The 55404-nt window shown below is 64.5% G+C and carries 63 protein-coding genes (2 of these 63 cut by a window edge); 44 read left to right on the top strand and 19 right to left on the bottom strand.

Annotation, left to right across the window (positions count from 1 at the left end):
• Positions 1–337: the start of an NTP transferase domain-containing protein gene (locus E3T43_RS06635; RefSeq protein WP_134471763.1), read on the bottom strand. Its footprint begins 374 nt before the window's first position; only the first 337 of its 711 coding nucleotides appear in the window; the start codon lies at positions 335–337; its stop codon lies beyond the left edge, outside the window.
• A 315-nt stretch (positions 338–652) separates the two neighbouring features.
• Between E3T43_RS06635 and E3T43_RS06630 the strand changes: the two genes are divergently transcribed.
• The 3 genes from E3T43_RS06630 (at position 653) to E3T43_RS06620 (ending at position 2857) form a co-directional block, all read left to right on the top strand.
• Positions 653–874 carry a hypothetical protein gene (locus E3T43_RS06630; protein WP_206751395.1) on the top strand — a complete coding sequence of 74 codons (222 nt, stop codon included), beginning with the start codon at positions 653–655 and terminating at the stop codon, positions 872–874.
• A 160-nt stretch (positions 875–1034) separates the two neighbouring features.
• On the top strand, positions 1035–2009 hold the full coding sequence (locus E3T43_RS06625; RefSeq protein ID WP_198414319.1) for a M20/M25/M40 family metallo-hydrolase: 975 nt from the start codon (positions 1035–1037) through the stop codon (positions 2007–2009).
• A complete protein-coding gene (locus E3T43_RS06620) occupies positions 2006–2857 on the top strand; it encodes a MurR/RpiR family transcriptional regulator (RefSeq protein ID WP_241978847.1) in 852 nt (283 codons plus the stop codon). Before E3T43_RS06625 ends, E3T43_RS06620 begins: the two co-directional genes overlap by 4 nt.
• A 192-nt stretch (positions 2858–3049) precedes the next feature.
• Here E3T43_RS06620 and E3T43_RS06615 read toward each other — a convergent pair whose 3' ends face one another.
• From E3T43_RS06615 to E3T43_RS06600, 4 genes are read right to left on the bottom strand one after another with little or no spacing between them, the layout of a single operon-like run.
• Positions 3050–4462 carry an amidohydrolase family protein gene (locus tag E3T43_RS06615; RefSeq protein ID WP_134471762.1) on the bottom strand — a complete coding sequence of 471 codons (1413 nt, stop codon included), beginning with the start codon at positions 4460–4462 and terminating at the stop codon, positions 3050–3052.
• Positions 4463–4473: 11 nt separating this feature from the next.
• Positions 4474–4902: a hypothetical protein gene (locus E3T43_RS06610; RefSeq protein WP_134471761.1), complete on the bottom strand. Its 429-nt coding sequence runs from the start codon at positions 4900–4902 to the stop codon at positions 4474–4476.
• Between the two features lie 44 nt (positions 4903–4946).
• Positions 4947–7910 carry a molybdopterin cofactor-binding domain-containing protein gene (locus E3T43_RS06605; protein WP_134471760.1) on the bottom strand — a complete coding sequence of 988 codons (2964 nt, stop codon included), beginning with the start codon at positions 7908–7910 and terminating at the stop codon, positions 4947–4949.
• Positions 7907–8722 (bottom strand): xanthine dehydrogenase family protein subunit M, encoded by an 816-nt coding sequence (locus E3T43_RS06600; protein WP_134471759.1) that lies wholly within the window; start codon positions 8720–8722, stop codon positions 7907–7909. The genes E3T43_RS06605 and E3T43_RS06600 overlap by 4 nt, the downstream gene beginning before the upstream one ends.
• Positions 8723–8931: 209 nt before the next feature.
• Between E3T43_RS06600 and E3T43_RS06595 the strand changes: the two genes are divergently transcribed.
• Complete coding sequence (locus tag E3T43_RS06595; RefSeq protein WP_134471758.1) at positions 8932–10425, top strand: NAD(P)/FAD-dependent oxidoreductase; 1494 nt, start codon at positions 8932–8934, stop codon at positions 10423–10425.
• On the opposite strand, the gene E3T43_RS06590 is transcribed toward E3T43_RS06595, so the two are convergent.
• Positions 10407–10940 carry a DUF2017 family protein gene (locus E3T43_RS06590; protein WP_134471757.1) on the bottom strand — a complete coding sequence of 178 codons (534 nt, stop codon included), beginning with the start codon at positions 10938–10940 and terminating at the stop codon, positions 10407–10409. The two genes, E3T43_RS06595 and E3T43_RS06590, sit on opposite strands and share 19 nt — an antisense overlap.
• The gene (clpS, locus tag E3T43_RS06585) at positions 10937–11221 is read right to left on the bottom strand and encodes an ATP-dependent Clp protease adapter ClpS (protein ID WP_134471756.1); all 285 of its coding nucleotides are present in this window, start codon (positions 11219–11221) and stop codon (positions 10937–10939) included. The genes E3T43_RS06590 and clpS overlap by 4 nt, the downstream gene beginning before the upstream one ends.
• A 109-nt stretch (positions 11222–11330) precedes the next feature.
• On the opposite strand from clpS, the gene E3T43_RS06580 reads away from it, so the two are divergent.
• Together E3T43_RS06580 and sufU are read left to right on the top strand one after the other, a co-directional pair.
• Positions 11331–12695 (top strand): aminotransferase class V-fold PLP-dependent enzyme, encoded by a 1365-nt coding sequence (locus E3T43_RS06580; RefSeq protein WP_134471755.1) that lies wholly within the window; start codon positions 11331–11333, stop codon positions 12693–12695.
• Entirely contained in the window at positions 12692–13231 is a 540-nt protein-coding gene (gene sufU, locus E3T43_RS06575; RefSeq protein WP_134471754.1) for a Fe-S cluster assembly sulfur transfer protein SufU, read from the top strand. Before E3T43_RS06580 ends, sufU begins: the two co-directional genes overlap by 4 nt.
• Positions 13232–13305: 74 nt before the next feature.
• On the opposite strand, the gene E3T43_RS06570 is transcribed toward sufU, so the two are convergent.
• The 4 genes from E3T43_RS06570 to flgN are packed head-to-tail and all read right to left on the bottom strand — an operon-like array spanning position 13306 to position 16518.
• On the bottom strand, positions 13306–13689 hold the full coding sequence (locus E3T43_RS06570) for a flagellar assembly protein FliW (RefSeq protein WP_134443165.1): 384 nt from the start codon (positions 13687–13689) through the stop codon (positions 13306–13308).
• Positions 13686–14606, bottom strand: coding sequence for a flagellar hook-associated protein 3 (locus E3T43_RS06565; protein ID WP_134443164.1), 921 nt, complete (start codon positions 14604–14606; stop codon positions 13686–13688). The genes E3T43_RS06570 and E3T43_RS06565 overlap by 4 nt, the downstream gene beginning before the upstream one ends.
• Positions 14607–14609: 3 nt before the next feature.
• The gene (gene flgK / locus E3T43_RS06560; RefSeq protein ID WP_134471753.1) at positions 14610–16022 is read right to left on the bottom strand and encodes a flagellar hook-associated protein FlgK; all 1413 of its coding nucleotides are present in this window, start codon (positions 16020–16022) and stop codon (positions 14610–14612) included.
• A gap of 10 nt (positions 16023–16032) precedes the next feature.
• Complete coding sequence (gene flgN, locus E3T43_RS06555; protein WP_134471752.1) at positions 16033–16518, bottom strand: flagellar export chaperone FlgN; 486 nt, start codon at positions 16516–16518, stop codon at positions 16033–16035.
• Between the two features lie 344 nt (positions 16519–16862).
• On the opposite strand from flgN, the gene E3T43_RS06550 reads away from it, so the two are divergent.
• The 30 genes from E3T43_RS06550 to csrA all read left to right on the top strand — a co-directional run bounded on the left by E3T43_RS06550 (position 16863) and on the right by csrA (position 42488).
• Positions 16863–17729, top strand: a complete 867-nt coding sequence (locus tag E3T43_RS06550) for a sigma-70 family RNA polymerase sigma factor (RefSeq protein ID WP_134471751.1) — start codon at positions 16863–16865, stop codon at positions 17727–17729.
• Positions 17730–17858: 129 nt separating this feature from the next.
• A complete protein-coding gene (locus tag E3T43_RS19560; RefSeq protein WP_134471750.1) occupies positions 17859–19175 on the top strand; it encodes a flagellin in 1317 nt (438 codons plus the stop codon).
• Positions 19176–19333: 158 nt separating this feature from the next.
• Positions 19334–20701, top strand: coding sequence for a flagellar filament capping protein FliD (gene fliD / locus E3T43_RS06540; RefSeq protein WP_134471749.1), 1368 nt, complete (start codon positions 19334–19336; stop codon positions 20699–20701).
• A gap of 8 nt (positions 20702–20709) precedes the next feature.
• The gene (gene fliS, locus E3T43_RS06535; protein WP_370449891.1) at positions 20710–21279 is read left to right on the top strand and encodes a flagellar export chaperone FliS; all 570 of its coding nucleotides are present in this window, start codon (positions 20710–20712) and stop codon (positions 21277–21279) included.
• A 37-nt stretch (positions 21280–21316) separates the two neighbouring features.
• A complete protein-coding gene (locus E3T43_RS06530; RefSeq protein ID WP_134471748.1) occupies positions 21317–21703 on the top strand; it encodes a hypothetical protein in 387 nt (128 codons plus the stop codon).
• Positions 21704–21891: 188 nt separating this feature from the next.
• Positions 21892–22233 (top strand): flagellar basal body protein, encoded by a 342-nt coding sequence (locus E3T43_RS06525; protein ID WP_134443157.1) that lies wholly within the window; start codon positions 21892–21894, stop codon positions 22231–22233.
• Positions 22233–22625, top strand: coding sequence for a flagellar basal body rod protein FlgC (locus tag E3T43_RS06520; protein ID WP_134471747.1), 393 nt, complete (start codon positions 22233–22235; stop codon positions 22623–22625). Before E3T43_RS06525 ends, E3T43_RS06520 begins: the two co-directional genes overlap by 1 nt.
• Positions 22625–22939 carry a flagellar hook-basal body complex protein FliE gene (gene fliE / locus E3T43_RS06515; protein WP_134471746.1) on the top strand — a complete coding sequence of 105 codons (315 nt, stop codon included), beginning with the start codon at positions 22625–22627 and terminating at the stop codon, positions 22937–22939. The genes E3T43_RS06520 and fliE overlap by 1 nt, the downstream gene beginning before the upstream one ends.
• Positions 22939–24537 (top strand): flagellar basal-body MS-ring/collar protein FliF, encoded by a 1599-nt coding sequence (gene fliF / locus E3T43_RS06510; protein WP_134471745.1) that lies wholly within the window; start codon positions 22939–22941, stop codon positions 24535–24537. Before fliE ends, fliF begins: the two co-directional genes overlap by 1 nt.
• A 41-nt stretch (positions 24538–24578) precedes the next feature.
• On the top strand, positions 24579–25610 hold the full coding sequence (gene fliG / locus E3T43_RS06505) for a flagellar motor switch protein FliG (protein ID WP_134471809.1): 1032 nt from the start codon (positions 24579–24581) through the stop codon (positions 25608–25610).
• Positions 25600–26223: a FliH/SctL family protein gene (locus E3T43_RS06500; RefSeq protein ID WP_166791249.1), complete on the top strand. Its 624-nt coding sequence runs from the start codon at positions 25600–25602 to the stop codon at positions 26221–26223. The genes fliG and E3T43_RS06500 overlap by 11 nt, the downstream gene beginning before the upstream one ends.
• Positions 26224–26288: 65 nt before the next feature.
• The gene (locus E3T43_RS06495) at positions 26289–27587 is read left to right on the top strand and encodes a FliI/YscN family ATPase (RefSeq protein WP_134471743.1); all 1299 of its coding nucleotides are present in this window, start codon (positions 26289–26291) and stop codon (positions 27585–27587) included.
• Positions 27587–28036, top strand: a complete 450-nt coding sequence (locus E3T43_RS06490; protein WP_134471742.1) for a flagellar FliJ family protein — start codon at positions 27587–27589, stop codon at positions 28034–28036. Before E3T43_RS06495 ends, E3T43_RS06490 begins: the two co-directional genes overlap by 1 nt.
• Positions 28033–28677 (top strand): C40 family peptidase, encoded by a 645-nt coding sequence (locus E3T43_RS06485; RefSeq protein ID WP_134471741.1) that lies wholly within the window; start codon positions 28033–28035, stop codon positions 28675–28677. The genes E3T43_RS06490 and E3T43_RS06485 overlap by 4 nt, the downstream gene beginning before the upstream one ends.
• The gene (locus tag E3T43_RS06480; RefSeq protein WP_134471740.1) at positions 28674–30215 is read left to right on the top strand and encodes a flagellar hook-length control protein FliK; all 1542 of its coding nucleotides are present in this window, start codon (positions 28674–28676) and stop codon (positions 30213–30215) included. Before E3T43_RS06485 ends, E3T43_RS06480 begins: the two co-directional genes overlap by 4 nt.
• Positions 30216–30224: 9 nt before the next feature.
• Positions 30225–30665, top strand: a complete 441-nt coding sequence (locus tag E3T43_RS06475; RefSeq protein ID WP_134471739.1) for a flagellar hook assembly protein FlgD — start codon at positions 30225–30227, stop codon at positions 30663–30665.
• Between the two features lie 81 nt (positions 30666–30746).
• The gene (locus tag E3T43_RS06470; RefSeq protein ID WP_134471738.1) at positions 30747–31925 is read left to right on the top strand and encodes a flagellar hook protein FlgE; all 1179 of its coding nucleotides are present in this window, start codon (positions 30747–30749) and stop codon (positions 31923–31925) included.
• Positions 31926–32089: 164 nt separating this feature from the next.
• A complete protein-coding gene (locus tag E3T43_RS06465; RefSeq protein WP_134443146.1) occupies positions 32090–32323 on the top strand; it encodes a flagellar FlbD family protein in 234 nt (77 codons plus the stop codon).
• Positions 32323–33144 (top strand): motility protein A, encoded by an 822-nt coding sequence (locus tag E3T43_RS06460; RefSeq protein ID WP_134443202.1) that lies wholly within the window; start codon positions 32323–32325, stop codon positions 33142–33144. The genes E3T43_RS06465 and E3T43_RS06460 overlap by 1 nt, the downstream gene beginning before the upstream one ends.
• On the top strand, positions 33141–33935 hold the full coding sequence (locus tag E3T43_RS06455; RefSeq protein WP_255454177.1) for a flagellar motor protein MotB: 795 nt from the start codon (positions 33141–33143) through the stop codon (positions 33933–33935). The genes E3T43_RS06460 and E3T43_RS06455 overlap by 4 nt, the downstream gene beginning before the upstream one ends.
• Before the next feature lie 49 nt (positions 33936–33984).
• A complete protein-coding gene (locus tag E3T43_RS06450; protein WP_241978846.1) occupies positions 33985–34896 on the top strand; it encodes a flagellar motor switch protein FliM in 912 nt (303 codons plus the stop codon).
• Positions 34893–35642: a flagellar motor switch protein FliN gene (gene fliN / locus E3T43_RS06445; RefSeq protein WP_166791248.1), complete on the top strand. Its 750-nt coding sequence runs from the start codon at positions 34893–34895 to the stop codon at positions 35640–35642. The genes E3T43_RS06450 and fliN overlap by 4 nt, the downstream gene beginning before the upstream one ends.
• Before the next feature lie 3 nt (positions 35643–35645).
• Complete coding sequence (locus E3T43_RS06440) at positions 35646–36107, top strand: flagellar biosynthetic protein FliO (RefSeq protein ID WP_134471737.1); 462 nt, start codon at positions 35646–35648, stop codon at positions 36105–36107.
• A 2-nt stretch (positions 36108–36109) separates the two neighbouring features.
• Positions 36110–36934: a flagellar type III secretion system pore protein FliP gene (gene fliP / locus E3T43_RS06435; RefSeq protein WP_370449897.1), complete on the top strand. Its 825-nt coding sequence runs from the start codon at positions 36110–36112 to the stop codon at positions 36932–36934.
• Positions 36934–37209 (top strand): flagellar biosynthesis protein FliQ, encoded by a 276-nt coding sequence (gene fliQ, locus E3T43_RS06430; protein ID WP_134443144.1) that lies wholly within the window; start codon positions 36934–36936, stop codon positions 37207–37209. The genes fliP and fliQ overlap by 1 nt, the downstream gene beginning before the upstream one ends.
• A gap of 18 nt (positions 37210–37227) precedes the next feature.
• The gene (locus E3T43_RS06425) at positions 37228–37986 is read left to right on the top strand and encodes a flagellar biosynthetic protein FliR (RefSeq protein WP_134443143.1); all 759 of its coding nucleotides are present in this window, start codon (positions 37228–37230) and stop codon (positions 37984–37986) included.
• Positions 37987–39114, top strand: a complete 1128-nt coding sequence (locus E3T43_RS06420) for a flagellar biosynthesis protein FlhB (protein ID WP_134471736.1) — start codon at positions 37987–37989, stop codon at positions 39112–39114.
• A gap of 28 nt (positions 39115–39142) precedes the next feature.
• Entirely contained in the window at positions 39143–41167 is a 2025-nt protein-coding gene (locus E3T43_RS06415) for a flagellar biosynthesis protein FlhA (RefSeq protein WP_241978855.1), read from the top strand.
• Positions 41142–42158, top strand: a complete 1017-nt coding sequence (locus tag E3T43_RS06410; protein WP_134471735.1) for a hypothetical protein — start codon at positions 41142–41144, stop codon at positions 42156–42158. The genes E3T43_RS06415 and E3T43_RS06410 overlap by 26 nt, the downstream gene beginning before the upstream one ends.
• A 9-nt stretch (positions 42159–42167) precedes the next feature.
• Positions 42168–42488, top strand: coding sequence for a carbon storage regulator CsrA (gene csrA, locus E3T43_RS06405; protein ID WP_134471734.1), 321 nt, complete (start codon positions 42168–42170; stop codon positions 42486–42488).
• A gap of 60 nt (positions 42489–42548) precedes the next feature.
• On the opposite strand, the gene E3T43_RS06400 is transcribed toward csrA, so the two are convergent.
• Genes E3T43_RS06400 through E3T43_RS06370 form a run of 7 tightly spaced genes read right to left on the bottom strand, consistent with a single transcriptional unit; the run spans position 42549 to position 48169 of the window.
• Entirely contained in the window at positions 42549–42926 is a 378-nt protein-coding gene (locus tag E3T43_RS06400; RefSeq protein WP_092450597.1) for an RNA-binding S4 domain-containing protein, read from the bottom strand.
• Between the two features lie 29 nt (positions 42927–42955).
• Positions 42956–43855 (bottom strand): prenyltransferase, encoded by a 900-nt coding sequence (locus E3T43_RS06395; protein ID WP_134471733.1) that lies wholly within the window; start codon positions 43853–43855, stop codon positions 42956–42958.
• A complete protein-coding gene (locus tag E3T43_RS06390) occupies positions 43848–44168 on the bottom strand; it encodes a lycopene cyclase domain-containing protein (protein WP_134471732.1) in 321 nt (106 codons plus the stop codon). The genes E3T43_RS06395 and E3T43_RS06390 overlap by 8 nt, the downstream gene beginning before the upstream one ends.
• Positions 44165–44488, bottom strand: coding sequence for a lycopene cyclase domain-containing protein (locus E3T43_RS06385; protein WP_134443136.1), 324 nt, complete (start codon positions 44486–44488; stop codon positions 44165–44167). Before E3T43_RS06385 ends, E3T43_RS06390 begins: the two co-directional genes overlap by 4 nt.
• The gene (gene crtI / locus E3T43_RS06380; protein ID WP_134471731.1) at positions 44485–46131 is read right to left on the bottom strand and encodes a phytoene desaturase family protein; all 1647 of its coding nucleotides are present in this window, start codon (positions 46129–46131) and stop codon (positions 44485–44487) included. Before crtI ends, E3T43_RS06385 begins: the two co-directional genes overlap by 4 nt.
• The gene (locus E3T43_RS06375; protein WP_134471730.1) at positions 46128–47036 is read right to left on the bottom strand and encodes a squalene/phytoene synthase family protein; all 909 of its coding nucleotides are present in this window, start codon (positions 47034–47036) and stop codon (positions 46128–46130) included. The genes crtI and E3T43_RS06375 overlap by 4 nt, the downstream gene beginning before the upstream one ends.
• On the bottom strand, positions 47036–48169 hold the full coding sequence (locus E3T43_RS06370) for a polyprenyl synthetase family protein (RefSeq protein ID WP_166791247.1): 1134 nt from the start codon (positions 48167–48169) through the stop codon (positions 47036–47038). The genes E3T43_RS06375 and E3T43_RS06370 overlap by 1 nt, the downstream gene beginning before the upstream one ends.
• A 125-nt stretch (positions 48170–48294) precedes the next feature.
• Here E3T43_RS06370 and E3T43_RS06365 point away from each other — a divergent pair, with 125 nt between their 5' ends.
• From E3T43_RS06365 to E3T43_RS06335, 7 genes are all read left to right on the top strand, one after another.
• The gene (locus tag E3T43_RS06365) at positions 48295–48849 is read left to right on the top strand and encodes a MarR family winged helix-turn-helix transcriptional regulator (RefSeq protein WP_134471729.1); all 555 of its coding nucleotides are present in this window, start codon (positions 48295–48297) and stop codon (positions 48847–48849) included.
• Positions 48850–48903: 54 nt separating this feature from the next.
• Positions 48904–49455, top strand: a complete 552-nt coding sequence (locus tag E3T43_RS06360) for an adenine phosphoribosyltransferase (protein WP_134471728.1) — start codon at positions 48904–48906, stop codon at positions 49453–49455.
• A gap of 97 nt (positions 49456–49552) precedes the next feature.
• A complete protein-coding gene (locus tag E3T43_RS06355) occupies positions 49553–50044 on the top strand; it encodes an NUDIX domain-containing protein (RefSeq protein ID WP_370449888.1) in 492 nt (163 codons plus the stop codon).
• A 64-nt stretch (positions 50045–50108) separates the two neighbouring features.
• Complete coding sequence (locus tag E3T43_RS06350) at positions 50109–50726, top strand: CDP-alcohol phosphatidyltransferase family protein (protein WP_241978844.1); 618 nt, start codon at positions 50109–50111, stop codon at positions 50724–50726.
• A 220-nt stretch (positions 50727–50946) separates the two neighbouring features.
• Complete coding sequence (locus E3T43_RS06345) at positions 50947–51381, top strand: FHA domain-containing protein (protein WP_134471804.1); 435 nt, start codon at positions 50947–50949, stop codon at positions 51379–51381.
• Complete coding sequence (locus E3T43_RS06340; RefSeq protein ID WP_134471726.1) at positions 51381–52103, top strand: MerR family transcriptional regulator; 723 nt, start codon at positions 51381–51383, stop codon at positions 52101–52103. The genes E3T43_RS06345 and E3T43_RS06340 overlap by 1 nt, the downstream gene beginning before the upstream one ends.
• 324 nt (positions 52104–52427) lie before the next feature.
• A complete protein-coding gene (locus E3T43_RS06335) occupies positions 52428–52979 on the top strand; it encodes a MerR family transcriptional regulator (RefSeq protein ID WP_134443128.1) in 552 nt (183 codons plus the stop codon).
• A gap of 402 nt (positions 52980–53381) precedes the next feature.
• On the opposite strand, the gene E3T43_RS06330 is transcribed toward E3T43_RS06335, so the two are convergent.
• Complete coding sequence (locus E3T43_RS06330) at positions 53382–54194, bottom strand: ParA family protein (RefSeq protein WP_134471803.1); 813 nt, start codon at positions 54192–54194, stop codon at positions 53382–53384.
• 77 nt (positions 54195–54271) lie between these two features.
• Between E3T43_RS06330 and E3T43_RS06325 the strand changes: the two genes are divergently transcribed.
• Positions 54272–55404 carry the 5' end (the start) of a pyruvate carboxylase gene (locus E3T43_RS06325; RefSeq protein ID WP_134471725.1) on the top strand. 2272 nt of this gene lie beyond the right edge of the window, so only the first 1133 of its 3405 coding nucleotides appear in the window; its start codon is at positions 54272–54274; its stop codon lies off the right edge, out of view.

The raw sequence follows: 55404 nt of genomic DNA, 5'->3' as shown, positions 1-55404 counted from the left end.
GCAGGCCGGCGCGCAGGGAGGCAGAGAGTCCTTCGGCCCAATCGTCGGCCTGCACGACTAAAACGGATGCTGTTGGCCGGTTCGTGCTGCGGGCTCGCGCACCGTCCCTTGAGGCCACGGGATCCGTTTTGAGCAGCGCCGCGGCCTCGGCACCGCGGGCGCCGAGCACGACGATGACCGGGGAACACCCGGCGGCCGCGAGCACGTCGACGGCGTTCTGCAGCCAGGATCGGCCAGAGGCATCGTGCACGAGCGCCTTGGGCATGCCATAGCGGGAGCCAGCACCAGCGGCGAGCACGAGTCCGGCCACGTGGTTGGGTGCTGGCGGCTTGTGCATGTCTGCCATCGTAGGGTTCACGAGCCGTGGCCTGGCGCCATGTTCAACTACAGGGCTCCGCCGAGCCGTGAGTTTCGGGCGCCGAGACGTGAGGGTTGGGCCTGTTTTGTGCCGTTTTGGCCCCAAGACTCACGGCTCGGCGAGCGGATGTGTCCCTAGCTCTGCCCCGCCCACTCCAGCCCTGCGCGCAATGTGGGCGTGCTCACCAGGGACTCCGGCGACGAGGTCCTTGACGTTGGGTGGCACAGGCTGGTCGCAGCGGTAGCGATGTGCTCGAAACCTGGCTACTCCGCCGTAAAATCGCATACGCTGTGAATGTTACCGACCGAAGGATTCGCCGTGTCCCTCCACTTCGAACATTCCCCTCAGCGCCACGTTCCCGGCCCGGGTGAGCCTTCCATCCCACAGCTCGAGGTCGACCAGACCATCGCGCCGCGTCCGGAGGAAGAGATCGCCGACGCCCTGCGAGCGGAACCAGACGTGGTAGATCACAGCGAGCATCGAGTGACAACACCCCCGGGTTCGGGAACGAACTAACGCGAAAAGGATCGTCACATTCCGCTGGACTCTGGATGCCAAGTGGGCGACATCGAGTCCGGAAGCTCGTACTCGTTCGATTTTCAGGCCCAGGATGGCAGCTGCGACAGGCACGTAACGCGCCGGAAACCTCCGCTGCCTAAACTGGCCACCTGAAACTTTGGTTTCACCATGCCGAGGGAGTGAAACACATTTCCAGCCTTCCGATCAACCCGCCAGCGCGGCTTCTCCTGGGTCCGGGCCCGATCAACGCCACTCCCCGGGTGCTGCGCGCCGTGGCTGTGGCCGAACGCACCGCGCGGTCCGGCCGCGCCCTGCCGGCCGCGCCCTGCCGTTCGCGCTCGAAGTCGTCGCGTTCGGCGATGAGGAGGGCACTCGGTTCGGCACCCCGCTGCTGGGCAGCCGTGCCCTCGCCGGAACCTGGCAGGCCGAGTCGTGGGAGTTGCGCGACCGGAACGGTGTGCGCCTCGAGGCGGCCTACCGGCCGTTCGGGCTGGATCCGGCGTTGATCGGTGCAGCCGCGCGAACTCCGGCCAACCTCATCGGCTACCTCGAGGCGCACATCGAACAGGGTCCGGTGCTCGACGACAGCGGCCTCGCCCTCGGCCTCGCCCTCGGCGTCGCCTCCTCGATCGCCGGGGCCCGGCGGTTCAACCTCGTGATCGAGGGGGCCGCCGCGCATTCCGACGCTCGCGATGGCGGCCTGCCGCCGACTCCGTTTTCGATGGCCGGGCATGACGCCATGGCGCTGGCGGCGCTGACCGACATCGGCATGCTGCTCGTGCGGTGTCGCGGCGGCATCAGCCACCACCCCGACGAGTCGGTCACCGAGGCCGATGTGGCGCTGGCGCTCGATGCCTTCGAGGCCGCAGTGCTCGCCCTGGCCGAGCAGTATGACGCCGAGGAGATGGATTCCGAGTTCGATGCGCGGGCCTGCGCTCTGCTCGATTTTCGCGGTGATTCCGACCGGAGTGGCCGAGCCACCGGACGGTATACCGGTGGGTACGACCCAGACCAGAACCGGTCCGACCGGCACGATTCCGACCGGCTCGATTCGGACCGGCACGCGTCAGACCTGCGCGAAGCCGACCGGTGCGCGTCCGACCGGCACGACACCGACCCGGCAGCGCAGTGACCGCCACCATGAACATCGGACAGCGCATCGACGGGCAGTACGGCGACCTGTCGCCGCAGGAGCAGCGGGTGGCGGACTTCATCCTCGATCATCTGAGCGACCTGGCCGTCTACAACGCCACCGAACTGGCCCGGCTCAGCGGGGTCTCCAAGGCGACCGTGTCGCGGCTGTTCCGCCGGCTCGGCTTTCAAGATTCGGCCGAGGTGCGCGAACACGCGCGTACCCTGCGCCGCAACGGGGCCCCGGTGGGCGGGCCGGGGGCATCCGCTGGAACGCCGTCGCGCCTCGCGGCGCACCTTGCGGGGGAGCAGGAGAACCTGCGCCAGCTGCTGCAGAATCTCGAAGACGGCCGGCTGGATGCCGCGGCGCGGCTGATCGCGCACGCCGGCAACGTCGTCGTGATCGGGCTGCGCAACAGCTACCCGCTCGCCCTGCACCTGCGTCAGCAGCTCGCCCAGGCCTGCGACAATGTGCGGCTCGCGCCGTTGCCCGGGCAGTCGATCGGTGAGGACCTGGCCGGGCTCGGCGCGCACGATGTCGTCGTATTGTTCGGATTCCGGCGCCGCACGGCCGGGTTCGGGCAGCTGGTCGCGGCGATCGAACGGCGCGGGATTCCCCTCGTGCTGATCGCCGACTCCTCCGCCCGGCGGCACGCCGACGGCGCCGCCGTCTGGCTCGAATGCCCGATTGACAGCGCCAGCGCATTCGACAGTTATGCCACCGCGATGAGCCTGATCAACCTGCTCGCGACCGGCGCCATGGGCGCGCACGTGCGCGTGACCCGCACCCGCATCGCGGCCATCACCAGCATCTACGACGATCTCGACGAACTCGAGGCGCCGTGGTGAGGTAATTGGGCCCCCTGCTGACTCTCGCCGCCCCAGCGCTCTGCGACCGCCGACCTGTCGGAGCACTATCACGTTCACCCTGCTGCTCGCCCCGTTCGCGTACTCCACCTATCGCGGTAGCTGACCCGAGCCGAGCCGTGAGACTTGGCCTCAAAATCACGGCTCGACGAGCGGATGCGCCACTCGACTTGACTACTCCACGCTCACCCGGCGGCCACGAACGTAAACCCCGGTGATCGCGGGCTCGCGCAGGGCGAGCAGCAGCGCGAACAGGGTCTGCTCGGCGGCCAGCACCGCGTCGTCGGCGCGCACGGCGTTCGCCAGCACGAGTGCGAGCGGTTCCCAGCGGTCCGGGTCGATCAGCAGAAAATCCGCATCCTTGCCGAGGTCGAAGTTGCCGAACCGGGCCTCCATATCGAGCGCGCGGGCCCCGGCGAGTGTGCCGGTGAACAGCAGCGCGGCCGGGTCGAGTGCCACTCCGGCGTCGCCGGGCTCGGACAGGTGCGATTTGTAGCAGTCGTTGAGCACCCGCGCGACGAGCCACTCGTCGCCGCCGCCGACATCCGTTCCAATCGCAACGTTCACCCCGAACCCGGTCGTGCGCCGCCACGGCATGGTGCCGGAGCCGAGGAACGCCTGCGAGGTCGGGCAGTGCGCGATCGACGTGCCGGTGTCGGCGAGGCGGGCGAGCTCCGAATTCTGGCAGTGCACGGCGTGGGCGAGGATGCTGCGGCGGCCAAGCAATGACGAGCCGCCGCGGACGGAGCCCGGCAGGAAGCATCCGTCGTAGGTGTCGAGGTAGGTTTTCGTGCCGAACACCGAGCGCACCGCGTCGATCTCTCCCGTGCCCGGCCGGTCGTTCTCGTTGAGGTGGCTGTGAAAGTACACGCCTCGCCCGCGCACCGAGTCGTAGAGCTCGCCGAGGCCTGCGAGGGTTGTCGGCGTCACCGACAGACTGAACCGGGGCACGATCGCGACCTGCAGCAGCGCGGTCTGGGCGTCACCGGTGTCGACGGCGTGCCAACGGTCGATCTCGGCCGCCGTGAGCTCAATCGCGGCCTGCTCGCTCGTGACCAGCGCCTTGGCGGAGTCGGTGCCGACGGTTTGGATGCCCCGCCCGCTCACCAGGCGAAGGCCGGCCTTCTGCGATTCTTCGAACAGGGCGTCCTGCGCCGGCGCAAACGCCGAGCCGAACACGAGGGCGCTGGTCGTACCGACGGATGCCCGCCGCCGCGTGAAATCGCGCGCCACCTGCCGGGCAAAACCCGGGTCTTCCAGCCGCGACTCGGCCGGGAAGACGCACCCGTCGAGCCATTCGAGCAGCTGGCCGCCACCGTAGGCATCCGTTGTGTAGGTCTGCGGAAAATGAATGTGGGTGTCGACGAAACCCGGCAGGATGAACCCGGTTCGGGTCACCGGCAGTGCAGTGAATGCGGCGGGCAGCTCGTTGAAGGGGCCGACCCAGGCGATCGTGCCGTCGTCGGCCGTGACGAGGGCCCCGTCGGGCACCGAAACGAGCTGCGAATGGGCCTGCGCCACTGTGGGAGCGCCGGCTATGTGAAAAATGTGGCCGCGAAAGACCGCGCTACCCGTTGATTCGTACATATCTACGGATATTATCGTGTTCTGGCGTCGAAATCGGCAATTTTGACCGTTTGCGGCGAGATTTCTCGTTGTCCTGCCGGTATGTTCTCGACCAGCCCGTTATGCGAGTTCCCGGCCGGCGCGGTGTCTGCAACGTGCCACGTGGAGCCTGGTTTTACCCTACTGAAATCGGATTCGTCCCATTCGAGGGTTTGGAAACCTGCCTGATACGCCGCGTGATCCCGCCGAAATATGCGGCCCGGCAGGTCGCGGGAGTGCTGCCCCGCGTTCGTCGAGATTGCGTGGGTTAGTCGTATGGTGATCGCGGCGAGCTCGATCAGCGAGATGGTCGGCTCGCGCGGGTCGGACGCCTGTCCGGTGGCCGAGACCGCCATCGACCGGCGCGAGCCGGTTTCGGGGCCGCGACCCGATCCGTTGGTCGAGCTGGCCGAGACCGCCATCGATCGGCGCGAGCTACCCTGCGCGAGCCGGGCCGCGCATCCGCTCAGCCGTGCAGCAGACGCCAGATCCGGTCACGGGACATGGGCAACTCGGTCGGACGGATGCCGATCGCGTCGCGTATCGCATTGGCCAGCGCCGGCGCGACCGGGTTGTAGGTTGACTCGCTCATCGACTTGGCACCGAAGGGCCCGAGCACGTCGTGGCTTTCGGCAAAGTACACCTCGGTGACCGGCAGATCCACGAGCTGGGGCACGTGATAGTTGCGCAGCACCCGCGTCGTCACCGCTCCGGCGCCGTCGAGCACGATCTCTTCGAACAGGGCGGTGCCGAGCGCCTGCGCGACTCCGCCCTCGATCTGTCCGCGACACTGCTCGGGGTTCATCACGAAGCCGGCATCGGCGGCCTGGATCGACTGCAGAATGCGCACCTCGCCGGTGTCGGTGTTCACGGCCACTCGAAACGCGTGCACGTTGAAGGCGAGCGAGCGCAGCGCTCCGTCTTCGCGGCGCATCGCTGTGAGGTCGACGTCGTTGGCCGCGGCCCAGGCTGCGAGGTCGTCCAGGGTGACGACCGCACCCGTCGCACGCAGCCCCTCCCGTTCAAGCTGCCAATCCACCTCACCGAGACCGCTGCACGATGCCGCTGCCCCGACCAGGGATTCGGCCAGCGCGGTCGCCGCGGCGAGCACGGCTTTGCCGGCGACGACGACCCCGGCCGAGCCGAACGCGCCGGAATCGTAACCGGCAGCATCCGTGTCGGAGTGCACCAAATCGATGCGGTCGACAGACGTGTGCAGCGCCGTCGCCGCGATCTGCGCGTGCACGGTCGTAGTGCCGTTGCCGAACTCGGTCGTGCCGACCCGCACCAGATAGCGTCCGCCAGCGAGTAGCTGAACGGATGCCTGCGAGCGGTGGCCGCGTGGCGGCGTGGTCGCGATCATCGACGACGCCATGCCGGAGCCGACTTTCCACTTTGCACCGACCGGAACGACGGCCCGGTTGCCGCGCCCCAGCGCCGACTCGGCGAGGTCGAGGCACTGGTCGAGGCCATAGCTTCCGAAGACGAGGTCGGGCCCTTCCTCGTGCGTGACCACGAGCGGGTCGCCGGGCTGCACCGAATTGAGTCGGCGCAGTTCGAACGGGTCCATCTCGAGTTCCCGGGCCAGGTCGTCGAGCGCGCTTTCGATCGCGAAGATAATCTGGCCGAGGCCGTAGCCGCGGAAGGCGCCCGACGGCGGGTTGTTCGTGTAGACGCTCTGGGCATCCACTCTTTTGTTGGGCACGTTGTAGAGCGCGACGGACTCACTCGTGCCGTGGAACATCACGCCCGGGCCGTGGTTGCCGTAGGCGCCGGTGTCGGCGAGCACGCCCAGTTTCAGGGCGGTGAGGCGGCCATCGGCCGTGGCGCCGAGGGTCACGTCGATCGCAAACGGATGCCGCACCGGGGCGATCGTGAGCTCGTCGGTGCGGGTGAATTCGTACTGTACCGGCTGGCCGGTACTAAGCACCGCGAGGGTGACGAGGTCTTCGGTGAGCAGTTCCTGCTTGCCGCCGAAACCGCCGCCGACCCGGGCCGTGAACACCCGCACTCCGGCCGGTTCGAGGTCGAACAGCCGGCAGATCTCCTTCTGCACCAAAAACGGAACCTGCGAGCTCGTGCGCAGCACCAGCCGGTCGCCGTCGATCCAGCCGATCGTGCCGTGGGTTTCGAGGTGGGTGTGCGAAATGCGTTGGGTCTGCCAGCTGCCCGAGATAACGGTGGTCGCCTCGGCGAGTCCGGCCGCAACGTCACCGAATTCGCCGTGCAGTTCGGCGACGAGGTTGCGCCCCGGGTCGGCCAGTCGCGACACGACCGGGTCCTTGTCGCCGTGCACCAGCGGGGCACCCGGCAGAGCAGCCAGCCGAGGGTCGAATACGGCATCGAGCACCTCGTACTCAACGTCGATCAGTCGGCAGGCGGCCTCGGCGATCGCGACCGAGTCGGCGACGACCGCTGCCACGCGCTGCCCGCTAAAACGCAGGGTCTGGTCGAAGACCAGGGTGTCGTCGGGGTCGTCGAACCGGCTCTCGTGCCGCGCGGTCGAAAACAGGGTCGTGGGGGAGTCGGCATGGGTGAGCACGCGGTGCACCCCGGGCAGCATGGCCGCTTTCGACGCATCAAGGGAGCGGATGCGCGCGTGCGCGTGCGGACTCCCGAGCACCGCGAGGTGCAGCAGTCCGGCAACGGAAACGTCGAGGGTGTACGGCTCGAGCCCGCTCACGATGCGCTCCCCGGCGATCGCGCCGGCGGAGGTGCCAACCGGGCCGGCCATGCTGCTCGTGGTGGAGTGGCCCGTCGTGGACTCGCTCGCCCTGACCCGTCCGGTCGAGGCCGATCCGGTCGAACCCGCACCAGCCGAAGCCGGCTCGGGAGTGGCCCGGCCGGTCGTGCGCACCGGTCCGAGGCTGGACGTTTCGGCGTGCTCGCGCTCCGGGGCGACGTGGCAGGAGCCCGCCGGCGGGGTGTGCTGGCCGCGAATGGCGTCATTGATCGAACGGTAACCGGTGCAGCGGCAGAGGTTTCCCTTGAGCAGGCGGGGAAGTTCGTCGGGGTCGGTGCTGAAGCCGGCGTCGACGCCGTTTGCACGGGTGGTGTCGGCATCCGCTTCGATGGCGGCGGCGGTGACGACCATGCCGGGTGTGCAGAAGCCGCACTGAAAGCCGGCGGCGTCGACGAAGCGCTGCTGCACCGGCGCGAGGTTGCCGGGCTGGCCGAGGCCGGCCGCGGTCGTGATCTGCTTGCCGGCTGCCCGGTAGGCCGGGTAGATGCAGGAGTGCACGGGCGTGCCGTCGACCTGAACCGTGCAGGCGCCGCAGTCGCCGGTGTCGCAGCCCTTCTTCACTTCGAAGTGTTCGTGGTCGCGCAGTAGGGTACGCAGGCACTGGCCGGGTTGGGGCGTCGCCTCGACCGGGCTGCCGTTGACCTCGAAAATGACCGTGCCGACCGTTGCGACCCGTTCCAGCGTCATGCGAGACCTCCAACAAGTTCAGCGCGAATTTCTTCGCCGAGCAGTAGTCCCATCGCGCGTCGCCAGTCGGCGGCGCCGTGGGCATCCGTGAACCAGCAGTCGATCGCGGCAATATCGCCGGCCAGCACCTCGGCGGCGGGTAGCTCCGGGTACCGCAATTGCACCGGATGCAGCGTCGCCGCCGTGACCGTGAGCACGAACAGACCGTCGGCATCGAGCCGCCCGGCGAGCACCGCGCCCGAGCGTCCGAGCGGCGACAGGGCGATCTTGCGATATGCAGTCTGCGACTGCAACGCGGCGAGCGGAACGTGAATAGAGCGCAAGACATCACCGGGTGCGAGCACGTTGGTCGTGTTTCCCGTGACAAACGAACGGGCCGGCACGACCTCATCGCGCCCACCAGCACGCCAGACCAGAACCTCCGCGTCGAGCGCGACGGCGAGAGTGATCATGGGGCCAGCCGGCAGAGAGGTGGCCAGGTTGCCGCCGATCGTGGCAACATTCCAGACCTTGAACGAGCCGAACAGGGCCGTGCAGCACTGATAGAACAGCGGATGCGCCGCCCAGCCCTCACGCATCGGCAGCTGGGAGAGTTCGGTGAAGGTGCAGGTCGCGGCAATCTCGAGGCCGTCGTCCGTGATGGTCAGCGCGCGCCACCCGAAGGTGTGCAGGTCGACCAGACCCCTGAGGTGGGCGCGCGGGTCGGCGAACAGCTCGGATCCGCCGGCCAGCGGCACGACGGTCGGACCGAGCGCGGCGAGGTCGCTCCGCTGTCGAGCGGAGGTGACGTGCGTCACAGTGCTGAGGTCCATGGGTCTCCGTCGCGGGCCAAGTCGAGCCGTGCGTGCGGCCTTGAGCACACGGTAATAGCGGGTTCACAAAGTAGGCTACCGCACACTCTGCCCACCAAACTGAACCCACCATGATGATGAGATTTCGTGTAGAAACGGGGTGTCGGCACCGGTTGATTCCCAGCTGACACTGTCAGGATTTAGGCACCTTTCGACGGTGGGAGACCGAGATGACTACGACCCCAATCTTCGCGCACACGAAGTCAGCCGCCAACCCGGCTCCCGATTCACGCGTGCTCGGACGCGACCATTTCGACGTCGTCGTGATCGGTGCCGGCCCGGCCGGAGCCGCTGCAGCCCTGCGCGCCGCCGAGCTTGGAGCATCCGTCGCCATCTGTGAGGCTGATCGCCTGGGGGGCACGTGCGTGAACACCGGATGCGTGCCGACTCGTGTACTCGCCAAAACCGCAAGACTCATGCGAGAGATCCGAACGGCCGACGCGTATGGCATCTCTGTGACTGAACGTCCCATCGACTGGCCCGCCACGGTCGCCCGAGTACGGGAAACCGTGGACCGGGTTCGTTCCATGAAGGGTGAGGCCACCCGATTTGCCGATGCCGGCGTTCATCTCATCCTGGAGGGGCGCGCCCGCTTTGTCGATGCCTTCACGCTCAAGCTCGACACCGGGCGCACAATTTCGGCCGACACTGTCGTGGTGTGCGTGGGAGGTCATTCTCGCCGTCTTCCGGTGCCGGGAGCTGAACTGGCGGTAGTGCCCGAACACGTGCTCGACCTGCCTCGAGTTCCCGATCGGCTGGCGGTTATCGGCGGCGGCAACACCGGCGCACAACTGGTCACTGTGTTCAATTCTTTCGGTTCAACCGTGACGCTGCTCGACGTGGCCGACCGGGTACTCGCCACCTCCGATGAGTCCGTCTCGCGGGCCGTTGCGGAGGCCTTCGTCGAACAGGGGGTCGCCGTCCACCTCGGCATTGACGGTGTCGCCGGGCTCGATCGTGCCGCGGACGGCTCGATCACGCTGACCTGGCGCGAGCACGGGCACGACGTGTCAGGTAGCTTCGACGCCGTGATCATGGCAACCGGCTGGCCAGCGGATGTCGACGACCTGGGTCTGGAAGCAGCCGGCGTCGTTACGAGCCGATCGTCTATCCCTGTCGATGCGTATTTTCGCAGCTCGGTGCCGCACATCTTCGCCGTCGGCGATGCCAACGGCCGGGACATGCTGGTGCAAGCTGCACAGTCCGAGGGAGAGGCAGCAGCCGAGAACGCCGTTTTGGATGCCAACCGGCGAACCGCGCACCATTTGCTTCCGGCCGGTGGGTTCACGGATCCCGATTACGCTGGCGTTGGCCTGTCCGAGGTGGAGGCCCGGCGTCGCGACGAGCTGTGTGTGGTGGCGGTGGTACCGTTCTCGCGGCTGGATCGTGCTGTGATCGACGATCGCCAACGTGGATTTCTCAAACTCATCACCGATCGTCGGCGTGAGCTCATTCTGGGTGCTCACGCGGTCGGTGAGAACGCTGTGGAGGTCATTCAGTCGGTCACTACGGCGATGGCCGCCGGAATCGACGTGGCCACGCTGGCCAAAGTGCGCTTCGCGTACCCTACCTACAGCGCCGTGATCGGTATCGCTGCCAGAGATCTGTTGGCCGAGAACGCCGATGGGTCAGCTCGTCGCCGAGGTCACACGTCGATCGCGTAGACGAGTTCTTCCTGCAGCATGCCGAGCCAGTCATAAAGTTCGCGCAAAAACGGTGCGTCTTCACCCTCGAGGTGGACGACTCCGTCGGCGGAGACCTGCAACCGGTCGGCGAGCGTCAGCCGTAGGTCGGTGAGGCTGCGGAGCCAGGCCTGCACGGCATTGGGGTCGAGGCTGATGGTGACCGGTCGGTGTTCCTCGTCGTCCGTTTCGGTCTCGTCCCGTTCCGTTCCGAGGGTGTCCAACACAATCTGGGCGTTGTGCTCTTTGCGTTCGAGCAGGCCGGGCGCTGTGAATCGACGAAATTCTGCCGCAGCCTCATCGTCGTCACGGTAAGCGTCGGGCAGCAGACGGCCGAAGACACCGTCGCTGCGGGCGAGCACGGGGTCGGCGGCTCCGGCATCGAGCATATCGACCAGTTGGCTGGTGGCCAGGCGCAGCAGATCAACCTCGATCGCCTCGAATCGTGCGTGCAAGATACCGGAGACGTGCGGGGTGAACCGCTTCAGGCCGCTCATTCGTCAGCCCTAGCCAGGGTCGCCCAGAGTCCGTAGCCGTGCATGGCTTCGACGTGGCGTTCCATCGATTCGCGATTGCCGGTGGCCACGACGGCCCGACCGGTGTTGTGGACCTGCAGCATGAGACGTTCGGCCTGCTTCGGGGTGACCCCGAAGTAGCTACGAAAAACGTAGGCGACGTACGACATGAGATTGACCGGGTCGTCCCAGACCAGCGTCACCCACGGTCGGTCGAGTAACACGTGCTCGCGTAGCTCCGTGTATTCGGCAGTCTTGGTCACCCCTCAAGCCTCACACGCCGCCGCGGAGTTTTCCACCGCACACGCAGACTTCCCGTGCAGATGTGCCCGCGCGGTGCCCGGGTTCGGGGAGAGGTAATATCCTTGATGCATGACGTCTTTTGCACCATCGTCCGCCGTTACAGCAACCGGAACTCCCGTAGCTGGTTCCCAGCACCCCGAGTTGGCCCCACTGACCAACATTGACGTTGAACGCATTCGCAACGACTTTCCGGTGCTGCATCAGACGGTGAACGGGCATCCGCTCACCTATCTCGACTCCGGGGCAACCTCGCAGAACCCGATCAGCGTGATGGAAGCCGAGCAGGAGTACTACGAGCAGCGTAACGCCGCCGTGCACCGCGGCGCCCACACGCTCGCCGTCGAAGCGACCGAGGGGTTCGAAGCCGCCCGCGAGAAAGTCGCTGCGTTCGTCGGCGCCCAGACCGACGAGATCGTCTGGACGTCCAACGCCACCGAGGCCATCAACCTTCTGGCCTACAGCTTCTCCAACGCCTCACTCGGCCTCGGCGGCCCGGCCGCCCGCCGCTTCAGCCTCGGCGCCGGCGACGAGATCGTTGTCACTGAGATGGAACACCACGCCAACCTCATTCCCTGGCAGCAACTCGCGCTGCGCACCGGCGCCACCCTGCGCTTCATCCCGGTGCGGGGTGACGGCACCCTCGACCTGCTGGCCGCAGCGAACATTGTCGGCCCCCACACGAGGCTCCTCGCCTTCACGCACGGCTCGAACGTCACCGGAACCCTGAACCCGGTCGCCGAACTCGTCGCCCTCGCCCGCAAAGTCGGCGCCCTCGTCGTGCTCGACGCCTGCCAGACCGTGCCGCACCTGCCGGTCGACGTTGCGGCGCTCGACGTGGACTTCGCAATGTTCTCGGGTCACAAGATGCTCGGCCCCACGGGCATTGGGGTGCTCTATGGCAAGGCCGACCTGCTCGCCGATATGCCGCCGTTCCTCACCGGTGGGTCGATGATCACCACCGTGAACATGCAAACCGCCGAGTTCTTGGCGCCGCCGCAGCGTTTTGAGGCCGGCACTCAGCGCATCTCGCAGGCGATCGCGTTGGCCGCGGCCGTCGATTACCTGAGCGAAACCGGCATGGATCGGGTCGCAGCGTGGGAGGCGCAGCTCGGTCAGCGACTCGTGGCGGGGCTGGCCGAAATTTCCGGAGTGCGCCTGCTCGGCCCCGGGCTCGGCGTGGAACGGCTCGGACTGGCCGCCGTGGATGTCGCCGGCGTGCACGCGCACGACGTCGGCCAGTTTCTCGACGACGCCGGCATTGCCGTGCGGGTCGGCCACCACTGTGCCCAGCCGCTGCACCGTCGACTCGGCGTGACCGCCTCGACCCGGGCGAGCACCTACCTCTACAACACCACTGATGAGGTCGACCTGTTTCTGGCTACCCTCGCTGAGGTCGCGCCCTTCTTCGGGGTCGGCACGGGAGTGCGCCGATGAGCGACCTGCAGCAGCTCTACCAGACGATCATTCTGGAGCACTCCAAGGCCAGGAACGGAGCCGTCGCCCTCACGCCGCTGTCCGACGCCGTCGCGCTCGGCGCGGCGAGCGGCCTGCGCGTGGCCGAATCGCACCAGATCAACACGACCTGCGGTGACGAGGTGACGCTGCGCGTGTCGCTCGGCGCGGGTGCTTCTGCTGAAACGGATGGCGCTGACTCGGCCGGTGGCGCGGAAACAGCTGCGAGTGCCATCGTGGCCGATCTGGTCTGGGCCGGGGAGGGCTGCTCGATCTCGCAGGCATCCGCTTCGATTCTGACGGACACACTGCGCGGCCTCAGTGTGACCGAGTCCCGCGGTCTGCTCGACAACTTTCGCGAGATGCTGCGCTCGCGCGGCAAGATCGAACCCGACGAAGAGATTCTCGGCGATGCGGCCGCGTTCGGGGGAGTCTCGCGTTATCCAGCCCGGGTCAAGTGCGCGATGCTGCCGTGGGTAGCGTTCGAGGCCGCCCTGATCGAGGCCGAGTCGCGCTGACTCGCTGAGTACCTCGCGACAGCAAAGTAACTCTCCGCCAGAGCGGAGAGCTACGAGCCATCGGGAGTTGGCAGCTACCCCGCGAGAGCGGAGAGCGGAACCTGCAGCGGCCAGTCCTGGTCTTCGAGAATGAATTGGGCCGAGAGCCCGGTGGTGGCGTTGATGACGATCGGCGCCATCAGGTTCACGGTGGTCTCGGTCTCGCCGGGGTTGGCGATCACGAGCACCATGGCGTCATCGGAGCTGACCAGTTCGAGCGACTCCACCTGGGCGTCGGTGATCACGGGCGAGTAGTGCGGCAGGTAGAGCGCCGCACTGAGGGCGTAGAGCCGCGCGGTCGTGCCGTCGACCGACTGCATCGAGTACAGCCCGTCGACGCCCTCCACCTCGAAGAGTGTGAATTCGGTGAGCGGGTCGAAACCGGGCGGGGGAGTGACAAAGGTCAGGGTAATACTCATCGAAGAAAGTCCATCAGGGTTGGTTGGAGTACGCGGGCGGTGACGGCCAGAGCCGCCTGGTAGGTGACTTCCTGCAACTGCAGGTCGAGAATTGCCTGGCCCAGATCGAGGTCTTCCACGTCGGAGCGCTGGCCCTCGAGCGTGGCGGCACTCTCGGAAAGCGAGAGCCGGGCACGGTCGACCAGGGTCTGTCTGGCACCGGCGGCCGTGTGCTGGGTGAGAATGCTCCCCATGCGCTCGTCGATGTCGGTCAGAGAGGAGCTGACCGATTCGTCGGTACGCAGCTTCGTCACGATCGAGTCGATGAGGCTGAACACAGAGTCGTCGCCGGTTCCGAAGACCGCACTTCCGTCGGCATCCACGCGAATGGTGCTGTTGGCGCTCGTTCGGCGTTCCACCGTCGTCGTGGCGTCCCCGGTGAAGGTGTACACCTGCGGACTGGAAAAATCGGCAGGATCGGAGAGTGCGACGCTGTAGGCGACGCCGGCGTCGGAGTTGCCGGCGAACACCGTGCGCCCGAGGTAGCTGGTGTTGGCCACGTTGAGCAGTTCGTCGCGCAGGCCCACGAGTTCGACCGCGATGGCTTCCTTGGCGGTCGCCGACATCGATCCGTCGTTGGCGCCCTGCACGGTCAGATCACGCACGCGGTTCATGAGCGAGGTCGTGGCCGAGAAGCTGGATTCCAGCGTGGTGAGCCAGGCATCCGCGTTGGCGGTGTTGCGCTGGTACTGACCGTTGGCGCGCAGGTCCGACCGTACCTGCATGGCCGTCGCTGTGCCGGTCGGGTCATCCGACGGTCGCCGAATGGCATTGAGAGTGGATGCCGCCTCCTGCGTTCGCGCCAGCTGGGTCATGTTCTCCTGCAGGTTGCGCTGGGCTGCGCGCATCTGGGTCTGGGTCGTGACGCGTTCAATCATGGGTTACCTTCCCACCAGTCCGGTGCGGTTGATCAGGGTGTCAAGCATTTCGTCGATGGCGGTGAGCATACGAGCCGCACCCTGGTAGGCGTGCTGGTACATGAGTAAGCTCACGCTCTCTTCGTCGAGATCGACCGTGGAGTTTGCGAGCTGCCGACCCACGGCTGAATCCTGGGCGAGGCTGGCCAGGGACGCCGCCTGGAGCTCAGACCGCGTGTTGACCACGAAGCCGTTGACGAAAGTGAGCCAATTGGAGTCGGGAGAATCACTTTGGGTGCCGATCTGGGCAACCGCATCGGCCACGGATCCGTCAAAGGCTCCGCCGGTACCGGTACCGGCTCGCACGTCAGAGGTGCTCGTGGGTATCACGCGGAGCGAGAGCGCGGCCGACTCGGCGGTGAACTCAAAGAACGGGTCCGCATCGTCGGGGGAATAGGCAGCGTTGACCTGCGTGGCCAGGTCAGCCGCAAAATTGTTGTACGACGCTGCAGCTTCGGCGAGCATTCCGCCGGTCCCGTCGGCGTTGGCGGCAGTCAACAGCGATAGTGCGCCCGCCATCTCGCCGCCATCGAGGCCGACCGGTGTTGAAGATCCAGACCCCCAGGCGAGACCTACAGCACCGCCAGCCCCGCCGAGGCCAGCCAGCTTCATGGTGCCGGTCACGGTGACGGTCTTGGCGCCGAATTCTGAGACGATTGCGTTGCCGCCGATAAAGACGCTGACGGTGCCATTACCTTGGTCGCGCACGGTGGCTCCGGTAAGCGCTGACATAGTCGTGGTGAGCTGGGTGCGTTCGTCAAGCAATTCGTTGGCATTACCGCCACCCGTGAGCACAGCCAGAATCTTCGCGTTCAGCACGTCGATCTGCTCGGCTGAGCTGTTCAGCTCGGCGGCCATGGTGTCGAGTTCGCCGCGCACGCTGTTCCACTCTGCCTCGACAGCGCGGTACCCGGCAGCGATCTGATTGGTGAGTGCTCCCGCCCCAACCAACAGCAGCGCGGCAGGGGAAGCCTGGTCTGCGCTGTTGCTGAGGTCTGCCCAGGCATCCCAGAAATCCTGCAGCTGCGCTGAGATGCCGTCGTCGCCGGGTTCGCGAAACGAGCCCTCGACCACGCTGAGCGCATTCGCTCGAACGGCGGTGTATCCGGCCGAGTTGGCTGCGGCTCGTACGTGGGCATCGAGTTGAGCACTCGCGAGGCGAACGATTCCGGTAACCGTGACCCCCGCGCCCGGCGAGAAGGCGTTATTGGCCAGAACGCCGGTCTGGGCAAGGGCGCTTGTCGAGTTCGTGGATAAGCGCTGTCGGGTATAGCCATCGGTGTTCGCATTGGCGATATTCTGCCCAACCACGTCGAGCCCGGCGCGAGCGGCTACCAGACCGGAATAAGCGGTGTTCAGACCACTGAATGTACTCACGCGCTGTGCCTCACAGGTTCTGGTCCATCATGGTCGCCCCGTTGCCGGTGGTGCCGGTGGCACCCTGGGCGTTGTAGGTCTTCGTCTCAGCTGTCGACGACACGACCGATTCCTGGGCCGACCGGGCGGCCACCCGAAGAAAATTTTCGTTCACGTCGCGCAACTCTTTGATCTGCGCAGTCAGGGTGGACATCGCTTTCAGGTGTGCGTTGAGAATCTCGCCCCACGGGCCAGCCGGAGCGTGCAGCACGAGTTCGCGAAGGGTGGCCTCAGCGTCGGTGCGCCATTCGTTGGCGACCGCGGCAACCTGTACTGAACGGCTCAGGGTGGCCTCGCGCACCAGGTTGAGCACTTGCTCTACCTCCCGGGTGGCGTGTTGCAGCCACCTGGACTTTCCGCTCTCCAGCAGCAGGTGTTCCTCTTCGAGCTTGAAGATCAAAAGCTCGAGCAATTCACGCTCGCGCCACAACATCGCGGACAGCTCGTTCGCGCCCATTCATTCCTCCACACATTTCCGCTACTGGTTCAGGAACGCAATCTAATTCCCTCAGTTGAAGATCACTATCGGCTGCACCCGGCAGATTGTTAGAAAGAACTCAGACATATGCCGCGCACAAACGCCCGGTCTGTCCGCAAAAGAGAGGACACCCACATACCACTTTGGGGGGTACTCACTATGTCTATTGGGGGTATTGTCCTGATAGATTACAGAGTGACAGGTCGATTCGCTCGAAGTCAGCCCCAAATACAGGGGGTCCTGTGCGCTACCAGACGACGCTGTCACCTCGTGTGTCACTGGCGAGAGCGCAGGCGAATTCTGAACACCCGGGGGATCGGCATATGAGTACCGCAGGCGACGCGCGCGTTCAACCGCCCGCCCCGCGTCTCAACCGCAACGAGCGGAACCGCCTGGTGGTCGAGAACCTGCCCCTGGTTGGCTACCTGGTCTCTGAGGTCTGGGCTAAAGCCCGGCACCTGTCCCGGGACGACCTCGCCTCGGCCGGGTCTGTCGCCTTGATCACATCGGCGGATTCCTTCAACCCGGCCCTTGGCATCCCCTTCGGCGCTTTCGCCCGCCGACGCATCATCGGTGCCTTCGCCGATGAGATGCGTTCGAGCGACTGGGCCAGCCGCTCCGCCCGGCGCCGTATCAAAGAAACACTGGGTGTACAAGAGGCGCTCTCGGGCGCTCTCGGCCGCAAGCCCAGCATCGACGAGATTGCCTCCGCCCTCGGAGTGGATCGGGACACCGCCGTGGCCGGCCTCACCGATGCCGCCCGCACCGTCTCTACCCTCGACGAGACAACTATCGATCTCATCGTGGCCGACATCATGCTGCCCGAAGAGGCGCTGCTGGCCGAAGAGCAATCGGTCTACCTGCGGGCATCCGTTGCGGCCCTGCCCGACAGCATGCGCCGAGTGATCGAACAGGTCTACTTCGAAGACCGCTCGGTCAAAGACATCGCCGCCGACCTCGGCACCACCCACTCCGCCGTCTCGCAGACGCGCGCCGAGGGCATTCGTCTGCTGCGCGACGGGCTGGGCACACATTATGCCGACGATGCCGAGGCCATTCACGTGCCGCAGTCCCGCATTGCGCCGGCGCGCCGGGCTGCCTACCTCGCTCGGCTTGCCGCGACGGCGAATGGCGATATCGCCCGGGCAGCGGATGCCCGCGAACTCGAATACAAAAACGTCGCCTCGTAGCCGGTCGGTATCAGAATTTCTCCGCGAGTTTCTGCAGTCTGCTAACGGATGCTCCGCGAGGGTCGATAGCTACGAACGCAGGCCCATGGATGGGCCCGCGTATCGACACCCAATCACGGAGGATTCATCATGGGCATGCAAGTCAACACCAACCTGGTCGCCAACAACGCGTACCGCAACCTCAGCAACACCCAGAACGACCTGTCCAAGTCGCTCGAGAAGCTCTCCAGCGGCCTGCGCATCAACCGCGCTGCCGATGACGCGGCCGGCCTCGCAATCTCCGAAGGCCTCAAGTCGCAGGTCGGTGGCCTCACGGTTGCCGCCCGCAACGCGCAGGACGGCATCAGCGTTCTGCAGACTGCAGAAGGCTCGCTGAACGAGGTCACCTCCATTCTGCAGCGCATGCGTGACCTCGCCGTTCAGGCCGGTAACGACTCGAACAGTGCGCAGTCGCGTGACGCGATCACCACTGAGGTCGTTGCCCTGAACGCAGAGCTCGTGCGCATCAAGGACTCGACGAACTTCAACGGCACCAAGCTGTTGGATGGTGCCACCACGGCAAACCCGACCAGCGTTTTGAACTTCCAGGTCGGCGCGGATGGAAATTCGGCCAGCCAGATCGGGGTCAGCCTCGCCTCCAGCGACATCGGACTGGTGTCGGACGCGCTCAAGTTCGGCACTGAACTGGGCGATACCCTGTCCACAACCCGACTGGATGTTAACACAGCGACGATTCTGGCTGACGCCACATTTGCTGTTGCCGCAAAGACAACACCAGCGGTCGCTGCGCATGTTGGAACTGCCGAACTGCTCTTCACGACCGGCAACACCACAATATCCGTCGGGATCGACACCGACATCACAAACAAGGAGGAGCTCGCTGCAGCGCTCAATGCGGACGCAGACTTTGCCGGTTCTTACACGGCAGACTACAGCGAAGTCCGCGATGCTACCGGAACCGTTACCTCGACATCCCTGGTAGTCACAGCACGAGACATAGCGACCGAGGCAAATGACCCGACCAGCACACGGGCCATTGCCATCAGCTTGCGAACCGCTGAACACCTGGAAGCAACAACCCAGACCACAACCACGCAGAACGGAACGGCTCAAACCGGTGGCGTTGAATCGAGGACCGCGATTCTGCTGGGCTTCGACACCGCAGCGAACGCTCAGGCGTCCATCTCCGCGATCGACGCCCAGATCACGGCCGTCTCCACGGCCCGTGCCGAGCTCGGTGCGTACCAGAACCGGTTCGAGAGCGTCATCAAGAACCTGGCCGTCTCGAAGGAGAACCTCACCGCTGCCGGTTCGCGCATTCGCGACACCGATATGGCCTCCGAAATGGTCAACTTCACCCGCAACAACATCCTGGCTCAGGCAGGTACCGCCATGCTCGCGCAGGCGAACCAGTCCAACCAGGGCGTGCTGCAGCTCCTGCAGTAACCCACACCGGCTCACTCTGAGCTGAACCGCACACGCTTTTCTGTGCGAACAACACGGTGGTGCTGCGACGATTGTCGCGGCACCACCGTGTCTCACCACCTCGAACGGGCTCGACCAGGGCCGCACGCTTTGCCTTTCGCAGCTCAAAAGGAGCCAGCATGTCGCTCGCCATCGACGGCCTTGTCAGCGGTCTGGACACCACGTCCCTCATCAACTCCCTCATGCAGCTCGAGGCCGTGCCTCAGTCGCTGCTTAAGAGCAAGGTCTCCGAGTCACAGACCTTCATCACTGCTTTGCAGGGGCTGAACTCCGCCGTTGCGAGCCTCGCCACAACCGCGGCCACAGCCGCCAAGAGCGATTCGCTCGATCTCTTCTCCGCCAGCAGCAGCTCCAGTAAACTCACCGCTACCGTAGCCACGGGCGCGAGCGCCAGCCAGATCGACATCGTCGTCGACCGCACGGCGCAGAGTCAGGTCTCGGTCTCTGACGCCATGCCCGCCTGGCCGGGCGCCAACTTCACCATCACGAGCGCCTCGGGTGGGTCTACCTTCATCGGTGCGAGCTCGGGCAACCTCGACGACGTCGTCGCGGCGGTCAACTCGGCCGACGCCGGCGTCAAAGCCGTCAAGGTGTCGGCCGGTACCGTCGACGGCGTGCCGCAGTTTCGTCTGCAGTTCACGGCGACGAGCACAGGCGCCGCCAGCGCATTCACTATTACACAGCCGACCAATGGCACAGCTGCCACAACAGACCCTGCAATGACCGGTCTCACCACCACTCGCACGGCAGAAGATGCGGCGGTGACGCTCTGGGCCGGCACTTCGGCCGCGCAGACCATCACGTCTTCGACAAATAATTTCGAGAACCTGCTTCCCGGTGTCTCGGTCACCGTGAGCGGGGCGTCGACCGACCCGATCTCCCTCACCGTAGCCCGCAACACCTCGGGGGCCAGCAAGATCGCCGAGACCCTGGTGAGCTCGCTCAACACGGTGTTTGCCAACATCTCCACCAAGAGTGCTGTGGTCAACAGCACCGACAGCGGTGGCAATCCCATCGTCTCGGGCGGCGTCTTCACCGGTGACAGCAGCGTGCGCGACGTCGGCCAGCGCCTACTCCTGGCCGCTTCGATGCCCGTGAACGGCAGGTCTCCCTCGGAGATCGGCATCAGCATCACCCGCAATGGCACCATGGAGTTCGACTCGGCGAAGTTCTCGGCCGCGTTGATCGCCGATCCCGAGGCCGTGCAGGCAACGCTCACCGAGATCGCCAGCAGGGTTGAAGCGGCCGCCAAGTCCGCTTCAGACAAGTACGACGGCCAGATCACCTCGCGCATCACCGGCCAGGAATCCATGGTCAAAGACCTCGGCAGCCAGATCGAGAACTGGGACCTGCGACTCGCCTCGCGTCGCTCGGGCCTGGAGCGCACGTACTCCGCCCTTGAAGTGCAGCTGAGTGCTCTCAACTCGCAGCAAGACTGGCTCACGTCGCAGATCGCCTCATTGCCCAGCTACAACTCGGGCAAGTGATCTGAGCCGTGTCGCATCCACTCTTTCAGCGCAACCCGTTTCGCATGGTGACGCCCGTTCCACGCGCGGCACAGCCAACGCCGTTGCCCGTCGTGCCGCGACCAGTGGCTCAGTTGTCATTCGGTGCGCGCCCGGTTCCTACTCCAGGGCTGTCAGATGCTGCGCGCAGTCAACGCGCCCGGTATACCCGCGACGCCGTGCTCTCGGCCAGCCCGGCGCGCCTGCTCACCATGCTCTATGACCGACTGCTGCTCGACCTCAATCGGGCGGAGTCAGCGCAGCTCGCCGAGGATTGGGCGACGGCGTCGAACAACCTCATTCACGCCCAGGCCATTGTCTCTGAGCTGGCCTCTACCCTCAAGGTTGAGGCATGGAATGGGGGAGCTGGCCTGTTCGCCCTATACACCTACGTCTCCAATGCACTGATGGGTGCCAACACTCTGCGCGACGTGCGCCGCACCCGAGAGAGCATCGCCCTGCTCGAACCGCTGCGCCAGACCTGGCATGAGGCCGCCGATCTGCTCGCCGACGCGCCATCGCGCACCGTCGTTCCCGGCGGGGACCTCGGAATTGGCTAACCACGCGGCAGCGCACCAGCAGCCAAAAGCGCCAACCGTGGTCAACGACGTGGAAGCCATCGTAGAGATCAGCCTGGTCGATTCGCCGGAACACCGCAACTGGTTGCTGGTGCTCGAGCAGATGGAGTCTGGCCTGGATCGGGCCTCCCGCACGGCAACGCTCGGTCGGCTTGCTACGGTGACCGCCGCGGCCGCTGAAGAATTGGCCGCTCCGACACCGTCAGCCGAATGGAAGCTGCCGTCGGCCGAATTAGGTCAGATTCCTGCCGAGTTGGTCGAACGTGCCCGCGACGTGCTCATCAACCAACAGAAGCTGATCGGCGAGATTCGCCAGGCCCGATCGGCGATCGCCCTGCACCTCGCTGCGGTGCGCACGGTGCAACAGGGAACCGGGCAGTCCATCTACGTGGATGTGACTAGCTGACTCGGCCGGCACTGATTCGCTTCGTGTGTGGCGGTCTCGACTGAACCAGGCGAAGATTTGTTTCGTCTTTTCTCGGAGAACTCCTAACGCAGTGTCGTAGTCGGCCGATAGGTTTTTTCGAGCGTGGAACGCTCGAACATGCAGGCCACGGACAGGCCACCGATTTTTTGATGACGAAGTGAGTCTCCGTGCTTGAATCCGTGACATCCTCAGCCATGGCTAGTGCGCTTGACGGCCTGGCCATGCGGCAGCGTGCTATCGCCAGCAATATCGCCAATGTGAACACGCCGGACTACCATGCCCAGCGTGTGACCTTTGAGAGTGCCTTGGCCCGCTCAGTGGAAGATGGCAGTGGTCGAGTCGCGCCAACGACCGAGCGCTCGCTCGAGCCCACCCGCCTCAACGGCAACAACGTGAACCTCGATACCGAGACGCTCAGTAACGTCGATACCGTTCTGCGCTATCAATTTGCCGCCCGGGCCGTGGAAGGCCCATTCACCTCCCTGCGAACAGCGATCAAGACCAACTGATGACGTTCGACGCGATCGGAATCGCGGGCTCGGGCCTCACCCTGCACCGCAAATGGCTCGACGCGGTTTCCGACAACATGGCCAACGCGAACAACGTATCTGCCATGGACGACGACGCCTTTCAAGCGCGGTACATTCTCGCCCAGCAGGGCGAGAACAGCGAGGGGGCCTATGTGGCGGGCACGGTGTACGGCGATGCAGAGGGGCGCGTGGTCTTCCAGCCCGACCATCCGCTCGCCGATGAGGCCGGTTACGTGCGCTACCCCGACGTAGATCTCGGGGAACAGATGGGCATGCTCATCATGGCCCAGCGGGGCTACCAAGCGAATGCGGCCGTGGTCGACCGAGCCAAGACAATGTATGAATCAGCTCTTCAGATTGGTCGTTCCTAATGCCGCTCAGCGCCGTCAACATGGTCACCGCGACTACCGGCACCGGGTATCTGCCCTCCGTCACCAGCGCCCAGAACACGCAGTCGACCGATGGTTCAGATTTTGCCAGCACTCTCGGTGGGGCCATGGAGGGGCTGCAGCAGCTGCAATCGACCTCGAACACGCTCGCCATCTCGGCCGTCACGGGCGACCTCAACGACATTCACAACGCCACCATTGCCAGTTCGCGGGCCCAGGTGACTCTCGAACTGGTCTCGGCCATCCGCAACAAGGGCGTCGACGCCTTCACTGAGATTATGCGGATGCAGGCCTGATGCCCGCTCCGATCTCCGCCGCCTTCGGCCGTTTCGGGCGCGCTGTCCGCGAATTCACCGTCGCCCAGCGCACGGTTGCCATCATCGGCATTGCTGTTCTCGTGCTGGGAATTGCAGCATTAGCGATGTGGGCGGTCAAGCCCAACTACACGCCTCTGTTCTCCGGACTGAGCGGTGCAGACGCGAGCACCATCGTCGAACAACTGAGTACTGACGGCGTGCCCTATGAACTCAGCGACGGCGGAGCGACCATTCTGGTGCCCGAGGCTGACGTCTACGACCAGCGGCTCAAGAGCGCTGCTGCCGGCCTCCCGTCGGACAGCACCGGGGGATACTCCCTCCTCGACACGATGGGTGTGACCTCGTCGGAATTCCAACAGTCGGTCACCTATAAGCGCGCCATCGAGGGCGAGCTGGCCCGTACCATCAGCTCCCTCGACGGCGTACAGACTGCCTCGGTGCGTCTGGCGATTCCTGAGGCCAGCGTGTTCGTCTCGGAGACCAACGACCCGACGGCATCCGTGTTTGTGCAGACCAAGAGCGGTGTGACCCTCAGCAGCAGCCAGGTGCAGGCCATTGTTCACCTCACCAGTGCGTCGATCGACGGCATGAAGTCGTCGGACGTAGCCGTCGTCGACGCTGCCGGAACCGTGTTGTCGGCCGTAGGCGTCGGAGCCACCGGTACGGCCGGCCAGCAGGCATCTGACTACGAAACCCGTGTGAGCGGGGCCGTGCAGACCATGCTGAACCGGGTTGTCGGGGCCGGTAACGCAACCGTCGTCGTGACGGCCGACATGAGTACGGAGTCGGCCTCGCGCGTTGAGGAGGTGTTCACGACCCCTGACGACGCACCGGCGCTCACCGAGACGGTCGACACCGAAACGTACGCCGGTACCGGAGGAGGCGCCGCCGGCGTTCTCGGGCCGGACAATATCGCCGTGCCTGACGGTGCAACCGGTGACGGCACCTTTGCGTCGGAGTCAACCGTGCGCGACAACGCCATCAACAAGGTCACCGAATCGCGGACCATTCCCGCCGGTGCTGTCACCCGCCAGACGGTGTCGGTGGCGATCAATGCCGACGCGGCCGCCAACGTCAACCTCGCCGACCTCACTGCCCTTGTTTCGACGGCGGCCGGTATCGACGTGATCCGCGGCGACGCCGTCACGGTCGAGGCGATCGCCTTCGACACGACCGCGGCCGACGCTGCCGCCGCGGCCATTGCCGAGGGGACCGCAGCCGAGGCGTCAGCCCGACTGGTCCAGATGGTGACCGTGGGCATCATTGCTGTGTCAATTCTGCTGGCCATTGTCGCCGGTCTCGTGATCTACGCACGACGTTCCAAGCGGATGAGCCGCGAAAGCCTCGACATCGGCGACCTTGCCGGCGAACGGGGCGCCCTCGGGGCGCCGACCGTGGCACTCAGCCTGGAAGGCATCGATGCCCCGCTGGAACTGGCCCCGGTGGTGGTTCCCATCGTGCGCGAACCGTCGATCACCGACCAGCAGCGCGCCGACATTGACGCGCTCGCCCTGCGTGACCCGCAGAAGACCGCTGAATACCTGCGAACCCTCATGGACGATCGGGAGATGGCATGACCGGCACAGTAATCGACGCCGCGACTGATGAGACCGTTGTGATGCCCGCCGTCGCCGTGGCTGCTGCCGCGCAACTCACCGGCAGTCAAAAAGTCGCCGTCGTGCTGCTGAACATGGAGCGCACCCGAGCGACGTCGGTCATGAAGCAGTTCTCCGACGAGGAAGCCGAGGCGGTTGCGGCGGAGATCGTGCAGCTGAGCCGCGTCGATAGCATGGTCGCTGCTTCTACCATCAACGAATTCCACGGCATCACCGTCACCGGCGGGCAACTCGCCCGCGGCGGACACGACTTCGCGGTCGGCTTGCTGGAGGCGTCGTTCGGTGCCGAGCGTGCCGCCGGCGTGATGACCCGGGTAGCCACCTCGATGGCCGGTAAGGCCTTCGAATTTCTCGATGCTGCCGATCCAAGCCAAGTGCTGTCGCTGCTTGACGGTGAGATGCCGCAGACCATCGCGCTCGTGCTCGCCCACCTGCGGCGCGAACAGGCCTCCGCAGTCTTCAGCGGCATGGAACCGGCGCTGCGCACCGAGGTCGCCCTGAGCATCGCAAGCATGGGCAGCGCGGCGCCGGAGGCCGTGCGGATCGTCACCGATATCCTCAAGCTCCGAGCCGGTTCCTTCGTCGGCTCCCGTGAAGCCCTCGAGGTTGCCGGTGGCGTACAGCCGCTGGTCGAGATTATCAACCGTACCGATGTCGCCACGGAACGTGCTCTGCTCGAAGCCCTCGACCTGCGCGACCCCGAACTTGCCGTCGAAGTGCGTTCCCACATGCTCACCTTCGTCGACATCATCAAGCTCGACAGCAGAGATGTGCAGAAGGTACTGCGTGGTATCGATACCAAGATGCTCTCGATCGCCATGAAGGGTGCACCCGAAGCCGTCGTCGAGGTCATCCGTGCCAACCTCTCGGAGCGTAACCGCAGCATCCTCGATGACGAAGCCAGCCGACCCGGAACGATCCGCATGCGTCAGATCGACGATGCCCGTGCCGAGATCGTGCGCTCCATCCGCAGTCTTGAGGCGCAGGGCCTCATCACCGTGCAACGCGGGGAGGAAGAGATCTTTGAGAACTAACGGTGCCTTCTCCAGTCTGTCCTTTCCCGAGCTGTCGGCCAAGATCGACGTCGACCAGGCAGCGCTCGATCATGCCCGCGGACATGCAGCGGGGTACACGGAAGGACTGCGAGCCGCAGCCGTGGAAGTCGCCGCCCAGGCGGAATTCGCGCGGGCGGAACAACGAGCCGCGTTGGTGGACATCGAGCAGCAGCTGGCCACCCGGGTTGCGGCACTGGCCGTAGCGAGCCGAGCTATTTCGGCAACGGTGTTTCCGATCCTGTCCGAGGCCGAGAGCATGCTCATCGTTGCCGCCGTCGATCTCGCGGAGGCCGTGCTGGCGACCGAGCTCGCTTCGACCGGTTTCGACGGCGCTCGTCAGGCACTCGATCGCGTGCTCAACGACCTCGAGAACATCGAATACGCCGACCTGCACACCGTGCGAATGCACCCCGCCGACCTCGCCGACATCGAACCGAAGGACCGTCTGGCAACGGGCGTCACCTTCATCGCCGACTCGGCTCTGGCGCGCGGCGATGCGATCGCCGAGTTTCCCGACGGCATTCTCGACGCCCGAATCGGCACCGCTTTCGCTCGGGTGAAGTCCGTGCTCCTCGCCGGGTTGCCGTGTTGACCGCCACTACGCTTGCGAAACGCTCCGCCGTCACTGTGGATAGCGGAGAGGGTTGGGAACCACGGATGCGCGTGGGGACGTCATCGATTGTTGCTCGCCCGGAACGCCTGGGAGTGGTTTCGACCTTGGTCGGGCTCGGTGTCGAGGTTCGCGGCATCCGTGCCGCCATCGGCGACTTTGTCGTGCTCGGCGACGACATCCAGGTTGATGCTGAAGTGGTTGCGATCACGCGGGAGGGTATCCGTTGCATGCCGCTGGGAATCACCACCGGTCTCACCGTCGGCTCCGCCGCACGGTCGGCCGGCAACCCGCAGCGCATTCCGACCGGTACGGGACTCTTTGGTCGGGTACTGGATGGTCTCGGCCGGCCGATCGACGGCAGGGGACCGCTCGTGAGTGGGCCGCGGGTGGGTTTCGACAATCGCAGTCCCTCGGTTATGCACCGCGCTCGCATCGATACCCCGTTGCACCTTGGAGTGCGCGCGCTCGATACCCTCACAACGGTGGGTCGTGGACAACGTCTGGGTCTCTTCGCGGGTTCCGGAGTGGGAAAGTCCTCACTACTGTCGATGATTGCGCGCGGAACCGAGGCCGAAGTGTCGGTGATCGCCCTGGTCGGCGAGCGTGGCCGTGAAGTACGCGAGTTTCTCGAAGACGACCTCGGCGCTGAGGGCCTCGCCCGGTCGATTGTGGTTGTCTCCACCTCCGACGAACCGGCCATGATGCGGTTGCGCGCAGCGTTCACAGCAACACGGATAGCTGAGTCCTTCCGTGACCAGGGTGCCCACGTCATGCTCATGATGGATTCCATCACCCGGGTTGCCATGGCTCAACGTGAAATCGGTCTTTCCGTCGGCGAGCCACCCGCCACGCGCGGCTATCCACCGTCGACGTTCTCCGTGCTGGCGCGACTCCTCGAGCGGGCGGGAACGGCCGAGACCGGTTCGATCACGGGAATCTATTCGGTGCTCGTCGATGGCGACGACCACAACGAGCCCATCGCTGACGCTGCTCGGTCAATTCTCGACGGACACGTCGTGCTCGACCGCAAACTCGCCGTGGCCGGTCATTTTCCGGCGATCGACGTGTTGGCGTCGATCTCTCGAGTGGCGTCCAAGGTGAACCCGAGCGAGCGAACGCAGCTGGCCGCGCAGCTGCGTCAGGTTCTGGCGGCACGGAGCAACGCCCAGGACCTGCTCGACGTCGGTGCCTATCAGCCCGGCACCAACCCGCTCGTTGACGCTGCTGTCTTGCACGAGAGCGCCATCAACGCGTTTCTGCAACAGCGAATGGATGACCAAACGCCGGCGGCTATCGCCTGGGACCGACTCGGGCAGCTCACCGGAAGCCTGGGGATGCGTTGATGCAACGACTTTTTCCCCTGGCCGGACTGCTACGCCTGCGCCATCTGGAGCAAGACCGCGCTGCGGGCGAGCTCGCCGAAGCCCACCACCGATCTCGCATGCTGGAGGACCGGCGCGCCCGCACGCGCGAGCAGTTGCACGGCTCCCTCGGCAACCCCACCAACGTCAGGGGTCTCAACGCTCTTGCGGCCGCGCGAGCATCGTCGCGCAGCATGCTCGCCGACCTTGATGCCCTGGGCCGCACCCATGCCACCGCATTGGCGAGCGCACAGGCCGCATTCGCCACCGCCCGAGCCGCTTCCATAGCCCTGGAAAAGCTCGAGGTTCGCCACACCGAGGCTGTGCGTGCGGAAGACCTGCGCGAGGAGCAGGCCGTGCTCGACGAGATCTCGGCAACGCGTTGGCACCGAGACCGAACCGAATCCGAGACCGAAGGGAGAGACGCATGAGCATGGTTGACGCTATGGGGCGAATCGATCAAATCCAGGCCCGCCTCTTGCAGCTCGCACAGGGACAGAATGTGCGCGCCCAGGCCGCTGCACCGGCGACAAGCGCCTCGGCCACGACGTTTGCCTCGAGCCTCTCTGACGCGATGGCGACGTCGGGTGCGACGGCGGGTTCAACCGTCGCAAATCCCGCCGCTGTGATCGGAAGTGACGTGGCCGCGGCCGCCCAGAAGTACCTCGGAGTGCCCTACGTGTTCGGCGGTGAAGACGCTTCGGGAATGGACTGTTCGGGACTCGTGCAGAAGGTTTTCGCAGACCTCGGAATCGAGGTTCCACGACTTGTCTCCGGGCAGATGACGATCGGCACCGAGGTCGCATCCCTGGCCGAGGCCCGACCGGGCGACCTCATCGTCACCGGCGGTGGCGACCACATTCTCATCTATGCCGGCGATAACAAGGTCATTCACGCGCCGTATCCCGGCCGCTCTGTGTCGCTCGTCGACGCGTACATGACGGATGCCCAGATCACCACAATCCGCCGGGTCATACCCGCTGAGGCGACCGCGGTGGCCGCTTCCTCGACGGGCGCCAGCACAGATATCGTCACGGCCGCGCTGGCAGCGCTAGCCCGGAATGGAGCATGATGAACAACCAGCTCGGACTGCTCCGCCCGTCGGCCGTGCCTGCGGGATCGTCGACGGCGCCCGGTACCCTCGGTCGGAACGAGCCGAAAACGGGCGCGGGCGAGATATTCGGAACGGCGATGCGCGATGCCGTGGAGACCGCCCAGGCGTCACGTCGTGACGTTCACCAGCAGCAGGCCTTGGCCACCCGGAACGCGGTGGCTGTTCGGGAGCGTTTGACGAGCGATGCGTACACCGCGCGCGCTGCGGTATCCGATTCGATGCGGGGCCAGCGCTCGGCGGCGTCGGAGACGGCAGCAGCAGCTGCAGATGTACAAGCGGGGGAACGGGGGGGAGAGTCGTCGGTCGACCGCGCACGATCTGTGTCTGCTGAGAACGAACCGTCCGACAGCACCGGAGAGGCCGCGCCGGTCACTGAGGCACCGACGAACTCACTGGCGGCGCGTATTGCCGAGCCTGAGCCGGCATCCGTACAGGCTGCTTTCCCGCTGCCCGTGGCCGATGAGGTAGACGCAACGAACTCGGCACTGATCCCGCCGGTAGCGTCGTCCACGTCGCTCCAGACGCTCGACGTGCCGGAGATGTCGGAGCGCGCTGCCGTCGCGCCCACGGATACTCGTGCCGATGCGAGTGGGGCATCCGTTCTGACGACCGTTGGAGGCGCCAACGCGACCCAGACGACCGCCGGAGGAACCGCCGTGGCAACGTTGGCCGCAACCGCGCCTGTCGTTCGTGCTGCGGTGCCGATGGCCACCACTCGTGGTGGTGACCAGACCGACAAGGCATTTGGCGCTGCCGCGCCGACCCCGGCATCGACTATTACTGCTGCTGCTACCGCTGCGCTACTCGCTGGCTCGGCGCCGGCGCTGGCCGTCAACCCTGACGCTCCCGTCGCTCCAGCACCAGCACGCGACACGTCGACCGCGTCGGCAACAGTGCCGCCCGTGCTCGCGACAGCTACCGGTGCAGCGGTGACCACCGCTGTTCCGTTGATCGGCGGCGACGCCGTCACGGCGCCGTCGACGGCACCTGCGGCGAACGTCGCGGTTGTCATGCCTGCACCCGCCTCCCTGTCAGCCGCGACCGCGGTCGCACCGGTTGCAGCAACCGCCCCCCAGCCGCCCGCTTTGGCCGCGCAGGTCACTCGGGCGCTGTTCACCCTCGTGGGCGTGGCACCGGGGGAGCACACCATGGTGGTGAAGGTCACGCCCGAGAATTTGGGGCCACTCACCGTGCGGGCCCACATCACACCCGACGGAATGCGACTTGAACTCTTCGCGCCGACCGAGCAGTCTCGGGAAGCCCTGCGCGCGCTCTTGCCCGATCTGCGTCGCGACGTTTCCGGTTTCGGAGCGAACGCCCAACTCGACCTCTCTTCAGAGAACGAACCGGAACACACCGATCGCGGTTCTGGAGATGACCGGCCGGGCGAGCGCCGCCCAGGCGGATCAGAAACGGATGCCCCGCGTACCTCCTCCATTCGCACCCTGCCGTCCGCCCTATTCGGACCGACATCAACCATCGACGTATTGGCTTAAGGAGCCCTCATGACCATCACCTCCATTGTGGGCAACTCGGCCTACACCCCGATCGACCGCACGACCGAGACCACTCGCACTCCCAGCCAGAGCATGGACTCGGAGGTGTTCATGTCGCTGCTCGTCACGCAGCTGCAGAACCAGGACCCGAGCTCGCCGATGGACACCAACGAGATGCTCGCTCAGACCACCCAGTTGGCGATGATGGAAAAGATTACGGAGATGACGGCAACCAACCAAGAGAACTTCTCCCTGCAGATGCGGATCGCCGCTGCCGCCCTGATCGGACAGCAAGTGGCCTACACCGCTTCTGACGGCACCGAGATGACCGGAACGGCCACCGCCGTGTCCTACGCCGGTCCGGTTCCGCAGGTGACGGTTGGCGACAAGACCGTTGCCCTCGACACCATCTCCGGCGTCACCTCTGTGCCAGCGACCGACGCGGCCTGAGTCCCCGCACGACCAGCTACAGCCCCTTGAATTTCGCACCACCACTTCACTTCTGTTCCAACGACTGAAAGGCGGCACCCCGTGCTTCGTTCCCTGTACTCCGGAATTTCCGGACTTCGCGCCCACCAGACCATGCTCGACGTCACGGGCAACAACATCGCGAACGTCAACACCGCCGCGTTCAAGAGCTCGGCAGTGCAGTTTCAGGACACACTGTCGCAGCTCAACCAGGGTGCCGGCGCCCCGCAGGCCCAAGTCGGTGGAACCAACCCCGCCCAGGTCGGCCTTGGTGTGCAGGTCGCGGGAATCTCGACCAACTTCTCCCAGGGTTCAGCTCAGCTCACCGGACGCGCCACCGACATCATGATCTCGGGTGAAGGTTTCTTCGTGACCCAGCTCGGTAACGAGACGCTGTACAGCCGTGCCGGTGCTTTCGACTTCGACGCCCAGGGTCGCCTCGTAGCACCTGACGGCGCACTGGTTCAGGGCTGGAACGCCGTCGACGGTGTGATCACGGAGGGTGGCGCAACGGGAAGCATCACGCTTCCGTTCCAGCAGGTCATCGCGGCTTCAGCAACGAGCACGGCCTCGATGGGTGGCAACCTCCCCTCTGATGCTGCGAGTGGCACCCAGATTATTCGTGACATCGAAGTGTTTGATGCTGCCGGTGCGTCCCGAACTATTGCGCTAACATTCACAAAAGTTGCTGCTGATCCCAGTGAAGATTGGGATGTCTCTTCGGACGGTGCCACTGATGTGAGGCTTGATTTCACTGATGGAGTACTGCAGGCACCCACGACCGCAGTGATCGTTGCCGATGGGGTGAGCTTTGATATGTCGACCCTCACCGGCTACGCCAACCTCACCTCGGTGGCCGTGAATACCCAGAACGGCCAGGCGGCCGGTTCCCTCGAATCCTTCCGTCTCGGAAAGGACGGCTCGCTCGTCGGCTTGTTCAGCAACGGCGGCACGCAGTCCATCGGTCGAATCGCTCTCGCCAGCTTCATCAACCCCGGCGGCCTCGAAAAGTCCGGCGCGTCAGGCTACCGCGCCACGTTCAACTCGGGCCTGCCCGACCTCGGGATCCCGACCGCCGGCGGTCTCGGTTCGCTCACGGCCGGCGCCCTCGAAATGTCGAATGTCGACCTGTCGCAGGAGTTCACCAACCTCATCGTCGCCCAGCGCGGGTTCCAGGCGAATGCCCGTATCATCACCACCTCGGACGAAGTGCTCCAGGAACTCACCAACCTCAAACGCTAACCCGCTACGGGGGCAGAACGCACCCGGAATCGCGCAGAATGCCGCCATCACCTCGATGGCGGCATTCCCTGCATAAACAGGGCGTTCGCCGAGCTAACGGATGCACTCGCTCGGCCGATTGTTCAGCGTGACGTTGCCCTTCGTGCGTCTCGTCCGGAGGTCTCATGATCATTCTCACCAAGCTCAATGACAGTCATTTCGCTATCAATCCCGATCTCATCGAGCGCATCACCGAGAATCCTGACACCACGCTCGTGATGCTCGACGGTGCCATGTACATCGTCACTGAATCCATGCACGACGTCATCGAAGCCATTGCCCACTATCGGGCCCGCGTTATTGCCCTGGCCTATGACCCCGAAACGGTCTACCAGCCCCGAGCCCCGAAAGAGTCTTGATGGATCCCGCAACACTTATCGGCATATTCGTCGCCTTCGGCGCACTGTATGCAATGATCACCATCGAGGGCGCTCAGGTCTCGTCGCTATTGCTTCCCGGACCGATCGTTCTGGTCTTCGGCGCGACCTTGGCCATCGGTATTGCCAGTGGAACCCTGCGCGACGCTCTCCAGGCCTTTCAGGCGCTTCCCGGAGCCTTTCGTGGAAAGATAACGGCTCCGCAAACTGTTATCGATGAGATCGTCGAACTGGCTGAGGCGGCACGAATGAACGGCCTGCTCTCACTGGAGCAGGCGGCCGACAGTGTTAAAGACCCATTTTTGAAAAGTGCACTGCGCAATATTGCGGACGGCATCGACAATGAAGAGTTACGCAATACGCTTGAAGATGAAATCGCGACCCGAGGGGCTCGGGATCGGATCGCGAGCAAGTTCTACATGGGCCTGGGCGGGTATGCCCCCACTGTTGGCATTATCGGCACCGTCGTCTCGTTGACCCACGTTCTCGAGAACCTGTCCGAGCCAGATGAGCTCGGTCACATGATCGCCGCGGCCTTCGTGGCGACCCTGTGGGGATTGCTGTCGGCAAACTTTCTGTGGCTACCGATCGGCATGCGACTCAAACGATTGTCTGACCTTGATGTTGAACGGCTCACCCTGCTTATGGAAGGGTCCCTGGCCATTCAGGCCGGTAGTCAGCCGCGTCTTCTCGGTGAGCGTTTGCAATCTATGGTGCCAGCCGCGCCGGTGCGACGCGTTCGCGGAAAAAAGAACGATGAGCCGGATCCCGCCGAAGTTGACGACGTCCTGACGAGCGCGTGAGTACGCGTCGTCGTCGGCCTGTCGCCCACGTTGAAGACGAACATCCCGACGAGCGTTGGATGGCGTCGTACATGGACATGGTCACGGTCCTCATGTGCATGTTCATCGTTCTCTTTGCCATGTCGACCGTAGATGAGCAAAAATTCGAAATGCTGCGCGAATCACTGGCAACCGGGTTTGGCAACGAAGACATCGAGAAAATGGACGTGGCTGTCGGTAACGCCTCGGTGGCGGAGATCATCGCTGCAGAGAATGCCGAGCTCAGCGATATCCAAAAAGCCATGGCCGAAGTCGATCGCCTTATTGAACTGCGCGAACAGATGCGCGCCGCTCTCGACGCCCAAAACCTCAGCCATCTCATCGATTTCAACATCGACGAGCGCGGACTCACAGTGGGAATGATCGGCTCGGAAACTTTTTTTGAACCCAATCTCGCCCGCCTCAGTGATCAGGCGGTGCAGGTGCTCAATGCCATCGCGCCGGCGCTCGCCGTGTCGGCCCGAGAGATTTCGGTTGAGGGGCATGCCGACCCGCGCGGCGTGAACGTGAACTTCGAAACCGACTGGGAACTCTCCGGCGGCCGAGCGACAGCGGTATTGCGTTACGTGGTTGAATCCGGTGGGGTCACCCCCGCGCTGATCTCGGCAGTCGGCTTCGGTTCGTCCCGGCCCTCCACGCTTCTCACTTCTACCGGTGATTCCGCAGCGAACCGCCGTGTCGACCTGGTGGTGATGTCCGACCAGCCCGAGAACATTCGTGCCCTGATTCCCACGGTCATTGAGTCGCAATAATCTCGATGGTCTGCTTACGCCGTGGTTCGAGCGGCCGATAGTGGCGAATGTGACGGTCAAGGAACAGAACTCTATTGGTGCGCCGGGAATGCAGGCGCCCGACGTTGAGGTGTATGATTTTCGGCGGCCGCGCACGTTGCCGCGAGAGCATTCGCGTGCGCTGGAACTGGTTTTCGAGACCTTCGCTCGGCAATGGGGCACCCAGCTCACCGCGCGGGTGCGGGTCCTGTCTTCGGTTACCTGCGAACAGGTACTCATGCAGACCTACGACGAATACGCAGCGAGTCTGCCCTCTACGACAGCCATGGTGCTGTTCAGTTTGGAGGGCCTGACGCCCCGCGCTGTCATCCAGTTTCCGACCGCTGCAGCCCTGGCCTGGGTGGGGCATATGCTGGGCGGGACCGCCGGTGGACGACCGGTCGAAGAGCGCAAGTTCACCCAGATCGAGCAGGCACTGCTTCGACAGCTGATGACTGAGGCACTGGAAGACCTAAAGTACTCCCTCGGTTCCCTGATCACAGCCGCGATGACCGTCGACACGATTCAGTACAACTCCCAGTTTGCCCAGGCGGCCGCAACCGGTGACCTCATGATCGTCTCCAAATTCAATATCCGTGTCGGCGAGATTACCTCGCTGGCCACGGTCGCCATTCCCGCCATGGCCATCATGCCGCAACTCGGTGAGGCCAATCCCACGAGCAACACGGCGGATGCCCAGGAACTCGTGTTGGCCCAGGTTTCTGCCGTGCCCGTCACCGTCGCGCTGCGCCTCGTTCCTGCCCAGGTCTTGCCACAGCGCATTCTCACCCTGTCCCTGGGCGATTTGATTCCCATACCACACCCGCAACATCGCCCGCTGGACATCGTGGTTGACGATCACGTGCTGGCCCGCGCCGCCATGGGGGCCAATGGGTCCCGACTGGCGTGCATCATCATTGAATCCGAGGAGAAACGCCCATGATCACCACCGACCTCATGCATGCCCAGGCGGTTGGCGCGTTAGTTCAGTCCCTTCCCACTCCGGTGCGCTTGCGCCCCGTTGCGTATGTGGGCGAGCGGATGCTCATCGACGGTCGGTTGGCCACCGGTCCCGACACCGATGGTACCTTTCCCGAGCAAGTCGGCCAGGCCATCGTTGCCCGCTTCGTCGGGTCGACCTCCGCGGATCTCGCCCTGGTGCTGGCCGACCCGAATTCCCTTGATGCAGCCGCAGGTCCGCAAACGGGCCTCGTGTCTCGCGCCGATGTCGTGCGGCCCGCCCTCGAGAGTGCGGCCACTGTCTTTGGTGTCGGAGTGCTCGGCGACAGCACCATCGAAGATGCCGCGGCGCTTTTTGCCGATGCCGAGACAACCGTCTATGAGCTCACGGACGGTATAGCGGTGAGCGGATGGTTCGCCCTCCGCATGCGCGCCAACGGGTCCTCGAATGGTGTTTCCCGGGCCTCTGCAGATCTCTCCGGTGGAAAGATCGGCCGCATCAACAACGTGGAGATGACCATGACCGTGGAAATCGGCCGCACCAAGATGGCGGTGCGCGACGTGTTGTCTTTGGAACCGGGAGCCGTCATCGAACTGGATCGCTCGGCGGGAGCTCCTGCGGACGTGCTGCTGAACGGTCGTTTGATCGCCCATGGGGAGATCGTCGTCGTGGACCAGGACTACGCCGTGCGCATCACCAGGATCCTTGATATCCATGAGGGTGCCTAGTAGGTGGACACCCTTATAGTTGCAGTCCGCGTTATTCTGTCCCTTGCAGTCGTGCTTGGCTTGCTCTGGTACATCCAGCGACGTCTGTCGCGGGGGAGTCGGAGGGCCGGTATCGCGCAGGCAGTGACCATCGTGGGGCGTCACGGCGTCGGGCAGAAGGCATCCGTTGTCGTAGTCGATGTCGAGGGGCAACGACTCGTGCTGGGCGTGACCGAGCAGTCAGTGACCGTGCTGTCGAGCGCGACGGCCCCGCCCGCGCCGGAGTCCGCAGAAGCTGCGGTCGAGGGCGCCAACGGTTCGGCATTCGCTCGTGTTTTGCGGGCCGTTTCAACGGAGCCGCCGACGCCCGTCTCGCTCGCGCCCCGTGAAAGCGACGTGTCTGCGCCACCGGCGCGCCTCGCGGGATCGATTCTCTCACCGGCCACCTGGACGCAGGCCGTCGATGCACTGCGGCACCGCCGGTGAGCGTGACCAGCGTCGACGCGCGTGGAAGGACGTCCATTCCTCTGACCGTACGACTGATCGCTGTGTTGATCGTTGCCGCGGCAATCGTTCTGGTGTCAGCAACCGGGGCTGAAGCGCGACCCATCCATCCGCTCATGCCGGATGATTCCGGTGGGACCGACGGCTTCACGATTGATATCAACGGGCCGAACGGTGGGCCGTCTTCGTCGATCGTGACCCTTGTCGGCATCACCCTGCTCTCGGTTGCCCCGGCACTGTTGCTCATGATGACGTCGTTCACCAAGATTTTCGTAGTTCTCGCTATGACGCGTAACGCTCTCGCGCTGCCGTCGATCCCGCCGAACCAGGTGCTCGCCGGGCTGGCGCTTTTCGTGTCGCTGTTCATCATGGCGCCGGTGCTGACGGACATCAACGTTCTCGCGGTCGGCCCCTATTTGGAAGGGACGATGTCGTTCACCGACGGGTTGGCTGCTGCGTCCGACCCGCTGCGGCAATTCATGCTCGGCAACACCCGCGAGGAAGATCTCGCGCTCATGACCAGAGCGGCCAACCAGGCGAATCCTGAGGATGCCGCCTCGGTTCCCCTGCTTACCCTTATTCCCGCGTTCATGATCTCGGAGTTGCGAGCCGCCTTTATCATCGGGTTTGTCATCTTCATTCCCTTTCTGGTAATCGACATCGTGGTGGCGGCCGCGCTCATGTCGATGGGTATGATGATGCTCCCGCCCGTGATGATCTCGCTGCCATTCAAAATTCTGCTGTTCATTCTGGTCGATGGCTGGGGCTTGATCATCACAACGCTCGTCGGCAGTTACCGGACCGGCTGATGGATACCAACGCGGTTCTCGACATCGGGCTTCAGGGTCTCATCCTGGCGGCCAAACTTTCAGCACCCATCCTGATCACGGCCCTCGTCGTGGGCTTCGGCATCTCCCTCCTGCAATCCATCACCCAGATTCAGGAGGTGACACTGTCCTTCGTTCCGAAGGCCGTCGCCGTCGCCCTGGCCCTGCTGATCACCGGTCACTGGATGATCGCAGAATCGGTGTCGTTCACCTACGCCATGTTCGAAAAGATACCGGCGCTACTCGGCGGTGGCTGACCGTGGGCACCTTCTGACATGGAGTTCGTTCTCAACTTCTCGATGATCGAGGCGACCATGCTCGCCGGAGTGCGGATGATCGCCTTTCTGGTTATCGCGCCGCCATTTTCGTTCAATGCATTTCCGTTGCGGATCAAGGCGATGCTCGCGCTCGGACTGGCCCTTGCCGTTTCACCGGTCGTCACGACCGGGTATGAAACGCTGGATACGCCCGCGTTCATTGGGGCGCTCGTACTCGAGGTCGTCGTAGGGGCCGTGCTCGGCATTCTGGTCTTCATCATCTTTGCCGCCATCCAGGTGGCCGGCGGTCTGATCGACATGTTCGGCGGATTTTCTATGGCGCAGGGGTTCGACCCCCAGTCCATGGTGAACGGTGCTCAGTTCACCCGCCTCTTCCACATGACGGCGATCGGGCTGATGTTCGCGTCTGACAGCTATCAGTTGATAATCGGTGGACTCGTGCGCACTTTCACGGCGATTCCTCTCGGCGGTGGACTGAACCTTGCCGATCCGGTCGAAGCCATGATCGGTGCCGTGTCACAGATGTTCCTGGCCTCCGTGCAGATTGCTGGACCCCTATTAGTCGTGCTGTTTCTCGCCGATGCGGGACTGGGCCTCATCACCAGGGTTTCGCCGGCACTCAATGCTTTTGCGCTCGGGTTTCCCCTTAAGATCTACCTCACTCTCACCCTGGGATCGATCGTCTTCATTGCTCTGCCCGGTATCGTCTCGACTCTGACTGGTCAAGCCGCTGAGTTCTTATTGGGGGTGAGGTGAATGTCTGATCCCGGCAATTCCGGGGAGCGCACGGAACCGGCGACGCAGAAGCGGATGAAGGAGGTTCGTGAGAAGGGCCAGCTTGGAAAGTCGCAGGACGTGACTGCCTGGGTAGGCATCGGTGCCGCGGCGGTCATGTTTCCGTTCACCATCTCGCGGTCAGCCGATGCGGGCGTCGAGCAATTCGTGGGCATCCGTGATCTGATTCTCAACGCCGACGCCGATGCAGCCGTCGTCGTCCTCGTAGACGCCGTTGCCTCACTCGCGTACATCATGACGCCGTATTTCGGTGTGGTCATGTTTGCCGTCCTTGCTAGCGCGGCCTTGCAGGGCGGCATCCACTTCAAAAAATTCACCGGAAAGTACGAACAGTTCCAACTCGTCAAGGGGCTGGGTCGAGTTTTCGGAGGTCAGGCGCTGTGGGAAGGCATCAAAGCCCTACTCAAGACCGCTGTCGTCGGCATCGTACTCACCCTGGTGATCCAGGGAATGATCCCGGTGCTGATGACCGGTGGCGGACTGCCCCTCACCGAACTCATCGACGTGGCCGCTGAGGGTACCGCGTTGCTCATCCAGGCGGCGGTCATCGCCGGTCTCGTTCTCGCCGTGGCAGATATCTACGTCGTCATGCGTCGAAATCGCAAGAAGACACGCATGACGAAAAAGGAGGTCTCCGACGAGCACAAGAGCTCTGAAGGTGACCCGATGATCAAGTCGCAGCGTCGCGCCCGCCAACTGGCGATGAGCCGAAACCGAATGATCGCCGCCGTGACCGATTCGGACGTGGTCATGGTCAACCCAACCCACCTGGCCGTTGCACTCAAGTATGAGCCTGGCCGCTCGGCGCCACGCGTGGTGGCCAAGGGGGCCGGGCATATTGCGACCCGCATTCGAGAGCAGGCCGAAACTGACAAAGTGCCGATCGTGCGTGACATTCCGCTGGCTCGAGCGCTGCACTCAGCATGTGAGATCGGGCAGGAGATTCCTGTTGAACTGTACAATGCCGTAGCGCGTGTTCTCGCTTTTGTGATGGCGCTCAAGTCGCGCGGCGCGGCTTCGGGAGTGCACACGATGTCATCCCCCTCCACCCTGCCGTCCCCACCCGCCCCACCATCCGGAGAGCACTGACGTGAATAAGAATCTGGCGAAGATCGCCATGCCGGTCGGAGTGGTGGGGATCATCCTGCTGCTCATCGTGCCGATCCCGGCTGGGCTGCTCGACGTGCTCATCATCGTGAACATCATGCTCGCGTTGGTCACCCTCCTGACCACCATGTTCGTGAAGAAGCCGCTGGAATTCTCGGTCTTCCCCTCCCTGCTGCTCGTGGCCACTCTCTTTCGCCTCGGCCTCAACGTGGCATCCACGCGCCTCGTACTGGGAGATGGATACGCGGGCCAGGTGATCGAGGCCTTCGGTCACGTTGCTGTCGGCGGCTCCATTATCATCGGCGCTGTAGTCTTCCTTATTCTCGTTGTCATTCAATTCGTGGTGGTGACCAAGGGAGCGGAGCGCGTGGCCGAGGTCGGAGCGCGATTCACCCTCGACGCCATGCCAGGTAAGCAGATGGCGATCGACGCCGACCTCAACGCCGGTCTCATTACGGACTCCGAGGCCAAGGCCCGGCGCGCGGAAGTCTCAGCCGAAGCGGACTTCTACGGGGCCATGGACGGAGCGTCGAAGTTCGTCAAGGGAGATGCCATCGCTGGCATCGTCATCATCATCATCAACCTCATCGGTGGAATCACCATCGGCATGGTGCAGCGTGGAATGGGCGTCGGGGAGGCGCTGGAGACTTACGCGCTACTCACCATCGGCGATGGTCTGGTCACGCAGATTCCGGCGCTGCTGATGGCGGTGTCCACCGGTATGATCGTCACCCGATCGAATGCCGAGTCCGACATCGGCTCGACGGCCACCACCCAGCTGACTCAGTCTCGTCACTCGTTGACGATCGCCGGCTCGGCGGCGATTCTGATGGCAATTATTCCGGGAATGCCCGTGCTCCCTTTCCTCCTTGTCGGTGGCACGCTCATCCTGGTGGCCCAACGATTGAAGGCCCAGGACAGCAACGCGCGGGCAGCGGTGGATTCCGCCGCCGTCGTCGGGGCGCAGGCCCCGCAGACCGACAGCTCCGAAGACCTCATCGCCCAGATGCGTGTACACGCACTAGAAATCCTTCTTGCTCCCGACCTCATCGATATCGTGTCGGGGGGATCGGACGACCTGCTGGCCCGTGTCCGTGGCCTGCGTCGTAAAATCGCCATGGATCTTGGTGTCGTTGTTCCTCCCGTGCGCACCCGCGACAGCATTGAGCTGCCACCCTCGACCTATGTCATCCGCATCTCAGGAGTGGAATACGGGCGAGGGGTGGCCCCAACCGGCCGGGTGCTGGCCCTGGGCGATGCCTTGGAGAGCCTGCCCGGAATCGCCACGGTGGAGCCGGTCTTCGGTCTTGCCGGCAAATGGGTACCCAGCGAGATGCGGCACAGCGCCGAAATGACCGGCGCGACTGTAATCGACCGAGTGTCCGTGCTCGTCACCCACCTATCGTCGATCATCACCACCAACGCGGATCGGCTTCTCACGCGCGAAGACGTGCGAGTTTTGACCGATGGCGTCAAGCAGGTGAACCCGTCGGCCGTCGACGACCTGATTCCTGGGCTGCTTTCTCTTGCCGAGATTCAGCGCGTACTGCAGGGGCTTCTCGGTGAGCAGATTCCGATCAACGACCTGCCGCGCATTTACGAAGCCCTCGCCCTGCGCGCCAAGGCTTCGAACGACCCCGAAGGGCTGATCGAGACCGCCCGGGCAGCGCTAGGACCGGCACTCACATCCCAGTATCTCGATGCGGGAATTTTACGCGTCATCATGATCGAGCCGATACTGGAACAGGCCATGTTGGAAGGCCTGCGACCCTCTGAGCAAGGAACACAGATCCTCATGGACCCCGACCGCATTGAGGGCGTTCTGGACTCCGTACGGTCACAGGTCGCAACGGTTGAAGCGAGCGGCCAGACGGCGGTTCTGGTCTGCGCTCCGGCGCTTCGACCCGCGATCCGCAGGATGGTGTCTGCGCAGGCAGGCGGCCTGCCTGTGCTGTCCTATGGAGAAGTCACCTCAGCCAATGTCGCCATCGAGACGGTAGGAGTGGTTCGTGGAACCGGCCAGATTTCTGCTTAAAGGTACAACGCTGCTCGAGGTCACCGACCGGGCGCGCACCCTTCACGGTCCGGATGTGCGAATCATTTCCGCTGAACGAGTCACTGTCGGCGGAATCCGTGGTTTCTTTGCACGCCAGTCCTACGAAGTGCTCGTCGAAGTGCCCCGACCCGATTCAACGTCGCAAATCGACGACGATATTCTGAATCTACCGAAACGTCTCGGTATTGCCGCACTCCTCGATGACGCGGACGAGGGCGATGTTATCGAGCCGAAGAGGGGGGAGCGAGCAAACGCGCGGCATGTCTCCACTGAGACCGACCGATTTGCCGAGATCATGGACGAGCTCACCTTCGATACCAACGATCCGGACCAACCGGACTATAGCGAGGGGCTGGATCACGAATTCGTGCCCACGCCCCGGTTCGATGAGCCGATCATTGCGTCCAGGGGATCATCATTTGCCGAGCGATTGTCTGAATCAACTTCGGAGACAGCTGTACCGCCCGTCAGCCTTGTTGCGCCTTTTCCACTCACCGGCGCCGGCGACCTGGTGGTTGTCGTAGCACTGGACGACGCGGCGCTGCTGGCTGCCCGGTCCATGGCAGACTCCAGCGGCTCGAGTGAAGTCTATGCGGCAGGTCGTGCGGGACTGACTGGGGTCGACCGCGTCAGTGATTCCCGAGCGGCACTGGCTGCGCGGGCACGCGGAGTCGGGCGCGATCAGGTTGTATTCATCGCTTTTCAGTGGGAATCGCAGGACCTCAATCGGCTCACGGCCTCGCTGCGAGCGCTGGGGGCCGACCAGGTCTGGGCCGTTGTCGACGCGTCCCGCAAACCTGACGACACCGCGGAGTGGGTGTCCATGGTCGACGCCGCCGTGAGCATCGATGCCATCGTCGTGATGGGCGAGGAACTGACTCGCAGCCCGCAGACCGTGGATTATTTGGGAATTCCTGTGGGGTGGGCGAGCGGCCGTCCAATTCAGCGCCGCCCCACCCTCGAACGATAGGATTGAAGGATGCTCGTTCTGACACGGAAAATCGGGGAGAAGATCCTCATCGGCGACGACATCGTCATCTCCGTGCTCGACGTACGCGGCGACAGCATCCGCATCGGGGTGGACGCCCCTCGTGGCCTGAAAATCCAGCGTGATGAAGTTGTTCGAGCGGTGTTAGAGGCCAACGTTGCCGCAAGCCAGGTCGACCCGGCCGCCGAAGACCGCATCAAAAATTCCCTCAAGTCGCTTGCCGCCCTTCAGTCGGTTCGGATCCAGGCTTCGCCCGCCGTGCCGCTCGAGGCCGCGGAGACGCCCGCTCCGCATCCGCCACAGGTGCATTAGCCAGCACCTGCAGGATCAGCTGCACCGCAGCGTCTGTTTCGCGGTTATCCGGTGATGTCGTTACTCGGTGATGTGCCCGCGCAGCTCGTCGATTTCCCGGCGCTCGCGCTTGGTCGGCCGCCCGGCACCGCGATCTCGCATCGGCACCAGCGCGACCTCCTCGCGCGGCGGCGGTGGGGGAGTGTGGTCGACGTAACACTCGGCGGCGAGCGAGGCCCCGACCCGCTTGACCACGAGGCGCGACACGATCAGCACCCGGTCGAACCCGGCCGTGCGCACGCGTACCTCGTCGCCGATATGCAGCGCCTGCGCGGCCTTGGCCTTGTCACCGTTGACCTTGACGTGCCCAGCGCGGCAGGCGGTCGTGGCCATGGACCGCGTCTTGAACAGGCGAACGCCCCAGCTCCAGCTGTCGACCCGGGCAGAAGTAAGCTCCATCACACGACTCTAGCTGGCCTCGGCCTGCGTCACGCGGCCAGACGGATGGAGTACAGCAGCAACAGGGTCACGAGAAACCCGCTCAGAAAATTGAGCCGGAGAAAGCGCTTCCAGCCCCGGTTTGCGCGGCCCGACTCGGCATCGCTGACCGTCCAAAATGGCCGAACCGCGAGAATATACGGCACGACGAGCAGAGCGGCCAGCGGCCCGGGCCACGGGGTGAACATCATGAGCAGGCCGGCCAGGGCCCAGAAGGTGATCGCGAGGCGCACCGTCGGCCAGGCGCCGAGCGCCGTCGCGATCGACGCGATTCCGGCGTGGCGATCGGGTTCAACGTCCTGCACGGCGCCGAAGGCATGGCTGGCCATGCCCCATAGAAAAAACGCCGCGAGCAGGGCCAGTAGTCCAGGGGTGATCGTGGCGCCGGCCACGACGAGGCCGTAGACGGCCGGGCTGACGAAGTGCGTGCTCGAGGTGATCGAGTCCAGAATGGGGCGTTCCTTGAACCGCAGTCCGCGCACCGAGTAGGCGACGACGGCGAACAGGCTCCCGGCCAGGACGACCCATGACAACGGATGCTCCGCCCCCGCCAGCACCAGCATCGCCGCCCCCACAATCCCCACGTTCACGACGCCGGCGCCGATCACCAGGTGGTGCAGAGCGGGATGCAGCAGAGCCCCCTCCGCGCCGCCCTTCCGAGGATTGCGCAGATCGGACTCGTAGTCGAAGACATCGTTGATGCCGTACATCAGCAGGTTGTACGGAATGAGAAAGAACAGGGTGCCAACGATCAGCAGTGCATCGATGCGTCCGGTGGTCATGACGTAGGCCGCGGCGAAGGGAAAAGCCGTATTGATCCAGCTGAGCGGCCGGGACGACAGCACCACCTGGCGGGTCTTCCATGACACCGTGCCGAGCTGCTCAGTCATCCGTTCGTCCTATCTTGGTACGGCCCAGGAGAACCCACAGTGCAGGCAGCAGAATCGCTGCGGCCAGTGGGTAGGCAAAATCTTCGATCGGAGCGAGACCGATGAACAGACCCGAAATATGCGCCGGGTCGTAGCTGAACAGTCCAGCCCCGATCATCAGGTTATCGAAGACGGCCGTGAGTAGCAGGGTCAAGGCGAGGGCCAGCGTGACGGACACCACGAATCGGCGGGAAATCAACTGGCGCGCGAGCGCCATCGTGGCAATCGCGGCGGCCATGGCCAGAAAGATCGCATTCAGGATGAGATAGGTCATGCTCGGGTTTGCCGGTGCAGCACGAGCTGGGCCCCCCGTACCAGGTTCATGGTGAGATAGCAGAGAAAGGTGAGAAAGACGAGCTCCTCGAGCGGTAGTTCCGGCGCCAGCTGCAGCCCGGTCATCAGGGTGGTTTCCCCGCGGTAGAAGATGCCCAGGCCGATTCCGAACAGGTCCCAGGTCAGAAAGAACAGCACGCCGATGCCGACCACGAGCACGGCTCGAACCGGCGAGTGCCAGAAAAACAGACCAAAGCGCCAGTCCAGAACGACCATGCCGCCGAGCGAGACCAGCAGGGTGAGCAGGTACAGCAGGGTCACGATTGCTGCGGCGCAGACTCCACCGGGTCTCCGGCAGCCCCGTTCGAGTAAGTCGGACGTGCGGGCAACGGTTCGGCGAGCGGTCCCGTGGTCGTGTCGTGGCGCATCCGCTTAAGCAAAATCTCGGCGCTGATCAGGCACATAGGCAGTCCAATACCGGGAATGGTTGTACCGCCGGCGTAGTACAGTCCCGAGATTTTCTTCGACATGTTCGAACCGCGCAGAAAGGCGCTCTGCCGCAGGGTGTGCGCGGGGCCGAGGGCGCCGCCCTTCCAACTGTTCAGGTCAGCGGCGAAGTCGGCCGGACCGACGGTGCGGCGCACCACGATCCGGTCGGCCAGGTCGGGGATGCCGGCCCAGCGGGAGACCTGCTCGATGGCGGCATCCGCGATCAGCTCGATCGCCCGCGAGCCGGCACCGTTGACACCACCGTGGCCAAGGGTCACGTCGGGCGGCACCGGCACCAGCACGAACAGGTTGCTGCTTCCGGCCGGCGCCACCGACTTATCCGTGGCGCTCGGCATGCAGACGTAGAGCGAGGCCGGTGACGGCACCGAGGTGCGCTTGCCGAAAATCTGCCCGAAGTTCTTGCCCCAGTCCGTGGTGAAGAACAGTGAGTGGTGCTGCAGTTGGGAGATTTCCCCGGTCACGCCGAGCATGACCAGCACGGCCCCGGGGCCCGAGACGCGCTTGTCCCACCAGCGCTGGGGATAGGTTTGCAGTTCGGCCGGCACCAGCTCGGTCTCCGTGTGGTGCAGGTCAGCCGACGACACGACCGTGTCGGCGTGCAGATACTGCAGCTGGTCGTCGGCGTCCAGGTAGCTCACCCCGGCGATGGCCTTCTGATCGCTGACCCGAATTTCGGTGACCCGCGCGCCGGTGACGAGCTGCACACCCTCGGCGCGAGCGAGCGCGGAGATGCTGTCGATCAGGGTTCCGAAACCGCCCTGCGGGTAAAGCACGCCGTCGGCCAGATCGAGATGGCTCATGAGGTGGTACATCGACGGCGTCAGGTTCGGCGCCGACCCGAGAAAGACCGCCGGGTAGCCGAGGATCTGCCGCAGTCGGGGGTCGCTGACAAAGCCGGCGACGAACTTGTCCAGTGGTTGCAGCAGCAGACGGGCCAGCCGTCCGAGCCGCCGCAGCACGTCGGGCACTAAAAACGGGCGAAACGATTCGTAGCTGGAGTACAGAAAACGCTGCACGGCCAGGTCGTAGGTCTCGGCGGCCGAGTCGAGATAACGGCGAAGCGCCGCCCCGGCCCCCGGCTGCAGCTGCTCAAATAAGCGGATGTTGGCGGCCTGGTCAGCGAGAATATCCACCGGCGCCTTTTCCCCTTCAAAGTGCACCCGATAGCCCGGGTCCAGCTTGACGAGGTCGAGTTGTTCGGCTGCGGAGGTGCCGAGCAGGCGGTAGAAATGCTCGAATACCTCGGGCATGAGATACCACGATGGGCCGGTGTCGAAGCGAAAGCCGTCGGTGTTCCACACGCCGGCCCGCCCGCCGAGCTCGGAACGGGCCTCGAGCAGGGTCACCTCATGGCCCTCGCGGGCGAGCAGGGCTGCACTCGCGAGGCCGGCGATACCGCCGCCGATCACGATCGTGCGGGTACGTCCGGTGCCGGTGGTTCCTGGGCCGGTCATCGCTTCCACGCGCCGGGTCCGAGGGTAGCGGTCAGAGCAATCACGAATTTTTCTCCATCCGGCACCCGAACGCGGGAGCGCAGTAATCGATCGGCCGGTGTCGACCGTAGTCGATTCGACAGGCGGGTGAACAGGCCCTGCGCTGCGGCCACGGCCCGGCGGCAGCTGGCGGGCAGCAGGGGCAGCACGGCGCTGGCGATCTCGAGGTCGGCATCAATGTCTTCGAGGATCGCATTTTTCTGCGGGTCGCTGAGGTTCAGCGGGTCGATTCCCGGAAAGTAGTTGCGGCCGAGCACCTCACGATCGCAGGACAGGTCGCGCAGAAAATTGATCTTCTGAAAGGCCGCGCCCAGGTGGCGGGCACCGTCTTCGAGCACACTGACTTCGGCGGCGGTGCGGGGTGAGTGCTGCAGAAAGCAGCGTAGGCACATGAGTCCGATCACCTCGGCCGAGCCGTAAATATATTCGGCGACGCCCTCGGCGGTGAATGGTTCCGGGTCGAGGTCCCGGCGCATCGACGCAAAGAATGGGGCGATCAGACTGGAGTCGATGCCCGACTGGCGGGCCGTTGCAGCAAAGGCGTGCACTACCAGGTTCGTGCTGTAGCCGCGTACGATCGCCCGCTCGGTCTCGAGTTCGAGCTCGTCGAGCAGGTGCCGCTGTTCGTCGATGGAGACACCGGCCTCGGCGGCGGCGCCGTCCACGATCTCGTCGGCGATGCGCACAAGGGCATAAATGGTGCGCACCGGCGTGCGCACCCGAGCGTCGAGCAGCCGGGTGGCTAGTCCGAACGAGGTGGAATAGTGCCCGATGACGGTCGTCGAGCTCGCCCGGGCCGTCTCGGCGTACTTGTTCAGGTTGCTGGTCGTGCTGTCGGTTTGAACCGCGGCCCGAAACGGGCCCATCAGCGTGACCGGTTCACGGCGGCTTCGGCGAGTTCAATCAGGCTGGCGCGCAGTCCCGCCGGAATGATCGCCGGGTCGAGGGCCTCCACCGCCAGTCGGGAGTGGTCGTAGGCCAGGCCTTCGGCCGCTTCCTTCGCCCCGCACGCGCGCAGGTATTCCCTGGCGCGTTCCGCTTCGTCGTCATTCAGGTCGACCTTGCCGAGATAGGGAGCGATCAGCGACCAGCTGGCCGTGCTGCCGGCGTGGGCGATGAGGGCGGTCTGCTTGCCCTCGCGCAGGTCGGCCGTCACGCTCTTGCCGGTTTTCAGCGGATCGCCGAAGACGCCGAGTAGGTCATCGGTCAGTTGGAAAGCCACTCCAACGAGCCGTCCGTAGCGGCCGAGAACGCTAATCGCGTCGGCCCCGGCCCCGGCCAGTACCGCTCCGGCCTGCAATGGGGCTTCGAAGGAATACACGGCGGTCTTATTCTCGAGGGTGGTGATGACCTCGGCCACCGTGAGCGGATGCCGCGCCGAGCTATTGGTGACGTCGGCCAGCTCCCCGGCTGCCGAGACGAAAACCGCCCGGTCAAGCAGGTCGAGCAGGCGCAGCCGGGTGGGCACATCGACCGGCAGTTTCGCCAGCGCGCGGTGTGCCTCACTCAGGGCGAGATCGCCCGCGAGAATTGCCGCCGCCGCAGCCCAAACCCCGGCCTGGTCGGCCGCTGCACCGTGGGCGAGCGCGCGGTCACTGAAGCGACCGGCAATGTTGGCCACCCCGCGGCGGGTCAGATCGCGGTCGATGACGTCGTCGTGAATGAGGAAGGCCGTGTGCAGCAGCTCGAAGCTCACTGCGACCGGAGCGACGAGGCCCTGATCGCGTCCGCCGAAACCGGCATACGCCGCCAGGACCAGGGCAGGGCGCACGCGCTTGCCGCCACTGCTGGCCTGGGCCAGGGAGTCCCAGAGGGCGACGTAGTGCTCGCCGTAGTCGCTCGCCCGCAGGCGTGCGGCAGCGAAGAATCGAGCCAGCTCGATTTCTACTCCGGCCGGAACCGTGTCAAGCATGAACACGGTCCACGTGCTGTACTTGTGCCGGCAGTGTTGGCGGCGACCCGTTGGGCTGGGGTGCTGCTCCGTCGTGCGTGTGCTCATCAACCAGCAGAATTTCGTGTTCATTCAGCGCGTTGGCGGTGTGCACGTGCTCTCCTTCTTAAGTCAACCCGATCAGTACACGAATAACTAACCAGGTTAGCGACAGCTCACGTTAGCATGGTCATATGATCCAAGATGAGCGTAACCCCCTGCAACAGGGGGCGTACTGGTACGACCCTGAGAAACATGGTGTTTCTTTCGCCATCGAGGTCTTGCGTGCCGTGCGTCGCTTTCGGGTAGCCGATGCCGCCATGCGTCATCGTGCGCAGGCCGAGATGAACATCAACGAAACCGATCTGATGGCGCTGCGTCATCTCATCGCCTGCGAGCGGCAGAACCGGGTCGCCAGCCCGAAGGATCTCAGCGAATTCTTGAACATCTCCTCGGCGGCCACGGCAAAACTTCTCGCGAGATTGTCGGTATCCGGTCATATTCGCCGCGAGGTGAACCCGTCAGACGGGCGCGCGCAGCGGCTGTTCGCCACGCAGTCGTCGCACGACGAGATGCGCGACTCGCTTGCTGCCACTCACGAGCAGATGATGCGAGTTGTCCTCGAGCTCACCGGCGACCAGCAGATCGCTGTCGTGCATTTTCTGGATTCGATGAGCGCGATAGCTACGGTGCCGCGCGCTCCGAAGGTACCGGCCGTTGAGCTGGCTCCGGAGCGCTCGGAATCCTGACCCTCGCCGTTCCTTCCGCATACGGCTGCGGGCAACGCAGCTTAAGATGAATCAGTGACTCAACTCTCTACTCCCACTTCGCCGTCCGCCGCCGCCAGCCACGTCGAAGCACTTCTGGCCTCCTATCCCGATTTTCCCCAGCCCGGCATCGTGTTCCGCGATCTGAACCCGGTCTTCGCCGATGCCCTCGCCTTCCGCGCGATCGTCGATGACCTGGCCGACCAGCACCGCGGCCAGTTCGATGCCGTGGCCGGCATCGAGGCGCGCGGCTTTCTGCTGGCGGCTGCCGTCGGGTACGCAGCGCAGGCATCCGTCCTGGCCGTGCGCAAGGGCGGCAAACTGCCCGGCACTGTGCTGACCGAAGAATATGACCTCGAGTACGGCTCGGCACGCCTGGAACTCGAGGTCGGCCAGCTGCCCGCAGGTACCCGCGTCTTGATTCTCGACGACGTGTTGGCAACGGGTGGCACCATCGCTGCCACGAGCCGGCTGATCGAACGGGCCGGCTACACCGTCTCCGGTGTCGGCGTCGTGCTCGAACTTACCGATCTGCACGGTCGCGAACGTCTGGGCACAGCCCCGATGCACGCCATCATGTCGATCTAGGGATCGAAAATCCACCGATAGCGGCAATTCGCCGGCCGCCTGAATTCTTTTTGGGGTCGCAGACGGGCATGCTTAGAGCATGACTGACGGTTCTAGCGTGTCTGATGCGGCTGCGGCCGGTGTGCCTCGTCCTGGCGTGGATCGAGATAGCGGCGACGCCTGGGTTTACAGTCCGGACGGCCGCAAATATTGGGGCCGATTCGGGGCGGCCGGTCTGCTCGTGCATCATCCCGACCGTGGGGTATTGCTGCAGCATCGCGCGGTATGGAGCCATTTTGGTGATACCTGGGGACTGCCCGGTGGCGCCCGTCACGAGAACGAAACCGCCTTCGACGCGGCGCTGCGCGAAGCGCGGGAAGAAGCGGGCGTCCCGGCCCACCTCGTGACTTTGAAATTCACGTCGCGCTTCGACCTGGGATTCTGGTCGTACACGACCGTCGTCGTCGAGGCCACCGAGGTGTTCGAGCCGGTCATCAGCGATCTGGAGAGCATTGCCCTGCGTTGGGTGCCCGCCGACGGGGTGGACCTGCTCGCGCTGCACCCCGGTTTCGCTGCCCGCTGGCCGGCGCTGCGGGCGCGACTGGGCTGACCGAACCGCCGGCGTGGAGTGCATGGCCGTGCGGCTCCGGTCGGGCGCTCGATAGACTGCGTATGTGACAGGCCCAGTGAACGGCACGGTGAGCGATCGGGTCTTGAATCTGCCCAACGTGCTGAGTTTTCTGCGCCTCCTGCTCGTGCCGGTGTTCCTGGTGCTGCTGGCTCAGGGGGAGGATGCCTGGGCGCTCGTCGTGCTCAGCATCTCCAGTTTCACGGACTGGCTGGATGGCTTTCTGGCCCGCCGTTGGAACCAGATCACCCGCCTCGGTCAGTTACTGGATCCGGCCGCCGATCGCCTCTATATCTTCGCTGCGCTGATCGGCCTGGCCTGGCGCGACCTCGTGCCGTGGTGGATCGTGCTCGTCGTGGTGGGGCGCGATGTGTTTCTGCTGGCTCTGGGAATCGTCCTCGCGAACTTCGGTTTCGGACCGCTCCCGGTGCACCAACTGGGCAAGGTCGCTACCTTCTGCCTGTTCTACGCCCTGCCGATGCTCATGCTGGGGCAGGCATTTCCGCAGCTGGAATGGTGGTCGCAGCCGGTGGGGTGGGCCTTCGGAATCTGGGGCGCTTTTCTGTACTGGTGGGCCGGCATTATCTACGCCATTGAAGCGATGCGAGTGATTCGACTACCGAGGGTCTCCGAGGGTGTATCTTCCGATACGCTGGAACGGTAGGAGGTGCATGATGGTCGATCTTTCCGGTAGGAATAATTCCGAGGAGCAGAACGAGCACGTGCCCGCAGATCAGCCAGAGAACCCGACGACAGGCGAAGCAATGCCCAGCAAGGCGCAGTCCACCCCAGCATCGTCCAACGCGGTGTCGTCCAACGGCTCAGTGCCCAACGGCTCAGTGCCCATCGACGCCGTATCCGGCGAAGCGACGACGGTGCACGACATGCTCAGCACCGATACGACTATGAACTTCAGCCAGGAGTTCGCCGCCCAGATCGCGTCGATCGACTCCAACGTGACCGCAGAGGAGCAGGATTCGATCGCAGCGTTGCCGTCGGGCTCTGCGCTCATGGTGGTGCGGCGTGGCCCCAATGCCGGCGCCCGCTTTCTGCTGGACGCCGATCTCACGAGTGTCGGCCGACACCCCAACGCCGACATCTTTCTCGACGATGTCACAGTGTCCCGCCGTCACGCCGAATTTCTGCGCAACGGCACCGCGTTCACCGTCAAAGACCTCGGCTCGCTCAACGGTACGTACTACGAGGGGGAGCGCATCGAAACCGCGCGACTCACCGACGGTACGGAGGTGCAGGTCGGTAAATTCCGCCTGACCTTCTACGCCTCCCGCCGTGACCTCGCCCGCGCGGCGAGCGAATAGTGGCGGCAAGCGCCGCTCAGGCTCGGCCCCTGTCGGCGGTGAAGGCCCAGTCCCCGGGCTCGGCGCCGTTGCTGAGCATCGGCCAGGTTCTGGCACGCCTCACGCCGGAATTCGCTGATCTCACCCCGTCCAAGCTGCGTTTTCTCGAGGAGCAAGGTCTGGTCTCGCCGGCTCGCACTGAATCGGGCTATCGAAAGTTCTGCACGGGTGACGTGGATCGGTTACGGCTGATTTTGTCGATGCAGCGCGATCACTACCTGCCGTTGAAAGTTATCCGTTCTTATTTGGACGATCTGGACGCTGGTCTCTCGCCGGTGCTGCCGGGCGGAACGACCCCGGGGCCGTCGATGCTCGGCACCGTGCGACGGCTCTCCCGGGAAGACCTCCTGCGCGAAGCGGGAGCATCGGCGACACTGCTGCACGATGCCGTTTCGGCGTCGATCATCCTGCCCGCCGATTACTACGGCGATGGGGCACTGAGCGTGCTGCGTGCCCTCGTGGAGCTGCAGCGCAGCGGCATCGAACCGCGCCACCTGCGTGGCTTCCGTGGGGCCGCTGAACGTGAGCTGGGTCTGATTGAGAGTGCACTGGTGCCCCTGGCTCGGCGTAAAGACGCTTCGAGCCGGGCAAAGGCTGCCGAAATGGCGGTAGAAATCGCCGGGCAGCTCGAAGTGATTCGGGGCAGCCTGATTCGCTCAGCTCTGGGCCGACTGACCAAGTAGGTCGTAGACTGACTCAGGCACAACCCGTCGTGAAGTCCGGTGACGCCGTCGCAACGGGTGTCTTAGTCGGTGCCTGGCGCCGACACGCCAAACCGTTGGCGCGAATGTCAGGCACTAAGGCACCCCACCTCGGTACCGTAACTAGAGCGGTCCACAGCAGGACGTCGTCGCATCACCAGCTGCAAAGCGCAAACCTTCAGCACTAGTTTTCTCATTAATTCTTTTGCACCACGTATCTTTTGTACCAGTTCCACACCACAGTGAATCAGGGCGCCACCGCCAGCTGAAGCACCGCACCAGGTAAACCCCCGAGAGGCAACCCATATGAGTGAGCTCAAGCCTGACGCTGACGCTTCGCGTTACTCGTTAGGACTGCTGTTCACCGATGGCATGCCCGAGCTCGATGAGAACACCGGCTACCGCGGCGCTGTCGCTGCGCGTGCCGCTGGTATCAGCTATCGCCAGCTCGACTACTGGGCCCGCACCGGCTTGGTCGAGCCCACTGTGCGTGGGGCGGCCGGATCCGGCTCCCAGCGCCTCTACGGCTTTCGCGACATCCTCGTGCTCAAACTCGTCAAACGCCTGCTCGACACCGGAATCTCACTGCAGCAGATTCGCACCGCGGTCAACCAGCTGCGCGAATCGGGCATCAGCGATCTCGCCCAGACCACACTTATGAGCGATGGCGCGAGTGTCTACCTCTGCACCTCCAACGACGAGGTTATCGATCTGGTCAGCCGTGGCCAGGGCGTCTTCGGCATCGCCGTCGGCAAGGTGTTGCGCGAGGTCGAGACCAGCCTGGTCGAGCTCGACATGCAGCCCGTCGACCCCGCCGACGAGTTGGCCGCCCGTCGCACCACCCGCAAAATCTCCTAGCAGCGCCCTCCGCGAGCACCCACCGTGAGCTCACACCCGCAGACACGGTCGGGTCGGTCGATGGTGGTCTCGATCAACGGATGGCAACGAGCGCAGGCACTGACGGGTCGGTCAGGCCGGTAGCGCAAGCCTGCAGTCGAAGTACTTGGTCACGCTGCGAAGCAGCCGTGACCCGCGTCGGGGATGCGCCCATCCCGAAGTCGAAGCGGGGCCGGTTGTCTGTGGGGTGCGAGTTTCGCCGTTCCGGAGGCGGAATCCGAGCGCTTTATTCGGATTCCAACTCCGGAACGGCGATGTCTGAGCCGAGCAGCAGATGACTGCCCCGCATCGCCAACCCAAGACCCCGTAAATCCAAAAAGCCGCAGTTCGAACTCAGCGACTTCGCAGGCGCCGAGTTTCGAACTAGTGCGCGGCAACCTCGGCGTACTCGCCGATGCGCGCCGTGCGCAGCACCCGGTCGAGCAGCTGGTCGAAGTAGCCGGCCATTTCGAGGGCACTGTCACCCGGCCAGATGTGCAGCGGCTTCGCAGCCCCCTGCGCCTGCTGCAGCGAGGTGCGCTCGGGCAGCTGCGGGCTGAGCACGAGCGGACCGAACATGTCGCGCAGCTCCTTGATCCGGAACTGGTGCTCGAGCGACGCCGTGCGGGCCCGGTTCACGATGATTCCGAGCGGCTGCAGCCGCGGACTCAGCCCCCGGCGAATTTCTTCGATCGCGCGCAGCGCCCGGTCAGCCGCAGCGACCGAGAACAGACCGGGCTCGGTCACAACCGCAACCCGGTCGCTCGCGGCCCACGCGATACGCGTGAGGGCGTTGAGCGAGGGCGCGCAGTCGATGAGTACGAGCTCATAGTCCTTCTCGATCGTCGAGAGAGCCTCTTCGAGTTTCCAGATATCACGGATGCTCGGGTGCGGCCCGTCGAAATTGATGGCCGAGGGGCTGCCGATCATGACGTCAACGGTGCCGGGATGGTTGTATGTCCAGCCGCTCGGCGCAATAGCGGCCCGAACGGTTTTTTCCTTGGGCGAACCGAGCACATCGGCGACATTGAGGTGACCAGCCACCTGGACGCCCATACCGGTGGAAACATCGGATTGCGGATCGAGATCCACGACCAGCGTTCGCACGCCGCGGGCGAAGGCAGCAGAAGCCAGACCAAGGGTCACCGTGGTCTTTCCTACGCCTCCTTTAAGGGAGCTAACGCTGAGTACGTGCATGAGTAGCAAGGTTACCTTCACTAGTGTTAGAGAACCTAACCGTTAGCTGTGCGCCCGGCTGCCCTCGAAAGGCTTGCATGTTTGAGAAAATCCTTGTTGCCAACCGCGGAGAGATTGCGATCCGTGCCATGCGCGCGGCTTACGAACTCGGAGCCAAGACCGTGGCTGTGTTTCCGTTCGAGGATCGGAATTCTTTGCACCGCCTAAAAGCGGATGAGGCGTATCAGATCGGCGAGGCCGGGCATCCGGTCCGCGCGTATCTCGACGTGAGTGAAATCATCCGCGTGGCGAAGGAATGCGGCGCCGACGCCATCTATCCCGGTTACGGTTTTCTCTCGGAGAACCCCGAGCTGGCCGATGCGGCCGCCGCTGCTGGCATTACGTTCATCGGCCCGGGCGCCGACGTGCTCGAAATGGCCGGCAACAAGGTCACCGCGAAGGAGCACGCCATAGCGGCCGGCGTTCCCGTGCTGAAGTCGACGCAGCCGTCGACCGATGTTGAACTGCTGATCAGCCAGGCCGACGAGATCGGTTTTCCCATCTTTGCCAAGGCCGTCGCCGGTGGTGGCGGGCGTGGCATGCGTCGTGTCGCCAAGAAGAGCGAGCTGCGTGGAGCGCTCGAAGAGGCCATGCGTGAGGCCAACAGCGCTTTCGGCGACGCCACGATGTTCCTTGAAGCTGCGGTGCTTCGGCCCCGGCACATCGAGGTGCAGATTCTGGCGGATGCGTCCGGCGAGACGGTGCACCTGTTCGAGCGCGACTGCTCGGTGCAGCGTCGGCACCAGAAGGTCATCGAGATCGCTCCGGCGCCGAACCTGAGCGATGAGATTCGGGTGCAGCTCTACGCCGACGCGATCAAGTTCGCCCGCTCGATCGGCTACGTCAACGCCGGCACGGTCGAGTTTCTGCTCGACACCGTCGGCGAACGCGCTGGGCAGCACGTGTTCATCGAGATGAACCCGCGCATCCAGGTGGAACACACCGTTACCGAGGAGGTCACCGATGTTGACCTGGTGCAGGCCCAGATCCGCATCGCGGCGGGGGAGACCCTCAAAGAGATCGGCCTGACCCAGGGCGAGATCCGCCTGCGCGGCGCCGCCCTGCAGTGCCGCATCACCACCGAAGACCCCGCCGCCGGTTTCCGACCCGACACCGGCAAGATCACCACCTATCGCTCTCCCGGTGGCGCCGGCATCCGCTTGGACGGTGG

Origin of the sequence: Cryobacterium sp. Hh7 (genome assembly GCF_004403155.1) — a bacterium.
GTDB classification, from domain to species: Bacteria; Actinomycetota; Actinomycetes; order Actinomycetales; family Microbacteriaceae; genus Cryobacterium; species Cryobacterium levicorallinum.
Note: the sequence above shows the minus strand (reverse complement) of the source record. Positions and strands in the feature narration are given on the sequence as shown.

Excerpts from the sequence above, each read along its gene's own strand:
- E3T43_RS06630 (WP_206751395.1), top strand. The coding sequence starts at position 653 with ATGTTACCGACCGAAGGATTCGCCGTGTCCCTCCACTTCGAACATTCC.
- E3T43_RS06615 (WP_134471762.1), bottom strand. The coding sequence starts at position 4,462 with ATGTACGAATCAACGGGTAGCGCGGTCTTTCGCGGCCACATTTTTCAC.
- E3T43_RS06610 (WP_134471761.1), bottom strand. The coding sequence starts at position 4,902 with ATGGCGGTCTCGGCCAGCTCGACCAACGGATCGGGTCGCGGCCCCGAA.
- E3T43_RS06605 (WP_134471760.1), bottom strand. The coding sequence starts at position 7,910 with ATGACGCTGGAACGGGTCGCAACGGTCGGCACGGTCATTTTCGAGGTC.
- E3T43_RS06600 (WP_134471759.1), bottom strand. The coding sequence starts at position 8,722 with ATGGACCTCAGCACTGTGACGCACGTCACCTCCGCTCGACAGCGGAGC.
- E3T43_RS06595 (WP_134471758.1), top strand. The coding sequence starts at position 8,932 with ATGACTACGACCCCAATCTTCGCGCACACGAAGTCAGCCGCCAACCCG.
- E3T43_RS06590 (WP_134471757.1), bottom strand. The coding sequence starts at position 10,940 with ATGAGCGGCCTGAAGCGGTTCACCCCGCACGTCTCCGGTATCTTGCAC.
- E3T43_RS06580 (WP_134471755.1), top strand. The coding sequence starts at position 11,331 with ATGACGTCTTTTGCACCATCGTCCGCCGTTACAGCAACCGGAACTCCC.
- sufU (WP_134471754.1), top strand. The coding sequence starts at position 12,692 with ATGAGCGACCTGCAGCAGCTCTACCAGACGATCATTCTGGAGCACTCC.
- E3T43_RS06570 (WP_134443165.1), bottom strand. The coding sequence starts at position 13,689 with ATGAGTATTACCCTGACCTTTGTCACTCCCCCGCCCGGTTTCGACCCG.
- E3T43_RS06565 (WP_134443164.1), bottom strand. The coding sequence starts at position 14,606 with ATGATTGAACGCGTCACGACCCAGACCCAGATGCGCGCAGCCCAGCGC.
- flgN (WP_134471752.1), bottom strand. The coding sequence starts at position 16,518 with ATGGGCGCGAACGAGCTGTCCGCGATGTTGTGGCGCGAGCGTGAATTG.
- E3T43_RS06550 (WP_134471751.1), top strand. The coding sequence starts at position 16,863 with ATGAGTACCGCAGGCGACGCGCGCGTTCAACCGCCCGCCCCGCGTCTC.
- E3T43_RS19560 (WP_134471750.1), top strand. The coding sequence starts at position 17,859 with ATGGGCATGCAAGTCAACACCAACCTGGTCGCCAACAACGCGTACCGC.
- fliD (WP_134471749.1), top strand. The coding sequence starts at position 19,334 with ATGTCGCTCGCCATCGACGGCCTTGTCAGCGGTCTGGACACCACGTCC.
- E3T43_RS06520 (WP_134471747.1), top strand. The coding sequence starts at position 22,233 with ATGACGTTCGACGCGATCGGAATCGCGGGCTCGGGCCTCACCCTGCAC.
- fliE (WP_134471746.1), top strand. The coding sequence starts at position 22,625 with ATGCCGCTCAGCGCCGTCAACATGGTCACCGCGACTACCGGCACCGGG.
- fliF (WP_134471745.1), top strand. The coding sequence starts at position 22,939 with ATGCCCGCTCCGATCTCCGCCGCCTTCGGCCGTTTCGGGCGCGCTGTC.
- fliG (WP_134471809.1), top strand. The coding sequence starts at position 24,579 with ATGCCCGCCGTCGCCGTGGCTGCTGCCGCGCAACTCACCGGCAGTCAA.
- E3T43_RS06495 (WP_134471743.1), top strand. The coding sequence starts at position 26,289 with ATGCGCGTGGGGACGTCATCGATTGTTGCTCGCCCGGAACGCCTGGGA.
- E3T43_RS06490 (WP_134471742.1), top strand. The coding sequence starts at position 27,587 with ATGCAACGACTTTTTCCCCTGGCCGGACTGCTACGCCTGCGCCATCTG.
- E3T43_RS06485 (WP_134471741.1), top strand. The coding sequence starts at position 28,033 with ATGAGCATGGTTGACGCTATGGGGCGAATCGATCAAATCCAGGCCCGC.
- E3T43_RS06480 (WP_134471740.1), top strand. The coding sequence starts at position 28,674 with ATGATGAACAACCAGCTCGGACTGCTCCGCCCGTCGGCCGTGCCTGCG.
- E3T43_RS06475 (WP_134471739.1), top strand. The coding sequence starts at position 30,225 with ATGACCATCACCTCCATTGTGGGCAACTCGGCCTACACCCCGATCGAC.
- E3T43_RS06465 (WP_134443146.1), top strand. The coding sequence starts at position 32,090 with ATGATCATTCTCACCAAGCTCAATGACAGTCATTTCGCTATCAATCCC.
- E3T43_RS06460 (WP_134443202.1), top strand. The coding sequence starts at position 32,323 with ATGGATCCCGCAACACTTATCGGCATATTCGTCGCCTTCGGCGCACTG.
- fliN (WP_166791248.1), top strand. The coding sequence starts at position 34,893 with ATGATCACCACCGACCTCATGCATGCCCAGGCGGTTGGCGCGTTAGTT.
- fliQ (WP_134443144.1), top strand. The coding sequence starts at position 36,934 with ATGGATACCAACGCGGTTCTCGACATCGGGCTTCAGGGTCTCATCCTG.
- E3T43_RS06425 (WP_134443143.1), top strand. The coding sequence starts at position 37,228 with ATGGAGTTCGTTCTCAACTTCTCGATGATCGAGGCGACCATGCTCGCC.
- E3T43_RS06420 (WP_134471736.1), top strand. The coding sequence starts at position 37,987 with ATGTCTGATCCCGGCAATTCCGGGGAGCGCACGGAACCGGCGACGCAG.
- E3T43_RS06415 (WP_241978855.1), top strand. The coding sequence starts at position 39,143 with ATGCCGGTCGGAGTGGTGGGGATCATCCTGCTGCTCATCGTGCCGATC.
- csrA (WP_134471734.1), top strand. The coding sequence starts at position 42,168 with ATGCTCGTTCTGACACGGAAAATCGGGGAGAAGATCCTCATCGGCGAC.
- E3T43_RS06400 (WP_092450597.1), bottom strand. The coding sequence starts at position 42,926 with ATGGAGCTTACTTCTGCCCGGGTCGACAGCTGGAGCTGGGGCGTTCGC.
- E3T43_RS06395 (WP_134471733.1), bottom strand. The coding sequence starts at position 43,855 with ATGACTGAGCAGCTCGGCACGGTGTCATGGAAGACCCGCCAGGTGGTG.
- E3T43_RS06390 (WP_134471732.1), bottom strand. The coding sequence starts at position 44,168 with ATGACCTATCTCATCCTGAATGCGATCTTTCTGGCCATGGCCGCCGCG.
- crtI (WP_134471731.1), bottom strand. The coding sequence starts at position 46,131 with ATGACCGGCCCAGGAACCACCGGCACCGGACGTACCCGCACGATCGTG.
- E3T43_RS06375 (WP_134471730.1), bottom strand. The coding sequence starts at position 47,036 with ATGGGCCCGTTTCGGGCCGCGGTTCAAACCGACAGCACGACCAGCAAC.
- E3T43_RS06370 (WP_166791247.1), bottom strand. The coding sequence starts at position 48,169 with ATGAGCACACGCACGACGGAGCAGCACCCCAGCCCAACGGGTCGCCGC.
- E3T43_RS06365 (WP_134471729.1), top strand. The coding sequence starts at position 48,295 with ATGATCCAAGATGAGCGTAACCCCCTGCAACAGGGGGCGTACTGGTAC.
- E3T43_RS06345 (WP_134471804.1), top strand. The coding sequence starts at position 50,947 with ATGCTCAGCACCGATACGACTATGAACTTCAGCCAGGAGTTCGCCGCC.
- E3T43_RS06335 (WP_134443128.1), top strand. The coding sequence starts at position 52,428 with ATGAGTGAGCTCAAGCCTGACGCTGACGCTTCGCGTTACTCGTTAGGA.
- E3T43_RS06330 (WP_134471803.1), bottom strand. The coding sequence starts at position 54,194 with ATGCACGTACTCAGCGTTAGCTCCCTTAAAGGAGGCGTAGGAAAGACC.